We start from the raw sequence: 57,671 nt of genomic DNA on the forward strand, positions 1-57,671 counted from the left end.
GCGATGGCGATCCACAACCGCATCGCTGAGGTGCCCGGCTAAGCGACCCAGTTCAGCGGCATAAACCATGCCGATTGAGATTGCGGCACCGTGCCGCCACTGGTAACGTTCAGCGTGCTCCACCGCGTGCCCGAGCGTGTGGCCGTAATTGAGAATCTCGCGCAAGCCGCCCTCTTTAAAGTCTTCGCTAACGACCCGGGCTTTTACTCCGATAGCCAGCTCCAGGAGTCTTCTAAACTCTGCGCTTTCAGTGTTGGTTGCGGTTTCGACACCCGCCTCAATTGTGTCGAGGATCTCAGGCTCAGCGATAAACCCGCACTTCACAACCTCAGCAAAACCGGTGCGAATCTCGTTAAGCGGCAGCGTATCTAAGTGCGCAAGATCAGCGATCACAGCTTCCGGGGCATAGAATGCGCCAACGAGGTTTTTACCCTCGGCGGTGTTAATTCCTGTTTTCCCTCCCACAGCAGCGTCCACCATGCCGAGCACAGTTGTCGGGATCTGCACAAGCTTGACACCGCGCAACCAGGTTGCCGCAACGAAGCCAGCGAGGTCGGTGACAGCGCCGCCACCAAGACCGATGACCGCATCAGTGCGGGTAAAGTCTGCCTGCCCCATAATCTGCCAGCAAAATGCCGCAACCTCAACGCGCTTTGCACTCTCCGCATCAGGCACCTCCGCTAAGAGTGCCTGGTATCCGCTATCAAGCAGGATCTCGCGCAGCTCATTTGCGATCCGCCCAACCGTGGGGGTGTGAATGATGAGAATCTTGGCAACGCGATCCCCCAGCGCCGCAGGCACTTCGTTTGCTATCGAACGGCCAAGAATTATTTTTGAGGCGGCTTCACCGGTCACTTCAATAACGGTGTTTTCATTACCCATTAGTCGTAGTCTCCCCAACGCTCATCTCGATAATCTGCTGCGCTCGCTAACATGCCGTCACGCTGCAGCCAACACACAATCAGGTTCGTAATGCCTTCTTTAGAGTGTTGGTCTGTTCTGAAAGTGATCTTCGCAGCACCCTCATAAAGTGGGCGCCTCTCTTCAAGAATTCGCGTCCAAGCCCCGGGATCGTCTCGCAAGAGCGGCCGCTTTGACAGGTTCACAGTCCGCATAACTGCTTTTTCAGTTGTCATTAGCAGAATCACCGGGTGGTGTTTCAGAATTTCTCGTGTCTGCGCGTTTAAAAGCGCACCGCCGCCTAACGACACAACTCTCGCCCCCGGCTCTGCAACCTCTCTGGCAACCACTTCTGCTTCGATCCGCCGAAACTCTGCTTCGCCGCGCGTCTCAAAAATCTTCGTGATCTCACCATAGCGCTGCACAATCCGCGAATCAGTGTCGATAAACGGAATCCCCAAGGCTTTGGCAACCCGCTTCCCGATGCTTGTTTTACCAGCTGCCATAGGGCCCACAAAAACAATCGCTCTGCGCGGTAGTTTTGTGCCTGCCGCATTGGTCTTTGGAGGCATCGGAATCGGGCGCGTTGGCGGCGGACCGCTCGGCCGATGCACCCGCCGAGGCATCAGCGAACGCTTATTCATCAGCGCTCTATCTCAGTTCGAAGATTCTCCGGGATCGAGGCAAGATATGCTTCCATATTGCGGCGCACTTCTGCCACACTATCGCCACCGAACTTCTCACTTACCGCGTCTGCGAGCACCAATGCCACCATCGCTTCTGCAACAACACCGGCAGCGGGAACCGCACACACGTCGCTGCGCTGATGGTGGGCAGTTGCAGCCTCGCCGGTCGCAACGTCAACAGTCGGCAGTGCTTTCGGCACAGTAGCAATAGGTTTCATAGCTGCACGCACTCGCAGCACCTGGCCGGTGCTCATGCCGCCCTCAATACCGCCGGCACGACCGGTTTCGCGCTGCAGCGGCGTGCTGGCGTCTGGATTCACTGTCAGCGGATCGTGAGCAACTGAGCCACGCCGTCGCGCGGTTTCAAAACCGTCTCCCACTTCAACGCCTTTGATCGCTTGAATGCCCATAAGAGCGCCAGCCAGCCGCGAGTCGAGGCGACGATCCCAGTGCACATAACTGCCGAGCCCTGCGGGCACACCATAGGCGAGCACCTCTACAACACCGCCGACGGTGTCACCCGCTTTTTTAGTGTCGTCTACCTCTGCAACCATTTTTTCGCTGGTTTCAGCATCAAAGCAGCGCAGCGGATCAGCATCGAGGTAGTCCAGATCGCTAAGCCGTGGCAGTGCGCTGTTTTCCGGCACTGCTACCGGGCCGATACTCACAGTGTGACTGACCAGCTCGATACCCAGCTCTAACAGAAAGGCTTTTGCGATTGCCCCCAGCGCCACACGAGCGGCTGTCTCGCGCGCACTCGCCCGCTCTAGCACCGGACGAGCCTGATCGAAACCATATTTTTGCATCCCCGCAAGATCGGCGTGCCCGGGGCGCGGACGTGTCAGAGGAGCCCCCCGCCCGCGGGATTTATCAGTCAGTTCTGTCGCCTCAGCAGCCATCACCTCTTGCCACTTTGGCCATTCGGTGTTGCCAACACGCACCGCTATCGGACTTCCGATGGTGTAACCCTGCACAACACCACCAGCAAAATTAAGTTCGTCCTGCTCAAACTTCATGCGCGAACCGCGACCGTAGCCAAGCTTGCGACGAGCGAGATCGTCTCGCAGAGTCTGCAGTGTCACAGGCACCCCAGCGGGTAAGCCTTCAAGCACAGCAACTAGTTCGGGGCCGTGAGATTCTCCAGATGTAAGCCAACGCAGCATAAGAACTATCTTATGCTAGCGCCGCACGTGCTGCAGAAAGAAGTTCCGCCTCATTCGGTAATGGTTGAGAAATATCGCCTGCAACGAAGATACGCACCTGCAACAGCGCCTGCTCTAACAGCATCGCAAGGCCGGTTTCAACCTGCCGTCCCGCCTCGCTAAAAATCTTTTCAAGCCGGGTTGGACGTGGATCATAAGCAACATCAAAGAGGTCTGCTGCAAGCAGCGCACTTGGAAAATCCGGCGCAGCTGTGCCTGGCAGCGCACTAATAACGAGTGTTGGATCATCTGCAATTACGATCTCGGAGGCGAGTTTTCCGTGGCTGACGTTGATATCAAGATGCAGCTTTTTGAAGTGTTGACTGATAACCGCAGCGCTCTCGGCAGCCGCAGCCTCGCGGCGCGCAAGCACAGTCAAATTGTTGATCCCCAATTCAGTAGCCGCTAGCGCAGCAGAAACTGCGGTTGCACCGGCTCCTAAGATAACTGTTTCACGCGCGTCAAATGCGGCTTTCTGCAAGGCCCGTGAGAGGCCGGGAATGTCAGTGTTCCAAGCAGCAAACTCGCCCGATTCTAACAGTAACAGCGTGTTAGCAATGCCTGTTGTCGCAACCAGTAAAGACTTTTTTGTAGCGATCTCAGCGGCCTCATATTTCAGCGGCATGGTGACAGAAAAACCGTTAAAATCAGATCCCGCTTCAGTTAGGTAAGAAGCGAGCTGACCCGCGGCAACCTCGGCTCGCTGATATCCCCAATCAAGCCCAAGCTCCCGGTAAATTGCAGTATGAATCACGGGTGACTGTGAGTGCGCGATCGGCGAGCCAAGCACCGCAAATCGCTTAGTCACAGCGTTTCCCGCCCTCAGCCCGGTGCGCTTCACACCACTCAGCTAAGAGACGCGCATTCGCGTCATGTTCTTCCTGTGTCGCAGCGAACCGGGTCTCACCGGTTTCCAGGTTGATCGGCACGAAGAAGAGCCAATCACCCTCAGCAGGGTTAACAGCAGCGTCTATTGCAACATCGCCGGGCATCCCGATTGGGCCGATAGGCAGCCCAGGGTTTGCATAGGTGTTGTACTTATTCGAAGCGTCCGCACGCTCTTCTGGAGTTGTCCAGACGGTATCCAAACGGCCTGTGCCATAGGCCACCGTCGCATCAGACTGCAGAAGCATACCGCTCTCCAGCCGGTTGTAGAACACACGGGCAATCTTCGGGTAGTCGTCGGCATTTGCGCCAGCCTCACGCTGCACAAGCGCGGCCATAGTAAGAATCCGGAAGGTATCCTGCTCAGAGACCCCATGCTCGTTTAGCGCGACCCGCATTCGCTCAACCATTTTCCGAAGGATGGTTTCGGCGGTATCGTTCGGCTCAAATTCATAAGTTGCTGGGAATAGGAAGCCTTCAACAGTTGGAAATTCCGCTGGAATACCCAAAGCTTGCGGATCAGCTGCCGCAGTCTCAAACTCGGCAAGCGGAATCTCCGTCGCCCCTGAAAGCAGCTCCAAAACCGTCTGGTAGGTGTAACCCTCTGGGATGGTCACCCGCCCAGTTAGTTTATTACTGTGATCCTGCAGCGCCTCATACGCAGCCTCTGAGCTCATTTCGAGCCGCAACTTATATGTTCCAACATCAAAAACAGCTTCCGGGTAGCGCTGCACGAGCATCTGAGTAAAGAATTCAGCGCTCTTAATCACGCCGGCCTCTTCGAGTTTGACACCGATCGCAGCTCCCGTGTCACCGGGCTGCACCAAAATTTGGGCTTCGTCGTGCCCCTCCCCCTCATAGTCTTGCGGTTCCTGCCCGAAACCGAAAATGTTTGCGAGAGGCGCACCGTAGTGCCCAAACAGTGCCGTTGCTGTGCCACCGATAGCCAAAAAAATTGCAAGACTAACGGTTATCGCAATAATTATGCGACGACGTTTCTGCTTTTTTTTGCGCTGCGCTGCACGCACCTGGCGTGGCGTCAGTTGGGGTGTCGGTGTTGCGTTCAATATCTTTCGGCCTTCGTGAATTTCAGGAGTGAAATTAGTTCACCACTGTTCCCACCGGTTTACCGGCGAAGCGATCTGAGTCAAGCGCCTGCTGCAAGATCACAACAGCCGCCGCCTGGTCAATTACTTTACGGGAATTTTTTACGTTTTTGCCGGATTGATGCAGGTGTGCCTGAGCTGTCACAGTTGATAATCTCTCATCAACCAACCGCACCGGAATTTCTGCCCCAAGGTTTTTGAGATGTTGCTGCAGGGCCGAGGCGAACTTTTCAGCGTCATCGGTTGAGGGGGTGCGCTCCCCCTGCAAATTAAGCGGTAATCCAACAACAATATCAACTGCGCTATATTCTTCGGCGAGTGTTCTAATGCGCTCAAGATCGCTTAACTCGGTCTGTGCTGCGGCAATATCCGGATGTGTGTCAGCGTCGTAAATACGCGCAACAGTCTCGACGGGCACGGCGAGCATGCGCAGCGCATCACAGCGGGCAACGCCAATTCTGGCTCTGCCCACATCAATACCGAGTCGCGCTCCCAGCATTTTCAATACCGCCGAGCGATTATCGCTGACTTATCTGCTGCCGCAAGACAGAGATAGCCTCGTCGATGCGACTGGCGTCTTGCCCGCCGCCCTGTGCGATATCCGGTTTACCGCCGCCACCGCCGCCGAGAGTTTGGGCGGCAGCGCGCACGAGAGCACCAGCAGCAACACCCAAATCGCGAGCATTTTGGGTGGTTGCCGCAACAACCACAGGCTTCCCAGAGAGCGTTGCGAAAAGAACCGCAACTGCTGGGCGATCCGCAAAACGATCACGTATCTGAATTGCAAGCGAACGCACATCGTCAGCGCTTGCGGCCTCACCGATGTTTGTGAGCACCGCGCTAACACCGTTGAGATCCTCAGCGGCAGCAACCAGGGCCGGAATTTTTTCCTGTAGTTTTGCGGCCTGCAACTGCTGAATATTCTTTTCTGCGGCACGCAGATTTGCGCTGAGCTCTTGCACCTTCTGCACAATCTCACCACGCGGGGCTTTCAAGCTCGCCGCAAGCTCAGAAACCAGCGCCCGCTCAGCCGCAAACTGTTTAAAGCCCTCAAACCCGACAACCGACTCAACACGACGGTTGGTCGATCCAATCGAGCTTTCAGAAATAAGGTTGATAACACCCACCTGTGCGGAGTTGCCAACGTGGGTGCCGGCGCACAGCTCACGCGACCAGGGGCCGCCGATGTCGACAACGCGCACCCTGTCACCGTATTTCTCACCAAACAGCGCCATTGCGCCAAGTTCTTTAGCGGCGTCTAGCGACATTTCGCGTGTCACGACTTCAAAGGAGTTGCGAATTGCGCGGTTGGCGATATCTTCGATCTCGGTGCGCGTTTCAAGACTTAGCGCCTCGGGGTGCGCAAAATCTAAACGCATATATCCCGCTTTATTGTAGGAACCGCTCTGATGCGCCTGCTCCCCAAGCACCTGCCGCAGAGCTGCGTGCACAATATGGGTGGCTGAGTGCGCCTGCTGCGCTCCAAACCGATACTCCGCATCAACCTTAGTAACAACACGATCATCAACAGCAATGGTGCCGGTGTTAACGCGCACAGTGTGCACAATTAGACCCGGAACCGTCTTCTGCACATCAAGCACCTCAGCGCTAAAGCCGCTACCTGTAATGAAGCCCTGATCGGCATCCTGACCGCCTGATTCGGCCCAGAGCGTTGTTTCACGGGTTACGATCTCAACAGTCTGCCCTTCAGAAGCGGTAGAAACAGGCTTACCGTCTATCAGGATGCCAAGCACACGGGTTTCGGTTTCAAGCTCGTCATACCCTAGAAAGACCGTCTCACCCTGCGCACGCAACTCTTGATAGATCGAAAGGTCTGCGCGCTGTCCCTTCTTTTGCTTCGCGTCTGCTTTTGCGCGCTCACGCTGCTCCTGCAGAAGTTTCTGGAAAACCTGCTGATCAACCTTCAGCCCCGCTTCTTCAGCTATTTCACTTGTCAGCTCAATCGGGAATCCGTGCGTATCGTGCAGCATAAAAGCTGCGTCACCGGCGATAGCTTCGCCGCTCTGCTTTGCAATGCCAACAGCTTCATCAAGAATTTGCATGCCGCTGTTGAGCGTGCGCAAGAAGGTTTGCTCCTCTGCGTAGGCGGTGCGTGAGATGAAGTCAAACTTCTCTCGCACCTCTGGATACCCCTCCTGCATTGCGTCGCGCGAGACCGGGAACAGTTCCGGGAAGCACGGCTTGTCATAGCCGAGCAGACGCATAGAGAGAATCACACGGCGCAAAAGGCGGCGCAGAATATAGCCTCTGCCGTCTTTGCCGGGGGTGACACCGTCTGAAATCAGCATTAAACCTGAGCGCACATGATCGGCGATAACCCTGAGACGCACATCGGCAACCGGATCCGCACCGTAAGTAATCCCTACGAGCGCGGCTGCAGCATCAAGGACTGGGCGCACCTGATCGGTTTCATACATGTTATTAACGCCCTGCTTAATAAAAGCAACACGCTCAATGCCGAGACCTGTGTCGATATTTTTTCTGGGTAGCTCGCCAGAAATTTCAAAGTCAGTTTTCGACTTCACATCTTTAATCTGGTACTGCATGAAGACAAGGTTCCAGATTTCGACGTAGCGGTCGTCATCGGTTGCCGGGCCACCGTCAACACCGTATTCAGGCCCCATGTCATAAAAGATCTCAGAGCAGGGCCCTGCTGGGCCTGGCTGCCCGGTTGACCAGAAGTTGGTGTCTTTTCCTAGTTTTTGTATGCGCTCTTCTGGAAGAGTTGAGTGCTTGAGCCAGAAGTTTCGAGCTTCGTCGTCCTCTTCATAGACGGTAACCCACAGATCTTCTGCTTTGAAACCTAAACCGCCCTCATCTTCAGAGGTCGTGAGCAGCTCCCACGCCATCTGAATAGCTTCCTCTTTGAAGTAGTCGCCGAACGAGAAGTTACCGCACATTTGGAAGAAAGTCCCGTGCCGTGGGGTTTTTCCAACTTCTTCAATATCGTTTGTGCGAATACACTTTTGCACGCTCACAGCACTCGGAAACGGTGCAGGCACAATCCCCGTGAAGTATGGGATAAACGGCACCATACCCGCCACGGTGAACATCAACGCCGGGTCGTCGCTCACAAGCGAAGCCGAAGGCACCACTGTGTGCCCCTTCTTCTCGAAGAAGTTAAGCCAACGGCGCTGAATTTCTGCGGTCTTCATTCCGATCCTTTATTGCTTATTTTGAATGTGCTTAGTCGCGAGTTTCTTCTGCTTCTTTATAACCATTAACCGCGGCATCGACCAGCTCATCTACCGCCTGGTTAACGCGTTCAAAGAAACGCCGGCCGGTCGGATTTTTGTTCACCAGGTGAGCCAGAACAAAGCCTAGAACAATTCCACTAAGTAGCGCACGAATTTTTGCCACAGCTATTCCCCTCTCAGAGTTTCTTGTTTTATAGCCTACCGTTAGACACCTTGATGGCAGAATAGAACCATGGATTTTGTTTCAACCCGCGGCGGTATGCAACCGGCAAGTTTTGGTGAGATTTTAATTGAGGGCTTAGCTCCCGATGGCGGTTTAACGGTGCCTGTTGATCTGCCACGAATTGCGCTCTGGGATATTGAAGCTTGGCGCGGTCTTTCCTATTCTGAGCTTGCAGCCCAGGTAATAATGAAGTTCTGGACGGATATAGACCCGGGCGACCTCGAGGAAATAACCTACAACGCCTACCGCAATAGTTTTAACTCACCTGAGGTGGTGCCGGTCACAGAGCTGACAAGCGGTTTCGGTCTTGTCGGTCTCTCAGAAGGCCCGACTCTTGCCTTTAAAGATATGGCCATGCAGTTTCTCGGTGAGGCTATCCCCTACGTTCTGAAGCAGACCAATAGCCGCCTCAATATTGTCGGCGCAACATCTGGCGATACCGGATCAGCAGCTGAATACGCCTTCCGCTCGAAGCCGAATGTGTCCGTTATCATGCTCTCTCCAAAGGGGCGCATGAGCGATTTTCAGCGTGCGCAGATGTATTCACTCGATGATGACAATATTCATAACATTGTCATTGACGGTGTTTTTGACGACTGCCAGAATCTGATGAAGCAACTCAATGCCGACCTTGATTTCAAGAAGCAGGTTGCACTTGGTGCAGTCAACTCAGTTAATCTCGGTCGTGTAGTAGCCCAAAGCGTTTACTACTTCTGGGCGTGGCTGCGCATCACCGACAAAATGACAGAGCAGAAGCGTGCACAAACAAAGGTGTCGTTTGCTGTGCCGAGCGGCAACTTCGGCAACGTGCTCTCAGGCTTAGTTGCAAAGCAGATGGGCGTTCCGATTAACAAACTTGTGGTTGCGACGAACGAAAACAACGTGCTCCACGAGTTCTTCTCAACCGGCGTTTACCGCCCCCGCAGCGCTGCCGACACGCACATCACATCCAGCCCCTCGATGGATATATCAAAAGCTTCCAACGTGGAACGGTTAATTTATGACGTGCTCGGGCGCGATCCAGAAAAACTCTTGGCTGCGTTTAAAGAGCTCGATGAAACAGGTGTGATAGACCTCTCTCACGAGGTGTCACGTTTTAAAGATGAGTTCGGCATTTATTCAGCTACCTCAACGCACGCGGATCGCTTGCGCACTATTAAAGAGGTGTTTGAAAATACCGGAGTCATCATTGATCCGCACACCGCTGATGGGGTAAACGCCGCACTCGCGCATCGGGACGACGATGAAATTATGTACGTTCTGGAGACAGCTAAACCGCAGAAATTCGCAGAGACCGTGATCGAGGCAGTTGGAAAGCCCGCCGAGCTCACCGCCGCTATGGAAGAAATGCTCACCAAACCACAAAAGACTGTGGATATGGGTGTAGATATCGATGCACTGCGCGATTTTGTGTTAGAAAACGCGGTCTAGTTATATCCCGCGCTGCCAGCGCGAAAAATATTTGCACGAAAAACGGCGCCCACCCCAAACCGGGGCGGGCGCCGTTTCTGTAGGCGTGTCTAAGCACGCCGGGAAGTCTTAGCGACCTGAGTAGTACTCAACAACCAGCTGCTCTTCGCAGATGATTGGAACCTCAGCGCGCTTCGGACGACGCACGAGCTTTGCCTGGAGCTTATCCAGCTCAACCTCAAGGTAGCCCGGGGTCGGAGGCAGAACCTCAGCGTGTGCACCGGTTGCCGCAACCTGGAATGGCTCAAGAGCCTCTGAGCGTGGCTTGACGTGCACGAGTTGACCCGGCTTCACACGGAATGAAGGGCGGTCAACAATCTTGCCGTCTACAAGAATGTGACGGTGCACAACGAGCTGACGTGCCTGAGCCTGGGTGCGTGCGAAACCTGCGCGCAGCACCAGTGCATCAAGACGCATTTCGAGCAGCTCTACGAGGTTTTCACCTGTTAGGCCTGCCTGGCGGCGAGCCTCAGCGAAAACAATCCGCAGCTGCTTCTCGCGGATACCGTACTGTGCGCGCAGACGCTGCTTCTCACGCAGACGAACAGCGTAGTCGCTGTCGCTCTTACGCTTGGTGCGGCCGTGCTGCCCTGGCGCGTATGGACGCTTCTCGAGGTACTTAGCTGCCTTTGGTGTGAGTGCAATACCGAGGGCACGTGACTGACGTACCTTTGCACGGCTGCGAGTGGTCTTTGACATCGCATTCCTTTCTATTGTTTCTGCATTTCGATGCGCGTTAGGGTGTCGCGCCCCTGTCTCCTCGGCCTTTAGCCCTGTCCGCACGAGCTATCGTGCACGCAACAGAACCGAACCACCTAAGTGGTAAGGAAACGACCAGTTGCAGAAACTTTGAAAAGCTCTGCCACTGCGCTGGCAAGCCAGCATAAGATAGCCAGAAGCAAGCTTAGCAGTTATTCGCCTGTAATTTCGCGGATTGCATCTAAATTTGCGCCAATCTGCCCCTCGAAGCCGTGCGCAGATGGGTTGTAATAGCGCTTTCCTCTGAGCGTCTCTGGTAAATACTGCTGTTTTAGCACTCCGCGCGCATCACTGTGCGGATATTTATAACCTTTGCCATGCCCCAAAGCTTTTGCGCCCGGATAGTGCGCATCACGCAGGTGCGGCGGCACAACCCCACCACGACCGGTCTTAACATCTGCTATCGCAGCGTCAATGGCAGTAATAACAGCATTTGATTTAGGTGCGGTCGCCAAGTAAATAGTGGCTTCAGCAAGCGGTATGCGCGCCTCCGGCAGGCCAATTAGTTGAGTTGCCTGCGCCGCAGCAGTTGCAATAACAAGCGCCTGCGGATCCGCAAGTCCGATATCTTCTGCGGCGTGCACCATCAATCGTCGTGCAATAAATCGCGGATCCTCCCCCGCCTCAATCATGCGCGCTAAGTAGTGCAGTGCTGCATCTGGGTTCGAACCGCGGATGGATTTAATAAAAGCACTGATCACGTCATAGTGCTGATCCCCATTTTTGTCATAGCGCAAAATTGCCCGATCCACGGCTTGTGAGACCAATTCAGCGGTGATTTCAGGGGTGTCATTCTGGTCTGCAGCTGTCAGCGCAGTTGCTGCAACAGCTTCCAGAGTTGTCAGTGCCCGCCGCGCATCTCCGCTGGCCAATTGGATGATTGCCTGCAGGGCTTCGGGCGTCAGTTCCACACTCGCGTTAAGACCCTGCGGTGCGGCGATAGCGCGCGTAACAAGCTGTTGCAGGTCTGCATCTGTTAGCGGCTGCAGGGTCAGTAGCAGGGAACGAGATAGCAGCGGACTAATCACCGAGAATGACGGATTTTCCGTGGTTGCCGCCACCAGTGTCACCCAGCCGTTTTCAACACCCGGCAGCAGCGCATCCTGCTGCGCCTTCGAGAAACGGTGGATTTCGTCTAAAAAGAGCACTGTTTGCACACCATACAGGTCGCGATCATTAAGCGCTTTATCCATCACCGCACGCACATCTTTAATACCCGCTGTGACAGCTGACAGCTCTACGAAGCGGCGGCCACTCGACTGCGCAAGGGCCTGCGCGATAGTGGTTTTGCCAACGCCGGGTGGCCCCCAGAGAATGACCGACACAGCGCCGCTCTCCTCAGCGGCCAACTGACGCAGCGGTGAACCGGGGTGCAAAAGATGCTGCTGCCCGACCACTTCATCAAGGGTGCGTGGGCGCATACGCACAGCAAGTGGCTGCTGCATAGGCCCGCGCCGATCTTGATATTTGGAAGAGAGCATAGGCCTCCATAGTAGCGCTCATACTCCTAATGTAAGCTTGAAGAGTATTGTCAAACACGTGCGCACAAGGATCGTGCGCACCCCGAGCGAAAGATCGAAACGGTGACTGCAGAAAACACCTGGGGCCGCGTAGACGAAACCGGAAATGTATTCGTAAAGGACAGTGACAGCGAACGCCTTGTCGGCCAGTTCCAAGACGGCACCTCAGAAGAGGCACTGGCGTACTTTACCCGTAAATACGATGATCTCGCTTACCAGGTAACTCTTTTGGAGGCGCGCATTGCGCGCGGCACGGCTAACGCCAACGTCACCCAGTCTGTTGAAAAACTCGAGCAGCAGGTGGCAGAGCCGCACGCTGTGGGAGATCTGCAAGCGTTACGCGACCGTGTTGCCACTCTAAAGCAAAAGGCTAACGATTTCGCCGCCGCAGAAAAGGCGCGCAAAGAAGCAGCGCGTAAGGCAACGCTCGCCGAGCGTGACGCAATCGCAACTGAGGCTGAAAGACTCGCTGCCCAGCCGGCCGGCAACACCAATTGGAAGAAAACAGCCGCACAGTTTGAAGAGCTGTTTGCAAAATGGCAGCACTCGCAGCGCAACTCTGCGCCAATCTCAAAATCACAGTCTGATGCCCAGTGGCGTCGCTTCCGTGCAGCGCGCAGCACGTTTGAAACCACCCGCCGTCAGTATTTTCTGAAGATTGACGCAGAAAATAAAGAAGTGCGCCAAATAAAAGAGAAGCTAATCACAAAGGCTGAGGCGCTCGCTCCAAAGGGTGCAGAGGGTGTTGACGAATACCGGCTACTGCTCGATGAGTGGAAGACAGTCAAGCGCGCCAGCCGAAAGCTTGAAGACAGTCTGTGGGCCAGGTTTAAGGCCGCTGGCGATACACTTTTTGCAGCTCGCGCAGAAGAGCTGGCCGCGGTTGATGAGGAGTACAAGGCAAACCAGGAAAAGAAGGAAGCGTTGCTCGCAGATCTGGGCAGCCAAATAAAGTCTGAACCAAACTATCAAGAAGCACGCAAGCTGCTGGCAAACTTACAAGAGCAGTGGGCGGAAATTGGCCGCGTTCCGCGCGATCAAAAGCGCAAAATCGAGGATCAACTGCGTCAGCTACAGGATCATGTTGCAGATCTCGAGGCAAAGCACTGGGAAGAGACGGATCCAGAGCCGGAGGCGCGTGCGTCTGGTTTGCGAGAGCAGCTTGAGCAGTCGATAGCCCAGCTAGAGGCGGAGCTTACTACAGCTAACCCAAGCCAAAAAGTTGCGATCGAAGAAAAGCTCGCAACGCAGAAGGCTTGGCTTACCGCGCTCGGCTAACAGCACGATCCAACAAAATTACGGGAGTTTTCCACAGATTGAAAGCTCCCGTAATTTTTTGTTTCTTGCAGCGGGAATAATGTGTGTATGCGAAACGCTATCCCCCTTCCAAATATCCCGATTGCACAGTTGCAGGAGGCAATTGAGCGGCTTCCTGCAACACTGCTTAGCGCGCATCGAATGCACGGCGCACTTGAGCACTGCGGCCTTGGCTACAGGCCGACCTGCGTAAAAGAATCAGCGGAGATTAGAGCTCGCTCACTTGCTCCATTTCTACCGCCGCACACAGTTATTTGTGGTGTAACAGCAGCTTGGGTTTGGGGAGCCATAGGCAAATTTCGCACTCCGGTTGAAGTGAACAATTTTGGTGGCTCCTGTCGCATTCCTGCAGGGGTGCACAATCGCACTGTAATCAGACACGCACGCATCACAGCTGATGAGGTCGTCTCGTTAGGCGGTGTTAGGGTCACCACCACCAGGCGCACTGTTTTTGATCTTCTATACTTCTACGAAGCGGCAAATACAGCACCCTTACAGTTAATGCTGCTGGGGCTCATGCGGCTCTCGCAGCTTACTCCCGATGATATTCTCGAAAGCCTATTAACACGCCAACATCCGCGCAAACAGCACGCACTACGCCTCGCACAGCAGGTGTTTAAACAGTCTTAAACCATGTTGACGCGATAAACGTCGTACACTCCTTCTAGACGGCGCACAGCATTAAGCACCCGCTCCAAGTGGGTGGTATTGACCATTTCAAAAGAGAAGCGACTAATCGCCAACCGTGAGCTGCTCGTTTGCACAGATGCCTGCAGAATATTCACATGATGCTCAGAGAGCGTGCGAGTCACATCAGACAGCAGTCGCGAGCGATCAAGCGCCTCAACCTGAATATTAACGAGGAACACATTACGCGGGTTTGCCGCCCACTCAACTTCAATCAGACGCTCTGACTGAGATTTTAGTGCGGCATAGTTCGAACAGTCTGCACGATGCACTGAGACTCCCGAACCTTTCGTAATAAACCCGCAAATCTCATCTCCCGGCACCGGCGTGCAGCACTTCGCCAGTTTCACAAGAACATCGCCAGCACCCCTGACAAGCACACCGCACTCAGATGATGCTTTAGCGTTAAGAGAGCGCGCAGTGTAAAGCGATTCCGCTATCGGACTGTCAACATCCGACTGCTCTTCTCGGGCAATTGCAGCAACAATCTTTTCCACCACAGAGTGGGCGGAAACATGACCCTCGCCGATCCCGACATAAAGCCCTGCGATATCCTCATAGTGCAGCTGCAGCACAACCTGCTGCAGCGCCTCAGACTGCATCAGCTTATGAATTGGTAGCTGCCGCCGGCGCATTTCCTTAACAAGATCTTCTTTGCCCTGTTCTTCAGCGTCGGCGCGGCGTTCCTTCGTAAACCACTGGCGGATTTTATTCTGCGCGCGCTTACTCTTAACAAAGCTCAACCACCCCTGTTTCGGGCCGGCAGATTGATCATTTGAGGTGAGCACCTCAACCACGTCACCATTCTTCAGCTCTGTTTCCAAAGCCACCATCCGCCCGTTTACACGAGCCCCCATGGTGCGGTGACCGATCTCGGTGTGCACTGCATAAGCAAAATCGACCGGGGTGCCACCAGCGGGCAGACCGATCACTCGCCCCTTTGGGGTGAACACATAAACTTCCTTAGCGCCGATTTCAAAGCGTAAGGCGTCAAGAAACTCACTCGGATCTTCGGTCTCGGCCTGCCAATCGTTAATGTGCGAGAGCCATGCCATCTCTTCGGTAGCGGTGCCCTTTTCGACGTCAGCAGCACTCTGCCCGGCCTTATATTTCCAGTGCGCAGCAACACCGTATTCGGCACGGTGGTGCATGTCTACTGTGCGCACCTGAATCTCAACCGCACGACCGTCAGGGCCAATAACCGTTGTGTGCAGTGACTGATAGAGATTGAATTTTGGCGTGGCGATGTAGTCTTTAAAGCGCCCCGGAATTGGCGTCCACCGTGCATGCACCGCACCGAGCACGGCATAGCAGTCACGGATAGTCTCAACGATGACTCGAATTCCCACCAGGTCGTAAATATCGTCGAAATCTCGACCACGCACAACCATTTTCTGGTAGATCGAATAGAGCTCTTTCGGGCGCCCGGCTACCTTACCGCGGATACGCGATTCACGCAGATCCTGCTGAATCGCATCAGTCACCTTCTTCACCAACTCTTCGCGCTTCGGATTGCGCTGCGTAACAAGATTCTCAATCTCGTTGTAAAGCTTTGGTTTTAGGGTTGCGAAAGACAGGTCTTCAAGCTCAGTCTTCAAGCCTTGAATACCGAGACGGTGCGCAAGCGGTGCGTAAATCTCAAGTGTTTCGGTTGCTTTTGCACGCGCCTTCTCAACGGGCATAAAACCCCATGTGCGCGCGTTGTGCAAGCGGTCAGCGAGCTTTATTAAGAGCACGCGAATATCGCGGGTCATAGCGACAATCATTTTTCGCACGGTTTCTGCCTGTGCGGCCTCCCCGTACTTCACCTTATCTAACTTCGTCACGCCATCAACAAGAAGAGCGATCCGATCGCCAAAATCGGCCGTCAGCTGTTCGAGACTGTAATCAGTGTCTTCTACTGTGTCATGTAGCAGTGCGGCTGCAACAACGGTGGGCGCAACACCAAGATCTGCGAGAATCTGGGCGACCGCAACTGGATGCGTGAAATACGGCTCCCCGCTTCTGCGCGTCTGCCCCTCATGCGCTTTCTCACCGACTTTATAGGCGCGTTGGATCACGCTCACATCAGCACGCGGATGTTGCGATTTTACGGTCTTAATCAGCTGATCGAGACCGTCGGGGGTCTGCGAACGCGCGAAAACCCGCGGCACAAAACGGCGCAGCGAGTTACCAGAATGCTGCTGAGTGTTATTCATCACAGAACCACCTTTCTAATAGCCCTACGATACACCCGCACAACCGGGTTACACGCTAGCCGACGTTTGCGTATGGATCAACAGAGGTGTCAGTCTTCTTTTTAACCACCCGCCGTGGTTTGCGTGCGAGAGTATCAACACCCCTCTCACGCGCCTTACGCACCTCGTCATCGTTTTCTACGATTGCGCTCTCCCGTTCACGCAGGTGCGAGTAGACGGGAGCGGCTATAAAGATTGTGGAGTATGCGCCGACGAGAATACCGATGAAAAGCGCCAAGGCGATATCGCGTAGCGTACCCGCGCCGAGCACAGCAGCACCAATGAAAAGGATAGATGCAACCGGCAAAAGAGCCACAACTGAGGTGTTTATAGAGCGCACTAGGGTCTGGTTAACCCCAAGATTCACAGCCTCAGCAAAAGTGCGACGCCCGTTCATTTCTTCGGGTGCGGTGTTTTCACGGATTTTGTCGAACACCACGACGGTGTCGTAGAGTGAGTAGCCCAAGATTGTCAAGAACCCGATCACCGCTGCCGGTGTAATTTCGAAGCCTGACAGGCCGTAAACTCCCGCGGTAAGCACGAGGTCGTGACCCAGCGCAATAAGAGCTGCCAATGACATCTTCCAGGTGCGGAAGTAAACCGCCATCACAATTGCGGCGAAGATAAGGAAAACAACAAGCGCAATCAGCGCCTGCCTAGTCACATCCTGACCCCAAACGGCGCCAATAAATGAGGAGGTTACTTCGTCATTTGTAACTCCGTAGGCTGCTGCAAGTTCGTCAGCCAAGGCGATTGACTGCGAGGGCTCAAGCTGTTCAGTCTGCACCTGAATATCAGAGGCACCAACGAGGAGCACCCGTGGTTCGGTGCCCGGCAGCTGCTGCTGCACAACCTCAGTTGCTACCGCTGGATCACGATCCGCTCCCTCAGGCAAATGCACCTGGAACTGGCTGCCGCCTGTAAATTCGATACCGAGCTGGTAGCCACCGCGGATGAACGGACCGACCAGCGCAACAACGATGAGACCGAGAGCAATGAGATACCACAGCTTCCGGCGGCCAACAATGTTGAACGATTTTTTACCGCTGTACAGATCATTGCCGAGCTGACTTAAGGATTGTTTCGCCATGATTAGTTCTCCTCCTTAGCAGCAGCCGCAAGAGCTTTCCGTTCGGCAATAGTCATTTGATTTTTCACGCGCGAGCGGCCGCGACCGCGCTTCGCAACGCGCCGCCCCGGCGCATCCGCCAGTGAGCGAGGTTGTTTCTCTGTCTCTTCGGGTGTCTCTGCAGATTCCGCTGCAACCGCCTTCTCAGCAAAACGGCCGCGACCGCGATAGCTGGCTCCGTGCCTGCGCGGATCAAGGCCGGAAGCCGGATGCCCATCACCGAAGAATCTAGTGCGTGCAAGCAGGGTCAGCACAGGGTGAGTGAAGAGTGAAACAACAACCAGGTCGATAAGGGTTGTAAGCCCCAGGGTGAAAGCAAAACCGCGCACGTTACCAACGGCGAGAGCGAAGAGGATCGCAGCCGCTAAGAAGTTGATCGTGTCTGAGGCCAGAATGGTTCTGAACGCCTTGCGCCAACCGGATGCCACAGCCTCCTGCAGTTGCAGGCCGTCACGTAGCGCATCTCGCACTCGTTCGAAGTACACGATAAATGAGTCTGCGGTGATACCAATTGCCACGATAATACCCGTCACACCGGCGAGTGAGAGCCGGTAACCCTGTCGCCACGAGAGGTAGGTTAAGAGCAGGTAGGTCAAAAGGCCTGCTACCAGCAACGAAGCGACGGTGAGCAGACCAAGCGCGCGGTACTGGAAGATTGAGTAGATGACGACTATAGCAAGACCGATGAGACCGGCGATCAGACCGGCGGCTAGCTGGCTGCTACCGAGGGTTGCTGAAATATCTTCCTGACTCTGCACGGTAAAACTGATTGGCAGAGCGCCATACTTCAGCTGGTCTGCCAGAGTCTGCGCTGATTCCTGAGTGAATGAACCCGAGATCTGCGGGCGGCCGTCAAGAATTAGGCCGTTCATTGCGGGCGCTGAAATCACCTGACCGTCAACAACAAAGGCAAACATGTTCAACGGCGCCTGCTTGTTTAGAAGACGCTGACTGACCTCACCAAAAATGCGAGTTCCCTCTTCATTGAACCTGATGTTTACACCCCATTTACCGGTGCTCGCACCGGAAGAGGTTGCAATAAGCCCGGCGCTAGCATCACTAATGGAATCGCCTGTTAGCTCAACAGGGCCGAGGATGAACTTGGTGCGGCGCAGGTCGTCACAGGTAAACACAGGCAGTTCTGGTTTAGCTGCGCTAACGGTTGCAAGGTTAGCCGCGGTGCAATCAAATTTTTCGAAGGCAGCGAGCAGTTCTTGAGAGACCCAGTCAGTTGAGCCGGGCTCGGTTGGCTGCGGCGAGGGCAAAAGCGCTGCATCCTGAGCTGGGTTTTGCCCGGCTTCCTCCGGTAGCTCAGGCGCAGTTTCGGATCGCAGCTCATTCACAACCGCTTCAGTAAGCCCGTTGCCCTCCATCAACACAGGGCGCAGATCTAGGCGGGCAGAGGCTTCGATACGCGCTAGTGTTGCCTCATCTACGCGCCCTGGAATCGACACCAGAATATTGGTGCCACCCATGGTGCTAACCTCGGCTTCTGAAACACCTGAGGCATCAACTCGCTGCCGGATAATTGCAACTGCCTGCTGCACCTGTTCGGCAGACACAGTGCCGCCATCGTCGGTGCGCGGTGCTAGTAGAATTTGTGTTCCACCCTGCAAGTCGAGCGCTAGCTTGGGGGTAATGGTCGCATCACTGCGTGTCAGGCCAAGACCTAATAGTCCGGCTAGCGCAACTAAGATCACGAGCAGACCGATTAATGACCGTCGCGCATTCTTAATAATTGGGGTTGCAGCCAACGTTGTTTCGCTTTCTTCTGGACGCAACAAACGCCCGACACAAAGGTGTGGGGCGTTTGCTGATTTAAGTTGCTAAATCTGTCGATTACCGTTTTCGTCGCTTGGATTGATGTCGTCTGTCACAGCAGGATCGCTAGCTTCTGTCTCTGTCAGACGCTCTGCCGCAGGAATATCAGCGGGGGCGGCCTCAGGAACAATCTCGCGGATTGCTTGAATATGAATCTCGATCGCAGCATCACCGCTTGCAATAGTCGCGCGATTGCTGTCACGGTCTACAGTTATGATTCGGCCGTAGATACCCGATGTGGTCATGATTTCCACACCCGGCTGCAAACCGCTGTTCATCTGTTCACGCTGTGCTTTAACACGTCGACTGTTGCGAAACATCATGAACACCATCAGGGCTAACAGGCCGAGCATGATTATCATAACTGGATCAAATGGCATTGGTTCTCCTGACGGCTTTACAGATAATACTTAACTATTCGACTATACGGCATCGGGCTGTGGAAGCCCTAAGATTGTGTATGCTTTAGCGGTTGCGATGCGCCCGCGAGAGCTCCGTGTCATAAGCCCCGCACGAACGAGAAACGGTTCCACAACCGATTCAACGGTTTCCGCTTCTTCACCAACTGAGACCGCAAGTGTCTGCAGGCCTACAGGGCCACCGTTAAAACGTTCAACCACAGCGCGCAAGACTTCGCGGTCGAGGCGATCAAGCCCGAGTGCGTCAACATCATAGAGCGCTAACGCTGCACGCACGCTCTGTTCATCAGCGGGTTTATCGTGCACGAGCGCATAGTCGCGGGCCCGGCGTAATAGTCGGTTAGCGATACGCGGTGTGCCACGCGACCGCGAGGCAATTTCAGCTACCGCCTCCGCAGTGATCGGGAAGTTTAGGAGGTTAGCCGCGCGCGCAACCACCTGCTCTAATTCACTGTCATCATAAAACTCCAGGTGAGCAGTAAAACCAAAGCGATCACGCAGGGGGTTCGGCAGCAGCCCGGCTCGAGTTGTTGCGCCAACGAGAGTGAACGGAGCAATTTCTAAAGGAATCGATGTTGCGCCGGCGCCCTTTCCGACCATAATGTCGATACGAAAATCCTCCATCGCAAGGTACAGCATTTCCTCCGCAGAGCGTGCCATGCGATGTATTTCATCAATAAAAAGCACCTCGCCCGGCGTGAGCGCAGACAACACTGCCGCCAAATCACCCGCGTGCTGAATTGCCGGCCCTGAGGTTTGGTGCAGTGGTTTATTAAGTTCCTGCGCCACAATCATAGACAGTGTGGTTTTACCCAATCCTGGCGGCCCGGCAAGCAAAATATGGTCGGGTGCTCTCCCCTGTATTTGTGCCGCCTGCAAAAGTAAGCGCAACTGCTCTCGCACTTTAGTTTGCCCGACAAACTCATCAAGGTTACCGGGGCGCAGCGCACCCTCGATCGCCAGTTCAGCGCTGCTTGCCTGTGGAGAAAGTTCGTTCGACATTGCGACCACCTATCGGTTCTGCAACAGCACCAGAGCCGCTTTTAACACTGCAGCGGTATCTTTCGCTACACCGGTTTGTAAAGCGTCGTCAACAGCGGTTAGGGCGGCGGTTTCATTAAAGCCCATTCCGGTGAGCGCGGCGACCACCTGATCGCGCATAGCTGGCGTTAAGCCGTTTTCAGCCACACCAGATGTTTGCGGATCGGCCGCAGCGCTCGCGAAGGAAGCGACTTTACCGGCGAGCGATACCATGATCATTTTTGCTGATTTCGGCCCGATTCCGCTAACTGCTTGGAACGGTTTCGGATCCTCGTGCGCGACCGCTGTGGCGATCTGCTGCGGGGTCAGGGCTGAGAGCACCCCGAGTGCGCTCCGCGGCCCCACCCCGTTCACGCTCAACAGAAGGTTAAACACCTCGAGCTGCTCTCGATCCGCAAACCCGAACAGTGTTTGCGCATCCTCCCGCACAATAAGCTGCGTGTGCCAAAACACTTTGTCGCCTGTGTGCGTGGTTGCAGCAAGGGGAGCCGGCAGCTCAACTCGATAGCCGAGCGCGCCGGTGTCTACCACAGCATGATCTGCAGCGCGGTGGGTGACCTCTCCCCTAATTGATGCAATCACAGCTGTTATTCACCCGCACGCACTGCGCGATTCACTGCGCTAATAATCGCCTTTAACGTAGACCGTGTTGTTGATGAGTCAAGCCCCACACCCCAGATGCGCTGCCCTGCGACTTTAAGATCAACGTACGCAGCCGCTACCGCATCGGATCCCTGCCCGAGAGCGTGCTCTGCATAGTCGAAGACGGTTGCTTCTAAGCTCGAATCGAGGGCGTTTAGCGCATGCAGGAAAGCATCTACTGGGCCGTTACCAATTCCGCTTAGTTCCACTTCTTCAGCACCGACACGCATTTTTGCGATGAGTTGGGTGTCTCCCTCGTCAACGCTGGTAGTGCTCTGCTGCAACAGCTCATAACGGCCCCACCGTTCGGTAGCAACAGTGCTCGGCAGATACTCGTCTTGGAAAATCTGCCAAATCTGCTCGCTGGTGAACTCGCCGCCCTCAGCATCTGTGCGAGCCTGCACGACCTGGCTAAACTCGATCTGCAGTTGCCGCGGTAGATCGAGCTGATGGTCGGCCTTCAAAAGATAGGCCACACCACCCTTGCCAGACTGTGAGTTCACACGAATGACAGCTTCGTAGTTGCGCCCCAGATCTTTCGGATCGATCGGGAGATATGGCACCGCCCACTCGATCTCGTCCACAGTCTTACCGACGGCCAGAGCGTTCCGCTCCATGCGCTCGAAGCCCTTCTTGATAGCATCCTGGTGGGAACCGGAGAATGCTGTGTAAACAAGGTCTCCCGCCCAAGGGCTGCGCTCGTGCACCTTCATCTGGTTGCAGTACTCCGCGATGCGGCGAATCTCATCAAGGTCTGAAAAGTCGATTTCAGGGTCTATGCCCTGCGAGAAGAGATTTACACCCAGTGCAACCAGGTCAACGTTGCCGGTGCGCTCACCATTACCGAAAAGGCAGCCTTCGATGCGATCAGCGCCGGCCATGTAGCCGAGCTCTGCCGCAGCCACAGCGGTGCCGCGATCGTTATGCGGATGCAGTGACAGAATGACGTTCTCGCGATGATTTAGGTGACGCCCCATCCACTCAATCGAGTCGGCGTAGACATTCGGGGTTGCCATCTCAACTGTTGCTGGCAGGTTGATAATCACCTTGCGCTCAGGTGTTGGGCCAAAAACCTCAAGCACGGCGTTGCAGACTTCAACAGCATACTCAAGCTCGGTGCCGGTGTAAGACTCTGGTGAGTACTCGTAGTAGATCTCGGTATCCGGGCAGATTGACTCAAACTGCTTGCAGAGTTTGGCGCCGGCAACAGCGATCTCTTTTATGCCCTCTTTATCTTTGTTAAACACAACATCGCGCTGCAGCACACTTGTTGAGTTGTAGATGTGCACAATTGCCTGCTTGGCACCTATCAACGACTCGTAGGTGCGTTTAATAAGATGCTCACGCGCCTGGGTTAGCACCTGGATCGTGACATCATCCGGGATCAGATCCTCTTCAATAAGCTGCCGCACAAAGTCAAAGTCTGTTTGGCTCGCAGACGGAAACCCAACCTCGATCTGCTTGTATCCCATCTTCACCAGCAGCTCAAACATCTTTCGTTTGCGCTCAGGGCTCATCGGGTCGATCAGCGCCTGGTTGCCGTCCCTGAGGTCAACCGCACACCACAGGGGCGCCTTCTCGATACGTTTTGTCGGCCAGGTGCGATCCGGCAGCTCTACTTTGATCTGCTCATGAAACGGGCGGTAGCGATGAATCGGCATGCCTGAAGGGTTTTGCGTGTTTTGCACTGTTTTCTCCTGATATCTACAAAGAAAGTCAGACCGGAAATGAGAAACTCCGCGACGAGGGAGGTCTTATTGTCTAAGACTCGTCGCGGCGACTAAGCAGAAGAAATTTATGCACCCCTCTAGCCTAACAGAATTTGCTTCAGGATCAGCCCGTAAGCAACAGGCAGGCACCCGACCCGTGCTGTTTACGGATCGCTCCGCAGGTCACAAACAGCAGATACTGAGGCGAAATTTAGAACCCAAGACGGTTCAAATGCTTCGGATCACTCTGCCACTCTTTAAGAACTTTTACCCGCAGCGACAGGTACACTTTACGCCCGAGGAGCTGTTCAATCTGTTTCCGGGCAGCCTGCCCAATATTTTTGAGCTGCTGGCCTCCCCGGCCAATCACGATCCCTTTTTGACTGTCACGTTCGACGATCAAACTCGCATAAATTCGCAATTTACCGGTATCGTCGTCTTCTTCATAATCGTCGACTGTGGCCGCCAGCGAGTGCGGCAGCTCTTCACGCGCACCGTAGATGGCAGCTTCACGAATGAGCTCCGCGATCCGATCGTCTTGTGATTCATCTGTCAGGTGCGTCTCTTCATAGAGCTGCGGCGACAGCGGCATCTGCTCTATCAGGAGATCTGCGAGCTCGTCGACTTGAGTGCCGGCGACAGCGCTTGTGGGAATTACCGCCTCCCAATCACCGAGCGCATCAACCTCTGCCAATCGTTCAATTACCGTGTTCGGATTGGTTTCATCAATTTTTGTGATGATCGCGATTTTCTTTGCCTGTGTGAAGCGCTGCACCTGGTCATAGATAAATTTATCGCCCGGACCAATTTTTTCGCCCGCCGGGAAGCACTGCGCGATTACGTCCACCTCTCCGAGAGTGCTCTCAACAAGCGCGTTAAGACGTTTGCCGAGCAACTTCCGCGGCCGGTGTATGCCGGGGGTGTCAACAATGATTAGCTGGCCAGACTGCCGATGCACGATGCCGCGAATTGCCCGTCGCGTCGTTTGTGGCTTTGGGCTGGTAATGGCAATCTTCTGCCCCACAAGCGCATTGGTTAAAGTTGATTTACCGACGTTGGGGCGGCCAACAAAACTTACAAACCCGGCTCTAAAATCACTCGTCATTAGATTCCTCAGTTTCCTCATCCGCTTCCGGCTCGCCCACCCAGACAGCGCTCATTTGCAGAATACGATTGCGGCGATCAACCTGCGTTACTGTCAGTTCAATGCCGGCAACTGTAGCGGTGTCACCATCCTCGGCGAGGCGATCCAACTCTTTCACCATGAGGCCGGCGACGGTATCAACGTGCTCATCTTCGAGTTCAATTTCAAAGAGTTCACCGAGCTCCTGCACGGTGAGACGCGGATTAATCATAAAGCTACCGTCGTGCTGCTCAGCGACTTCCTGCAGCTCACGGTCGTGTTCATCGTAGATGTCACCCACAAGCTCCTCAATCAGATCTTCGAGCGTGACCAGGCCAGAGACACCGCCGTATTCATCCACTGTCAGAGCCAAATGGTTGTTTTCTAACTGCATCTGCTGCAGCAGTGCATCAGCACGCATTAGATCCGGCACAAACAGCGCTGGTTTCATCATTCGCGTTACCGGCGCCGTTAACGCTTCATCGCTGTGACGCAGCACAAATCCGCTTGCGTCACGCAAGTGGATCACTCCGAGAACATCATCCGCGTCTTCGTTTATCACCGGCATCCGGCTGCGACGACTTGCAAGAAGCGTCTCTAAAGCCGCCGCCATCGAAGTCTCAGCCTCGACAGTCATCATATCGGTGCGCGGCACCATCAGTTCGCGCACGCGGGTATCACCGAAACGCAACAGCGAGTGAATATAGTCTCGGTCTTCCTCTTCCAAAACATCGCGCTCAGCGGCACGATCAACAAGTGAGAGCAGCGCGCGATCCGCATCCAATTCCTGCTCTGTCTGCTGTGCGCGCTCACCGACAGCCGTATTGATTCGCAACATCCCAATTGCTACTGGCCCCACCAGTATGCGCACGGCACGCATCAACGGGGTTGCAAAACGCAGCACCTTGTCGGCGCGGTTTATGCCGTAGAGGCGTGGGCTTGCGCCAACCAAAATAAATGTCGAAATAATGAGGAACAGCGTGGCTGTGGCCAGTGACAGCCAAAGACTGTCTGTGAATTCAAAAATCACCAGTGTGATTAACACCGCTGCAAGGCTTTCGGCGCTGATGCGCGCAAACGACATAGCCGTTTGGTGTGCGGCCTCGTCTTCGGCAATTTTGCGCAGCGCACGATCCACACGAGACGAACCGACAGCGAGTTTAAAAATATCGGCGCGCGACCTGGCCGTCAGCGCAGCATCAGCTGCAGCGAGCAGCGCCCCCACCGATAGCAGCACAATCGCCGCACCAATAAACGCTAACGCTAACCCCAGACTCATGCTGCAAAACTCTCCAGCAGTGACCGTTGCAGCTTAAACATTTCCGCCTCCTCTAGGGGAGTGTGATGATCGAACCCGAGCAGATGCAGCAGACTGTGTGTGACAAGCATTGCAACCTCAGAGGCGAGACTGTGACCGGCCGCATCAGCCTGTTCTGCTGCAACCGGCAGACACACAACAACGTCTCCCAATACTCCTGGCCCCGCCGGCTGCGCCGGGCTGCCGGGTGTCAGCTCATCCATCGGAAAACTCATCACATCGGTTGCACCAGGAAGATCCATCCACTCTAAATGGAGGCGTTCCATCTCTGTTTCGTCAACAAAACTAATGCTAACCTCGCTGTCACTGTGCACATGCATCTCACGGAATACAAGCTCTACCAAAGCTGTCAAAGATTTTTCGCTTAAACCATTTTGTGACAGTTCTTTAGCGCTGAGAGAAAATTCAACAGCCAAAAATTATTCACCCACCCCGTATGCATCAACGATCCGACTAACAAGTTCGTTGCGCACAACATCGTCAGAGGTGAGACGGGCAAAGCCGATCCCTTCAACACCCTGCAGCACCTGCTGCGCGTGCGCTAAGCCGCTCCGCTTGCTAGGAAGATCCACCTGACTGCTGTCACCGGTAATCACCATGTGGGAGTCAAAACCGAGCCTAGTTAAAAACATTTTCATCTGCTCAGGAGTTGTGTTTTGGGCCTCATCAAGGATGATAAAAGACTCGTTTAAGGTTCGCCCACGCATGTAAGCCAGCGGCGCAACCTCAACGGTGCCGGTTTCTAACAGGCGGGGAACGGTTTCAGCGTCGAGCATTGTTGTGAGAGCATCAAACAGCGGGCGCAGATAGGGATCAATTTTTTCTTCAAGAGAGCCCGGCAGGTAGCCAAGACGCTCACCCGCTTCAACCGCGGGGCGCGTCAGCACAATCTTTGAAACTTCGCGACGCTGCAGGGCACGCACCGCCAGCGCAACTGCCAGATACGTCTTCCCGGTGCCCGCAGGCCCCGTTCCAAATGTGACGGCGTGCTCTTCGATTGCACGCACATACTCACGCTGCCCAGCTGTTTGTGGACGGATCGCCCTGCCGCGCACGGTCAGAATGGGTTCGGCAAGCTTACGCCCCTCTCCCGCTGCCGCACCCAAACGACTAAGGTGCGCAACATCGCGGCTGCCAGGCTGCGCCCGCAACCGAGCAATCTCCAACAGCTCAAGTAGCACTCTCTCAGCAGCAGCAACAGCCTCCTGAGACCCCTCAAGGGTCAGCAGATAGTCCCTGAGGTGAAAGCTGACCGCCGGATGCTCAGTTTCGAGCTGCCGAATCAGTTTTTCATTGGGGCCCAAAAAATCGGGGAGGTGCACACCCGTTAAAAGAACCGAACGTTTGCTCAGCGCGGCATCGCTACCCGACAAGCGAACTCTCCCCAAGATCACCGGCTAGCACATGCGCGTGCACGTGAAAAACAGTTTGCCCAGCATTTGCGCCGTTATTGAAGATCAGGCGATAGTCACCGTCTGCGTATTTGTCAGCCAGTTCTTTTGCTGTCGCAACAATTTCAGAGAGCAAACTGGCATCTCCCGCCGCTAACTCAGTGACATTCTCATACTCACTAGTCTTTGGAATAACCAGAATATGCACTTTTGCTTGTGGGTTCATATCGGGAAACGCGAGCACACGCTCGGTCTCAGCGAGCTTCTCCACAGGAATTTCACCCGACACGATCTTGCTGAATACAGTTTCTTGCGCCATACGTCTATGTTAGCGACCTACCATCGGCCGAGACTGGTCTGAATCACAGCTAGCGCGGCAGCACCCGCGCTCGAGGTTCGCAAAACCTCTTCCCCCAGCCTGACGGAGGTTGCGCCGGATCCTAGCAGCAGGTCAATTTCAAAATCGCTAATTCCGCCCTCAGGGCCAACAATTAAGTAGATGCGCTGCAGCTCACCCAGCGCTAAAGAATCTTCTGCAATCTCCCGAACAACAGTGCTCAACTTCTCACTCGCCCAGGGATGCAAGATCAGCACCAGATTCTGCGAATCAGCCGCCCAGGCCGCAATTGCTTTAGCGTCAACCGGCTGCTGCACCGCAGGGATGCGGCTGCGCAGTGACTGTTTCGCAGCTTCTCGAGCGATTTTCTGCCATTTCTCAACCCCGCGCTGAATCTTTTGTGATCCCTCCCAGCGGCTCACCGAACGCTCAGCCTGCCATGGGATTACCGTTGAGACGCCAAACTCGGTGCTCTGCTCGACCGCGCGCTCATCGCGCCCCTGTTTTGCGAGCGCTTGTACGAGCACCAGCTCCACTTCTAACCCTTGCTGGTTTCTTACCTCAGAAACGGTTGCGGTGAAACTCGCCTCGCGGCCTGTTGTAATGGCCGTGACTGTTGCAGTAACAAGCGTGCTCACGCCGTCACCGAGCATTATTTCTTCACCCTGACGCAGGCGCGACACGGTCACGGCGTGGTGTGCCTCAGTGCCACGCACAATCAGTGTGTCACCGACTTGTGCACCAGCTACCGCAGGGTCGTAGTAGAGGTGGGCCATACCGGTTAGCCGTTACCGAAGAAACGATTGCGCAGCTTATCAAAGAAGCCCTGTTTGAACTCACCAAGTTGTGGATGTGTGCCGGTGTTAAGCTCACGCAGCTCCTTATAGAGCTCCCGCTCACGCTTCGAGAGTTTAGTTGGGGTGAGCACTTGCAGGGCTATCTTTAAGTCTCCGCGACGGTTTCCGTGCAGCTCAGTGATTCCGCGGTCGCGCACAGTAATTATTTCACCCGATTGGGCACCCTCTGGCACGGTAACGAGCACCTCGCCGTCCAAGGCGTTAAGCGTCACCTCGGTGCCAAACACAGCGTCTGCCACCCCGAGGTCGAGCGTTGCCAGAAGATCGTTACCGTTCCGGCTAAAAACGTCGTGGTGTTTCACACTGAACTCAATAAAGAGATCACCATTTGGGCCTGCGCCAGGGCCCACCTCACCGGCGCCCCGCATCTGCATACGCATGCCGTCTTCAACTCCGGAAGGAACATCAACGGTTATTGAACGCTTCTCACGCACCCGACCGCGACCGCCGCAATCGTGGCAGGGGCTGTCAATGACATCGCCGTATCCGTGACAGTTTGCGCAGGGGTGGTTGGTGACAACGGTGCCGAGGATTGACCGCACCTGGCGCTGCTGATGGCCACTGCCACCGCAGTGCTCGCAGGTGCGCGGCGAGGTGCCGGGCTGACTGCAGCTGCCGTTACAGGTCGGACAAACCGCAGCTGTGTTTATTGAAACCTCTTTTTGGGTGCCAAAAATAATCTCGTCAAGGGAGACACGCAACTGGATCAGGGCATCCTCACCGCGCTGGGTGCGGCTCTTCGGCCGTCCCTGACCGCCGCCAAAGCCAAAACCGCCGCCGAACATGTTGCCCAGGAAGTCACCTAGATCTGTGAAGTCTCCCCCACCAAAGCCGTTCTCCGAACCGCCCATGTCGTAGTTGCGGCGCGCCTCAGGATCGCTCAAAACATCATAGGCGTGCGTCACCAGCTTAAACTGTTCAGCCGCTTCCGGGCTCGGGTTGCGATCCGGGTGCAGCTGCATCGCGAGTTTGCGATACGCCTTCTTGATCTCCTGCTCAGTTGCATCCCGGCCCACACCGAGTGTTTCGTAGTGGTCAGCCACCTAATAATCTCCTTGGATTCAAAATAAAAACTTGCGCTACACCGTCTAACTAGGTGCCCAAAATCTTGCTCAGATAGCGGGCGACTGCGCGCACCGCCACCATGTTTCCGGCATAGTCCATATTTACCGGCCCTAAAACTCCAAGTCTAGAGTCGGCGTTCTCACCAACCCCAAATTTAGTCGCAACAATCGCCGTCCCGGCAAGACCGTAGGGTTCGTTCTCAGATCCGATAGATGCGCGCACAGTTCCCTGCTCAGCCGCCAACTCGTTGAAGAGCTGCAGCAGCACAACCTGCTCTTCAAGCGCATCAAGCACCGCGGCGGCGTTCTCTCCCGGCAACTGCTGCCGCGAGAGGTTGGCAGTGCCAGCAATCGCCAACTTTGCACTACGATTTTGCCGCATCTGCTGTGCAGCGCCATCAAGCAGCGGGGCAAGAGACTCCCACTCCTTAAGCGATGACTGCTTTTCTAACTCTGCTCGCAGTTTCTGAACTGCCAGAAGTGCGGTGTCAGTATCTTTTCCGACAACAGCTGCCGCGATCCGCCCCTTTACCCCCGCAACGAACTCCGCGCTCACAGCGTGTGGCAAAACAAGCAGCTGCTGCTCTACTGCGCCAGAGCCGGTGATCACAACGCACAAAACTTTGTTGTCTGTGAGCGCCACCAAATCAAGATGGTGCACGAAAACATTCTGCTCTGACGGATACTGCACGAGCGCAACCTGTTTTGTCAGCTGCGCCAGAAGTCGCACAGTGCGCCCCAGCACCTCATCCAGGTCTTGCGCCTCCCCTAGAAAACGCTCGATAGCAGCGCGTCTTGCGCCTCCCAAGGGTTGCAGTTTTGAGAGGGTGTCGACATACAGGCGAAAACCTTTATCCGTTGGCACCCGGCCGCTTGAAGTGTAGGGAGCTGCAATTAGTTCAGCCTCTTCAAGCGCCACCATATCGTTGCGGATGGTGGCGGCGCTCACGCCGAAGGAGTATCTGGTAGCGAGGGTTTTAGAGCCCACGGGTTCACCTGCTGCGACATAGTCTGTCACGATAGCGTGCAAGATTTTTAGTCCACGCTCTGAAACCACAAGTCCACCTCCAATACCGCTTAGCACTCTAGTTGATAGAGTGCCAGTTTAGTCGATGAATATGGGTGCTTCCTCTCAACTCGCTAACAGCGTAGCAACCACGGTATCGGCCAATAAACGCCCGCGCAGAGTCGGCACAATGCGCTTGTGCTGCAGCGCGCTGACAGGATCCACAAGCCCGTTTGCAATCAGCTCCGCAACCCGCCGCGATTCGCTTGCAGTAAGTCGTGACTGCGGCAGACCGTCTGCGATGCGTGTCTCCAACAGCACCTGCTCTACCCGCCTAGTTTCAGCGTCTAACACCTCTCTGGCAAACCCGGGGCTAATACCCTGTGCAATGCGATCGGCGTAAGCGCGGGGGTGTTTCACATTCCACCAGCGCACTCCGCCAACATGGCTGTGTGCGCCCGGCCCGTAACCCCACCAATCGTGCCCCTGCCAGTATGCGAGGTTGTGGCGCGACCTGGTGTCTAAAGTTTTGCTCCAGTTTGAAATTTCATACCAGGAGTATCCAGCAGCCGCAAACTCTTGATCGGCCAGCTCATACATTTCAGCGTGCAAGTCATCGTCGGGCTGCTGATACTCCCCCCGCGCTATTTGGGCAGCTAGCTTGGTGCCGGGTTCAACGATCAAAGCATACGCAGAAATATGGTGCGGATCGCAGGCTAACGCCGCTTCAACAGAACGGCGCCACTGCTCTAAAGTCTCGCCCGGCGCTCCGTAAATAAGATCAACACTCGTCTCAAGCCCCGCTTCTTTCGCCCACGCGACAACCTGCGGCACTCGCTCCGGGGTGTGCGTGCGATCGAGCACCTGAAGCACTTCGGGCACAGCAGACTGCATCCCGAAACTCACCCTGGTAAATCCGGCATCTTTCAGCGTCTGCAGATACTTCCTATCAACCGAATCAGGGTTAGCTTCGGTGGTTATTTCAGCTCCCGCAACAATTCCGAATGTTTCACGAAGTTTCGCCAGCATCTGCGCTAAATCTGTTGCCGGCAGAATTGTCGGGGTGCCACCCCCAAAGAAAACGGTGCTGAGCTGCCGCGGTTTGATGCCGCTGTCATCCAACGCCCTGGCAGAGAAGCTAATTTCATCGCACACCTCACTCGCATAGTGACTGCGACTGGTGTTTCCGAGTTCCTTAGCTGTATAGGTATTGAAATCGCAATAGCCGCAGCGCACACGACAGTACGGGACGTGCACATATGCACCAAAATTGCGTGTGCCCTGCGCTACGGCAGCCTGTTGTGGCAGTCTGCCGTCTGCGGGCACCGGGTCACCCGGCAGCAGAGCGCTTGGCACTGTCTCACTCCCCGGTCGGCTGCAGTGTTTTAAGCACGCGCTTTAACGCGGTTGTCGCCCGGTCGGCTGTCTGCTGTTTACCGAGTCCAAGAAAACCTGTGGCGTGCACATGCCAGAATCCGCGGGTTAGTGCCCAGACGGTTTCATCTTCACGCAGCTCAACAGATAGCGCGACTTCGCCGGTTGTATCGCCCTCATCCGCGGTGCCCAAGATCATCCCGCCGCGCTCCACGACCTGACGCTCCTGTTCGAGCTGCTCCAATTGCGCGCCCTCAAGCACACGCACAACTTCAAATCGGCGCGCCGAATTATTATCGTCCGGTGTCAACAGCACCCGTGCCCCGCGTCTGAGAAACGATTCGCCCTGCGCTGAATACACCGCTTCCCCATCTCTGACACTCGGGCTCTCACCGGCAGACTCTTCTGTTACCACATAGCCTGCTGCACGGTGCGCTTCCCAAGTCATCAACTGCTCTAACGCTGAGTTGAAGCGATCCACACCCAACCCTATTTGCACCTGCTCGAAAAAGGGCACCGCATCATTTGGCGGGAACTGGAGCAGATCTGGCGCCTGACTAACACCAACTTCGATGTATGACAGTCTTGCCGGCTGGAAACTATCGCGCCTCGCTGCCTGCTCAACGCCGCTCACTTTTTAGCTTCCTTACCCTCAACATCTCCTGACAGTGCTGCGATGAATGCTTCCTGCGGCACCTCGACCCGACCGACCATCTTCATGCGCTTCTTGCCTTCTTTCTGCTTTTCCAGCAGTTTGCGCTTGCGGCTAATATCACCGCCGTAACATTTAGCGAGCACATCTTTCCGAATCGCTCGAATAGTCTCTCGTGCAATCACCCGCGCACCAATCGCTGCTTGAATAGGCACCTCAAACTGCTGCCGCGGAATCAACTTACGCAGTCGTTCAGCCATCATCGTGCCGTAGCTGTAGGCACTGTCACGGTGCACAATGGCGCTGAAAGCGTCCACCTTATCACCCTGCAGGAGGATATCCACCTTCACCAGATCCGCGGTCTGCTCACCGTCTGGTTCGTAGTCGAGGGAGGCATAACCCTGCGTGCGACTCTTCAGCTGGTCAAAGAAGTCAAACACAATTTCACCCAGCGGAATACGATAGCGCAGTTCAACGCGGTCGGTGCCGAGATACTCCATCCCGAGCAGGTTGCCGCGCCGCCCCTGGCACAGCTCCATGATCGCACCGACATAGCCCTTCGGAGCAAGAATTGCCGCCTTCACCATAGGCTCGTAAACGTCGCGAATTTTTCCCTCTGGATATTCGCTCGGGTTGGTCACAACAACCTCACCGCCATCTTCTTTTACAACGCGATATATAACACTCGGCGCGGTAGCTATAAGATCAAGATCAAACTCACGGCGCAGACGCTCACTAATAATTTCTAGGTGCAACAGCCCCAGAAAACCGCATCGGAAACCAAACCCCAAAGCGACTGATGTCTCCGGCTCATACTGTAGCGCAGCGTCCGACAGTTTCAGCTTGTCGAGCGCTTCGCGCAACACCGGGTAATCACTGCCGTCAATCGGATAAAGACCAGAGAACACCATCGGTTTCGGATCGGTGTATCCGGCAAGCGGTTCAGCAGCTGGGGCGCGTTTCGTGGTCACCGTGTCACCAACCTTTGATTGGCGCACATCTTTCACACCGGTAATTAGATAGCCCACCTCACCCACTGCGAGACCCTTGGTGAGCTTAGGTTCCGGAGCGGAAACACCAATCTCCAAAGCTTCATGCTCGGCGCCAGTGGACATCATCTGAATACGCTCACGCGGGGTGAGCTTGCCGTCTACCATGCGGACATAGGTGACAACGCCCCGGTATGGATCATAAACAGAATCAAAAATCATTGCCCGAGCAGGCGCTTCAGTGTCACCCACCGGAGGTGGCACCTTGCGCACAACACGATCAAGCAGTTCTGCAACACCGGCGCCCGTCTTCCCTGAGACTGCAAGGATCTCTGAAGGGTCTATGCCGATTAGCTCAGAGATTTCTTGCGCCCGGGCTTCCGGATCTGCGGCGGGCAGGTCAATTTTGTTGAGCACCGGGATAATTTCAAGATCGTGTTCCATCGCCAGGTAGAGGTTGGCGAGTGTCTGCGCCTCAATTCCCTGTGCCGCATCCACCAGCAGGATCGCCCCCTCGCACGCCGCAAGCGAACGAGACACCTCGTAGCTAAAGTCGACGTGGCCGGGGGTGTCGATCATGTTTAGCGCATAGGCCTGCCCGTCTACCTCCCAGTGCATGCGCACAGCCTGTGACTTAATAGTGATCCCGCGCTCGCGCTCAATATCCATGCGGTCAAGGTACTGCGCGCGCATCTCACGCTCCGGCACCGTGCCCGTGATTTGGAGCATACGGTCAGCAAGAGTTGATTTACCGTGATCGATATGCGCGATGATACAAAAATTACGGATAATTTCCGGATCGGTGCTCGCCGGGATCGGTGGATTCGAAGCGCGTGGTGCCATAGTGCTGTTAATTATTCCAGAGGTTAGAATGCGCCGAGCTCAGGCGCTTGCATAAACAACGCACGCACGCCCAAAAAATGTGAGCGTGCGTGCGCAGGGTACCGCATATGCGGTAAAGCTTTAGAGAGCTGCAACCTTCTTAGCAAGCTTTGACTTGCGGTTAGCAGCCTGGTTCTTGTGGATTACACCCTTGCTCACAGCCTTGTCGAGCTTCCGGCTAGCAACTGCGAGAGCAGCAACAGCTGCGTTCTTGTCTCCTGCAGCAATTGCTTCACGGGTCTTGCGAACAAAAGTCTTCAACTCGCTCTTGTAAGCACGGTTGCGTTCCTGTGCCTTACGGTTTGTGCGAATGCGCTTAATCTGCGACTTAATATTTGCCACGTTTGTGTCCCTTAAAAATTTGGTGTCGAACTTCTTGTTCCGCGTGGCGGGAGAGGGCTGCCAACACGGTAGGTGTGGTTATTAAAAACTCACACGCAAGCCAATAGATAACTTTAGCAGAATCTCAAGCGATTTGCCGGCACCTATTCATGGATTCCGAATTTCTCGCGCAGCAGCTCCTTACTGCGCGCTGAGCCCTCGGTTTGCAGTGTTAATAATTCAGCATATATGCCGCCGCTCGCGGCTAGCTCTTGCGGAGTTCCAACTTCAGCAATACGCCCATTTTCCAGTGTGATAATGCGATCAACATTCTCGATGGTTGATAGACGGTGCGCAATAATCAGGCTGGATCTGCCCTCCATCAAGGCTTCAAGACTGCGCTGCACCTGACGCTCACTCTTTGTATCAAGAGCGCTCGTAGCCTCATCGAGGATCAGCACAGGCGCATCCTTCAACATTGCGCGCGCCACCGCAACACGCTGTTTTTGCCCTCCAGAAAGCTTCAAACCACGCTCGCCAATAACGGTGTCGAGCCCGTCGGGGAAAGCATCAATAAAGTTCCAAGCCTTTGCGCGCTTAGCTGCGGCAATAATCTCAGCTTCGGTCGCATCCGGGCGACCGTATGCGATGTTCTCACGGATAGATCCGCTAAAAAGCGATGGGTCTTGAAAAACAACACCGATCTGCGCCCTGAGCTCAGGCATCTGCAAATTCGCAATATCCTGCCCAAAGAGTTCGATTTTGCCCTTATGCAAACTGTAGAAACCGAGCAGTGTGTTCACAATCGTTGACTTACCACCGCCGGAGGTTGACACAAGGGCCAGCTTTTCACCGGGTTCAATTGTGAAGTTGATATCTTGCAAAACGGGGTTTCCCGGATTGTATTCAAATGTCACATCAGTGAACCTAACCGGTGTGCGACTCGTATCAACCGGCTTTGGTTCTGCCGCGGCACGTGGATTGCGCAGAGCTATGCCCTCCCGCTGATCCGACCTCAAATTAATAACAGAAAAATAGTCGCGCGATCCTGCGATCACTTTTTGTGAGGTGTCAACGATCCAGCTCATCATGCTGACAGGGTTTCGCACCATGCCCACCAGCTGAATTAACAAAACAAGTTCACCAATGGTGTGGGAGCCGTTCGCTGTCTGCAGAAACAGCACCGTATAAACAATGCCAAAAATGATCGTTAACGCACTGCGGCGCAGCACATCCATACTGTGCCACCAGCGGGACTGTGCGCCAGTGATAGTAACGGTACTCTGCAGGTGCTCATCAAAACTCTGCCATTCTGCCCTTTCGCGCGCGAAAGAGCGCACCGTTGCAAGCTGCCCCACCACTTCGGTGAACCGACCACGAGACACGTCGATGTGATCGTTCTTTTGATGCTCATAGGCTTGCCAGCGTTTGGATGTCAGGGCTGTTAACCAGACATAAAGCGGGATCATCAGAGCGATCAAAACTGCCAGCGGCCAAGCGTAGAAAGCCATTACGGCAAGCACCGCAAAGGTTGTCAGCAGCATTGAAAAAATATTGTTCGCGAACATGCGCGCGAAGTTGGTGACCTCAGTAATCGTGCGATCCAAACGCGACACAATCGCACCAGTCAGCTCGTTATCAAAATAGCGTTGGGGCAGCTGCAACAGTTTATCGTAGTAGCGAGACGACAGCAGATGCCGCATTTTCATACTCATTGTGTCGCCCGCACGGCCGCTAACTGCGCCCAGCACCACAGAAGTAAGCTCCACCAGCAGGTAAGCACCAACCAGTATGAGAATAGTTGTAATCCCGGAATCACGGCTGATAGAGCCGTTCAAAAGCCCCACTATCGTGTCGGTTGCACGACCGATCAGAAACGGAACGGCAATAGTTGCCGCACTCGTCAGCAGCGTGCAAACGATAATTATGAAATAGAACCTATTAAGTTCTTTTGTAAAACGAAACAGCTGTCTAATTGATTGCACGCGGATACTCTACCCCTCCGTTTAAAGCTCGGAGGCAAGTTTCGCTGATGGCTAAATTCTGCCGCGTTTGGCAACCGCTAAAACAAATCTTTCGATCACAAACTCTTTGTTTCGCGCGCCACCCTTCAGCTGCCACTCCGTCTCAGCAGCGTAATCCAGCATCTTTGCTAGATCACCTTCGCGCCAATTACGCGCATCACGACGCGCAAGTTTCACCGAATACGGGTGCTGTTTCAGACGTTTCGCAAGCTCAGCATCGGAGTCACCAAGCCCATAAACCTTCGCCATCAGACGCAACTTGTTTGTCAGCAGAGAACAAATTGCGATCGGCTCTTGACCTGTGTGCAGGCCGTGTCTTAACAGGGTGAGGGCAAGGGCACCGTTACCGCTCGCCGCCGCGTCAGCAATCTTCATCGAGTTGGTTTCAACGCGTCCGGCTGTCAGCTGGTCGACCTGCCGCAAAGAGATTGTGCCACTCGCATCGCGTGACAACTGCTCTGCGATCGCAATAAGTTCGGCAAGATCTTCAGCGTACGCTGTGATTAAACTGCGCAGCGCCTCAGGTTCTATGCGCTGTGATCTACTCGCGAGAAAATCCGTCACAAATCGGCTGCGCTCACTGTCTTTAAGCACATCACAGACCACTTCAATAGCATTAGCCTGGCTGCGAATTAGTGCCAGTGCAGCTTTACCGCCATTACCGCCTGAATGACGCAGCAGCAGGGTGGTTGCCTCATCGAGCAGAGGAATTACCGCCTCAAGGTCTGCCATAAACGCAGCACTCGGGGCATTCAGGTTTGCGATCCGAATCAACCTCGCTTCACCAAACAGCGAGGGGCTTGCAAGAGTCATAAGCTCTCCGGCTGCGGCTAGCTTTGCGTCTATATCGTGTATCTCAAGCTCTGGATGCTGGGAGCGCATGCCGCGCCGCACCGTCTGTTGGGCAAGGTCAGCGATCGCACCCTCTTTACCGCTGAGCAAAATAAGCGGAGCCGGGCGTATCTGCCACACGCTAAGCACAGTGTGAGCTGATCGCCCACCCCGTTTGCCAGCAACCATCATGTCTCCTAAATTTGCGCTGCCGGGGCGTCACACTCACGCAACGCACCGCTTGCAAGAAATGCCTCACCCGATCCTGTCAGCTTAATAGCGCCCTCTGGCAGAGCAAAAGTCTGCCCTGTCTTAATTTGCAGCGTTTTATGTGCCCCAGCCGCATCGGTTATTTCAACAGTGAAAGACCCTGAAACAACCAGAATGCAAGAGACTCCCGAAGTTACAAGTTCAACATTTTTGAGCACCCGCACCAATTCAAACGGTGTGCTGTGCTCCCCCGCCGCATCAGGGTTAAAACGCTGCGCCGCTGCTTCTGCTGCCACAGCGGCAATGGGACCAGCGGATCGGGGGTCAAAATTCAACACCTGAAGCAGTTCAGCTGTATCAATGTGTTTTGGAGTGAGACCGCCGCGCAGCACATTGTCGCTCGGCCCCATAATTTCAATACCGTAGCCTCTTAAGTAGGCGTGTGGCGTGCCCGGCGGCAGCCACAAAGCCTCACCGTGCTTTAAGCAAACAATATTCAAGAGCACAGCCACTAGTATTCCGGGGTCGCCGGGATACTTTTCTGTCAGATCAGCGATGAGAGCACACAGACGCGTCAGCCCAGGGGTGTCTGCCGTAAAGTTTTTTTGCGCTGCCAGAGCAGCCACATATAAATGCTCGATTGTCTCGCTAACGCCAGCACTGTCTGCGCTAAGTACCCAGCGCACAACTTCTTCTACGCCCTGAGCAACAATCCGGTCAGCAAACTGCCGCACACTGTTGTGAGCATCTCCCGCAAGTTCTGTCAGAAGCGCAGCCGAAGCTTGCGGATCGCGGAACCCGCAGAGTGCTTCAAACCCGGTTTCGAGCGCGACGATTAACTCAGGTTTTGCGTTGCAATCCCGGTAGTTGCGACTCTCGGCAGTTATTTTAACCCCGGCGGCTTCCTCAGATGCAAACCCAGCCCGCGCACACTCTTTCGTGGGGTGCGCTTGAATCGAGAGAGCCTCATTAACGGCCAACATTTTTAACAGGAAGGGCAGCTTTTCGCCGCTTGCCAGTTCATAATCCAGCAGAGTCTGCCCGTCGTTAAAACGGCTGGGCGCTTTGGGGTGCGATCCGATCCAAATTTCTGCCTCTGCAGCTCCGGAAGGCGCAAGATTCAAGCGCTTACTTATGCCGTCAAAAACACCCCACTGATAAGCCATCACAGAATTGGTGATGCGCTGCGGAAGTTTTGGGCGGGTTTTCACTCTCTCTACCCTAGCTCTTCCTTCCCCCTGATGGGAGTGCGGCGCGCGTATTTTATCTCCGCTATTGCAGCCCCCGAGTGGCTCTGGTCAAGAGTCTGACTAACCCACGCTTTACCCGCTGCTGTCAGCACAAATAAACCGTGTTTGTCTGTGCGCAGTGTAATCGCCCCAAGCTGATCTAGTTCGTCAAGCACCTGCCTGCTGGGATGACCGTAGCTATTATCTGCCCCGACACCGATCAGTGCCCATTTAGGAGACTGCGCTTGCAAAAGTTCTGGTAAGAAGTTTTTTGACCCGTGATGCGCAACCTTAACGATGTCAACATCCAAAACGGCAGAATCTAATGTCTCAATGAGTTCCTGCTGTTCCGCTTCTCCCGTATCAGCCATAAACATTGCGGTCAGATCGCGGTACTTGATGCGCACCACCAAGCTCATCGAGTTGCTATCGAGACTAATTTTGTCGCGGCGCGGAGCAAGCACCTCCCACTCAACTCCCCCTAGTGTGCCGTGATCTCCAGCTGTAGCAATTGCAGCTGCGATGCCCGCACGATCTAACTCATACAAAAGCGGTCGCTCTGGTTCTAAGGTTGGGGGCGATATGAGAGCCGCCCTCACAACACCGGAAACCTCTTCCAAAGCCCCAACATGATCTCTGTCGTCGTGGGTTAAAACTAACATTTGAATGCTTTTTACCCCGAGCTTGGTCAAACAGCTGCGCAGCTTATCTTTATTGTCACCCGTGTCAATTAACATCACAGTTTCTGCCTCGACTGGATCTCTGACAACAAATGCGTCGCCCTGCCCGACATCACACCCTGCAATCACCCAATCTGTTGGAACTACCTGAGTAGCTAACACGGGGCGAAAAACAGTGTTTGCAAACACTATTGCTGTCGCCACAAATAGCGGGGTCAAAACCAGCAGCTTGGCGAGCGGCGTTTGCGTGCTTATGAGCTGCCAGGGCTGTTTGCGTTTCCTGAGCACCCGATGCAAACGCAAACCGTGCTTTGCAACATTGTGGGATGCGAAAATGAGCGCGTAACAGAACACTAACTGTATGGCACCGCCCGCCCCCTCTGGCCATGCAAGTACTGTAATAGGCAGCTGCACGCTAAACCTTGCGATTTGTTCAATTAGTGCGCACGCGCTACTAGCGAGGAAAAAACAAAAATCCCCGAAGCCGAAATTAAGCCCCAACTGGATAAAAGCTAATAACCCCAAACCTGTCGCAAATGGCGCAAGTGGCGCAGCCAGTAGGTTGGCGAGAATCCCGGCAAGCGGCAGATCTCCCTGCAACAGCAGCAGTAGCGGCGCACACCCGATTTGTGCGGCACAGGTGACGGCCAGTGCAAGCGCTAAAAATTCAGGTAAACCCCAGCGAGTGAGGCGACGTTTTAACGGCTGCGCAAGCAAAAGAATGCCGCCGGTGGCCGCAATCGACAGCGCAAAACCTGCCCGCACGGCCTGCCATGGGTCACAGCTTATTAGAACAAGGGCGGCAGCGCCGAGAGATGCAAAACTGCTGTGTTTAACACCACCGAAATTGCCGATAAGAATAACACCCGACATAACGGCGGCGCGCTGCAGTGATGAGTCCGACCCCACTGCGAGCGCGAAGAGCGCCAGCCCACCTGCTTGCAGCAGCAGTCTTGCTGTTTTCCGGCATCCGAGGAGGCCTGCAGCCCAGGAAACTCCGGCAAGCACCAGCGCACAGTTACCACCTGATACGGCTGTCAGGTGCAGGAGCCCTGATGCACGCAGCACGGAGAAGTCTTGCTCATCTAACAGTGCAGTGTCTCCGACAGCGAAACCCGGCACATATTTTGCACCGTTATTAACGAATGCGGAAAATATGTTTTCTTGGGTTGCAAAGTTTTTGCTGTGTGTGCTTAAGGCACTGCGCGCCTTGTGCAGTGTTTGTTCAAGTTTTGTTGCCGGCGCTGTGGTCAAGGGCGCTGTGTTGGTGTTTAGTTCAAAAGCTTCTGGGGAGTCAAGCCTCTTCTGTTTAACCAGCCCTGTCACGCTGACCGTTGTGCCCGGTGCGAGCCCGGCGGTATCAGTGTCTTCTGGCAGCCAGACTCTAACGGCTGGCGCGTAGGGCGTATTGCTAAGTCGTCCGGTTGTCCACTGGCTTTTAGTAGCTCCTTGGAGTTTAGATTTTGGGTATTCGATAATTTTTAAGGTTAGGGTTTGCTGCTGTGAGTCCATGCTCAGTGCGGCGATATCTCTAGCCTGAATTTGCAGCATCAGTTGCGCTCCTAGAAAAGCGCTTAAAAGCGCCACCACACTAGCGGCACGAATGTTTCGCGCTGTCAAGCAAACCAATACTAGACAGATTGCGCCCGCAACAAACACCCAGTATTTTTCAGTCAGCAGTGTCGCTGCGGTAACCGCCCACAAACCCAATCCAGCCAGCAGCAGAAAATAGCTGTTGCGCTTGTTTGGAGTCAGGGTCATAAGGTGACCTCTTCTGCGAGCAGCTTAAAAGTTGACTCTCCGATCCCCTTAACCTGTAACAGGTCTTCAATTTTTTTGAAACCACCGTTTGTTTCCCGCCATTCAACTATTCGTTCTGCGAGTGCGGGGCCAATCTTCGGCAGCGCTTCTAACTGTTGTGGGGTGCTTAAGTTGATACTTATTTTGCCCTGTGACTGTGTGGGGCCAGTTGCAGCCGCAGCGTTACCGTTTGCTACTTCCTGCTCGGTGGGGATTAGTATCTGCTCGCCGTCGACAAGCTGACGCGCTAGATTAACCGCTGCGAGCGCAGCATCAGGGGTGGCTCCCCCGGCGGCTTTCAGAGCTTCTTGCAGTCTCTGCCCGGCGTTTATTTCATAGACGCCCGGCTTTGCAACAGCCCCGACAATGTGCACAGTAACCGTGTTCTGCGACTGGGCTTTGTCTGTTGCGGCTCCAGACTGCGCCGTGAAACTCTCGTTTGCTTGAGTTGCGGTGCTGGCAAATTTCACTGTTTCTGCAGAGGGTGCTATTTCGGTGCCGCGAGTGCCGTTCCAAACCAAAAATACTGTGACGATGGCAACGAGAACTGCCACCCCAACAACAGCGGTGTTGGGCACTCTTAACAGTGGTTTAATCCGCTCTCGCAAACTTAGCGTCGGCAACTCAGTTTGCTGCTCCCGCAAAATCTGCTCTGGCTTCTGCTCAGGCTCAGACCTGTTAGATGTTTCTGTTTTTATTGGCAGATCAGCCATTTTCGCAAATTGTTTTAGATATAGCTCGTTGCGATTCATAACATGAGGGTATTGAGTTACACAGCCACGATGACTTGCAAATATGAATTTGGGGATAACCCTCTAATAAAGCAATCACCCCCAGCCTGTTACAAACAGAGCTGGGGGCCTCGCATTCAGAGCGTGAACTAGATCTGCGCGCTAGCTGATCGGTTTTGCTGCGATGCTCACAATCTTTGGCAGGCGGACGATTGTCTTTACTACATCCATCCCTTCAAGCTGGCGCTGCACTTTTGCAGAAGCTAGTGCTGCTGCAACTGCATCAGCCTCGCTAATATCGGCCGCAACCTCAACAGTGTCGCGCACTTTTCCGTTAACTTGGATAGCGAGTTTAACAGTGTCAGCAACTAACAAACTCTCATCAGCCTGTGGCCACAGTGCGAGCGCAACTGATGGTTCGTGACCGAGATTTACCCACATGTCTTCTGCGCAGTATGGCGCAAACATATTCAGCATGAGCGCGATTGTTTCAACCGACTCACGCACCGCAGGGTCTGCTGGGCCAGCAGCCCCATCAACCGCTTTACGAGTAACGTTAACCTGCTCCATAAGACGGGCAATTACAACGTTAAACTTGTAGCTTTCAACCAGACCCGGCACTTCTTTGAGCAGCTTGTGCGTGTGACGCCGCAGCTCTTTATCGCCCGCTGCCACATCAGCATCTACCGGCGCTGACACTTCGCGTGACAGACGCCACGCCCGCGCCAAAAACTTGGCTGAGCCCTGCACGGAAATATCTTTCCAGTCGATATCATCTTCTGGCGGGCCGGCAAATACGAGTGACACACGCAGGGCGTCAGCACCGTGGTCGCGTAGCTGCTCAGCAAACTCAACCAGGTTGCCTTTTGACTTCGACATTTTTGCGCCGTCAAGCAGCACCATGCCCTGATTCAGAAGCTTTGTGAATGGTTCATCAAACTCTAGCTGACCAAGGTCGTAGAGCACTTTAGTGATAAACCGCGCATAAAGCAGATGCAGAATTGCGTGTTCAACACCGCCAACATAGTGGTCGATTGGCCCCCATGCATTCACAGCGGCAGAATCAAACGGCTGCGTGTTATCTTGGGCGCTCAAGAATCGCAGAAAGTACCATGAGCTGTCCACAAAAGTGTCCATGGTGTCGGGGTCGCGGGTCCAGCTTTCACCGTCGATTTCAACGGTTGCCCACTCGGTGGCAGCACCGAGTGGCGAAGTGCCCTTCGGTTTCAAATCAAGCCCCTCAGCAACCGGCAGCTTAACCGGCAGCGCAGACTCTTCAACCGCACGCATTTCACCGGCAGCATTGTGCAGGATCGGAATTGGGGTGCCCCAGTAGCGCTGCCTGCTGATCAGCCAATCGCGCAAACGGTAGGTGGTGGCTGCGCGTCCTTTGCCAGACGCCTCGAGCAGCTCAATCTGCTTCGCAATCGCCTCGGCTTTGTTAAGACCGTTGAGCTCACCAGAGTTGATGATGATGCCGTCCCCGGCCACTGCCTCGCGAGTTTCCTCCGGGTTCAAAACATTACCGTCTTCGTCGCGCACCTCAACAACTGTGCGCACCGGCAGATCAAACTTATTTGCGAAGGCCATATCGCGCTCATCGTGCGCTGGCACGCTCATAACCATGCCGTGACCGTAGTCGGCGAGCACAAAATCACCCGCCCAAACCGGGATCCGCTCACCGTTAGCTGGGTTGATTGCCCAGCGCTCCAGGAAAACCCCTGTCTTTTCTTTGTCCGTTGCCTGCCGCTCAATCTCCGTTTGGCTCTGCGTCTTAGCCAAATATTCGGCAAAGCTGCTCTGCACTTCTGCAGATGCTCCGGCAGCAAGTTCAGCGGCTAAATCACTGTCAGGCGCCACAACCATAAAGGTTGCCCCGTGCAGAGTGTCGGGACGGGTTGTGAAAACAGTTACCGGCTCATCACGGCCCTCAATTTCAAACTCAACCTCAGCACCGCGCGACCGGCCGATCCAGTTACGCTGCATCTGCAGCACCTTAGCCGGCCAAGCACCCTCAAGCTTGTCGAGATCATCGAGCAGTCGGTCTGCGTAGTCTGTGATTTTGAAATACCACTGCGTCAGCTTTTTCTTTACAACAACAGCGCCTGAGCGCTCTGAGGTGCCATCTGCCAGCACCTGCTCGTTTGCGAGCACTGTCTGATCTACCGGATCCCAGTTAACCCAGCTCGCCTTCCGATATGCGAGGCCGCGCTTATACATCTGCAGGAAAATCCACTGATTCCAGCGATAGTATTCAGGGTCGCTGGTGTGCAGCACACGAGACCAGTCAAAGCTGGGCGCATACTCCTTAAAACTCGCTTTTTGCTGCGCGATATTGTCGTAAGTCCAAGCACGTGGATCAACACCGCGCTTAATCGCAGCGTTTTCAGCGGGGAGACCGAATGAGTCCCACCCGATCGGATGCAGCACAGCGTAACCCTGGCCGCGCCAATAGCGAGCCATCACGTCTCCCATGCTGAAGGCCTCAGCATGCCCCATATGCAGGTCACCGGAAGGATACGGGAACATATCTAACACGTATTTACGCGGCCGCTCAGATTCTTCGTTTGATACTTCGAAGGTTTTATTGTCTTCCCAGTACGGCTGCCAGCGTTTTTGGATCTGGCGAAAATCGTAAGCTTCTGCTGCTTCGTTCACGGTGTTCCTCATATACAGATAGAAAAACGCAGCACACCCCTGCTCGGTTTACGCTGCGTCGTCGTAATAATCCAATGTTACTAGCTACAGCACGATTTCACCGGCAGCGCGAGCCCTAACCGCAGGTGGCACGGTGTGACTAATCAGCAGCAGTGCTCTGTCTTGCGGCACAGCAGCAACAAGCTCTTGCAGCAGGGTGTCAGCCCGGTCACGATCAACGCTGGCGGTCGGTTCGTCCAATACAACGATGGGAAACTCCGCCAAAAGCACACGCGCCAAAGCTATCCGCTGCGCCTGCCCCCCTGACACGAGGGCGCCGCGATTGCCGATACGCATCTCTAAGCCACCGCGTGCAGTAACCCACTCGTGCAAGCCCACCCGCTTAAGCATCAACATTAACTCAGCATCACTTGCGCTGGGTTTAGCAAACAACAGGTTTTGCCTCAGGTTTGTGTCAAAAAGGTGCGGCTGCTGTTCGCACAACCCGATCAGTTGCCTGACTGTGGGGCCGCCGAGATCACGAGCTGCCACTCCAAATATCTGCAGAGATCCCGCATAGTCAAGAAATCTCACCATCGCCGCAGCGAGCGTAGATTTTCCGCTGCCGCTCTCCCCTGTAATCAACAGAGTCTCACCAGCGTGCAGCTCAAAACTTAGATCCTTAATTTGCGGATCGCCACTGCCGGGATGTTTAATCGTGAGGTTGGATGCGGCGATGAGTGGCTCTCCCTGCGGCAGTTGTGCGCGGAGGGTCACCGCAGCCGAGCGACGCTTTTCTCCGCTGTCATCGGGGTCTGAAATCTCTAAATCTTGCGCGGTCTGTGGCAGCTCGGCAGGCAGTTCAGAGGTTGTGAGCCGCGCAACCCGGGCAGCGCTTGATTGCACTCGTCGTCTAGCGTTTAACGCAAGCGGCACCGCTAAAAACACTTCCGCGATCGCCGCCGGCACTATAACAGTTAAGCCAAACAGGCCGGCTCCCATATTCGGTTGCACAAACAGCAGGATCATTACTGTTGCTAAACCAGCACCGAGTAGCATCAGCCCTGCTGTCAGCCCGGCAGTCGTCGCTTGTTTGCGCTGTATTTTAGAGAGCTGCTCAGCTGCCGCAAACACCTTCGCATCTGCATTCTGGGTTGCGCCGAAAGCTGCAAGTACCTCAGCTGCTTCAGCTCGCTCGAGTATCGCATCCTGTAGCTTAGCCCGCGCCGCAGAAAGCGCAGACTGTGATCTTCCGGCGATCCGATCTGTGAGCCACACCGCGATAACCGCTGCTCCCCCGATAGAAACTGCTGTCATGAGCGCAGCCAGCGGTGAGATTAAAGCGACCAATATCAGCGACAGCAACACTACTACCGAGCTGACAATGAGCGGCTGGCGCACCCTGAGTGCCTCATCCTGCAGCTGATCAACGTCATCGACAAAGGCCGCAAGCACTTCGCCGCGTCGATTAGTTTCAACACCGCCGGGAATGCGCGGCAGCAACCGCTGAAAAGTCACTCCGCGCAGCACAGCAAGCTGCGCAAATGCAGCATCGTGACTCGCCAATCTTTCAACATATCGAAATGCTGCACGACCGATAGCGATAGCGCGCACACCCACAATTGCAAAGTTGAGGTACAGGATCGGCGGCTGCTCCGCCGCCCGCACGATAAGCCACATTGAGAGCGCTAAGAGCCCCACAACGCAGGCATCTGCGAGCACCCCGAGCAGCACTCCGGGGGCGCGCGCAACAAAACTCGGCACGGCGGCCGCGCGCAGATCCTTAACCATGCGCAACCTCCGCAATTCGCACTGCACGGTCAGCGCTTTCAATCAGCGCCTCGCGATGCGAAACAATCAGCACAGGATGCCCCACAGCAGCACGCCGTCTGAGAGCTAGCGCAACAAGTTTTTCACTCGCAGCGTCAAGGGCACTGCTCGGTTCGTCCATGACAATTCCGCAACCGGGAAAACGCTTAGCAAAAAGGAGTGCGCGCGCGATCGCAATACGTTGCGCCTGCCCGCCCGAAACACCGTGACCGAGAGCACCCAGCTGTTTTTCTAACGGCAGCGTCGCCAAACCGAGCTCTTCCAACACAGCGCGGGCGTCAGATTCAAGCACAGCACCGCCGAGGCTGAGGTTTTCAAACACGCTACCCTGCAGCAAACCTGGTTTTTGGCCAACCCAAGCCAGCTGCGCGGTGCGCTGCACTTTTCCGTTAACAGCTGGCACAAAGCCCATCAGAACATTTAACGCGCTTGTTTTGCCGCTCCCGCTCGGGCCGGTGAGCGCAACATACTCTCCTGGTGCAACACTAAGGTTGAGAAGCGGCCCCGCGCCATGACCGTAATCAACACTCACACCATTAAGTTCGAGGTGCTCTGCCTCTGTCGCAGGGTGCAGCGCGGATTCGTACACTGCGTCGTTATCAATTAAGGCGAAAACGTTATTCGCCGCGGCCAGACCCTCAGCTGAGGCGTGATATGCGACACCAACCTGCCGGATTGGGATGAACACCTCGGGGAGCAAAAGCAGCACAAACAAACCGATCCCGAGCGGAAACAGGCCATCTACCAGGCGGGTGCCAACAGTTACCGCAACCAGGGCGACAGAAAAAGTGCCCGCCAAATCGAGCACGAAACCAGACAGGAACGTAACTCGCAAAACCTGCATTGTGCGTTTGCGATAGCCCTCAGTTGCATCTTCAATATTCTGTCGCTGCTTCCCCTCACGCCCGAAAATCTTCAGCGTTCCCAGCCCAGAAATTGTGTCGAGAAAACTGTTTGAGAGTCGGTTTAGCTCCTCCCATTGCTTATTTTGCACGAAGCGCGTGGCAATACCAATCAGCACCATGAACAGGGGGATCACCGGAAAAACCACAATTACGATCGTTGCGCTCAGCCAATCCGCCCACAGCAGAACTGCGATCAGGATGGGGGTTGCAACCGCTGTTAATAGCAGCTGCGGAATGTAATTTGAAAAATAGTTGTCGAGCGCATCAAGCCCGCGCCCGAGTGTTGTTGGGAGGTGTGCACTGCCCTCCTCTGCCGCAGAAAAACGAAGCGGTGATTGCTTTTCTAGAGTATTAAGGGCGGATCTGCGCAGCTCGTTTTTGACCCGCACAGCACCGCGGGCTGAGACTGTCTCCATCGCCCATGTTGTGCAAGCTCTAACGATTACCGCTGCTAACGCACACACCACAAATAAAGGCGTTTGAGAAGCCGGTGGCAGAGCGTCTAATACCAGCCCAAAGCGCGGCCCGCCAAGCACCGGGGCGACCGCTTGGGCGAGCAACATTGCGACGCACCAACTCCAAACTATGATGGCGACGGTGCGAAAAAACCCGAGGATCACCCCCTGTAACAGGATGCCCCTGGTAGCGCCTGCATAGCGCAGTAGGCGGGGATCCAGCGGTTTCAAAACACTCCTAGAAAGATCTGATGAAGTCACTAACAGTCTAGCTGTATTAGACAGCAGAAACCGGTCAACAGGCGCGTCACTGATTTTGCCGCCTAACCGGCAGAGCGCAGACGGCAACTGCAATTACTGCTACTTCTTTCGGCTATATTCCAGTGTCGGAATTCTAAGACTTTCAGCATATGATTGAAGGAGACAAGTGCCACACAACTTTTCGGAGGCAAGATGCATTACTTAGAAGCGGTCGCACACGAACCCGCAATTTTAAGCACTGTTTGGACACCAATTGTGGTTGTCGCATGCGCCATTATCGCTGTGCTGTTCATCTTTTTTGCGGCGGTGCTCATCAAGAGCTTTTTTGTGACCGTCAATCGCCGTAAGGCAGCTGGGGCGGCACCGGTTGGAGCGGCAGCAGCCGATACATCCGCCCGCTAACCAAACCCGGCCACACCTCGCTATAAATTTTAATTTTCTTACCCGCGGGTAACGCAGAAAGACCGATCCAAAAATTTTTCGGATCGGTCTTTCCTTGTTTTGGGATCAGCGCCCCGCCACTAAATTTTTACTCAGTGTGCGCTAGCGGCGACAGTGTCTCTGCTAATGCGCTTGCGGAACACCCAGAATGTCCACGCCTGGTAGGCGAGCACAAACGGGAGGGTGAACACTGCAACCCAGGTCATCAATTCCAGTGTTTTCTGCGAGCTCGCAGCGCCAACAATAGTCATTGACTGCGCCGGATCGATGCTTGAGATCATCAGGTTCGGGAAGAGGGCTGCAAAAATTGTCAACAGTGCGAACGCAATAGTTGCTGTGTTGAACGTGAACGCCCAACCCTCCCGACCTTTCAGGTTTAACACCCAAGCCACGATAGCGGCGACCGCGGCCAGCGCAGCGCAGGCGATAATAGCCGGCAGCATTGGATTGCTAAGGTGCTGGAGGATCGTCCATACGAGGAACAGCGCTGCTGCCACGATGGTTCCCGCACCAACCTTTACTGCGAGCGCCTGTGAGCGCTCTTTCACCGCACCGGTTGATTTCAGTGCCAAGTAAACCAGGCCGTGAGTGAAGCAGAGCAGCATCACCACAACACCGCCGAGCAAGCCGTATGGGTTGAGCAGCGTTAAAAGCGTGCCCTCATAGAGCCAGCCGCCGTTGTCCATCTTGCTAATCGGGAGGCCCTGAATGAGGTTCGCAAAAGCGGTGCCCCACAGAAGTGGCGGGAGGAACGATCCGATCATAATGAAGCGATCGAACCAGGCTTTCCATTTTTCGCTCTTCCCCTGGTGCCGGTACTCAAAGGAAACACCGCGCAAAATCAGCGCAACCAATATAAGCAGTAGCGCGAGGTAGAAGCCGGAGAACATTGTTGCATACCATTCAGGGAAGGCAGCGAAAAGGCAGGCACCGGCGACAATTAGCCAGGTTTCGTTGAGATCCCAGACAGGGCCGATTGTGTTTATAACAACACGGCGATCGGTGTCATCTTTGCCGACAAACGGCAGCGCCATACCGACACCGAAGTCAAAGCCGTCGAGCACAAAGTAGCCGATGAGCAGGACGCCAACGATTAAGAACCAAACTGTTGTGAGTTCCATTGTTATAGCCTCCTAGTAAACCGTTGCGTAACGGGTGTTGTCGGTTGTATCATCGTGCGCCGCAGCTGCGTCATCCTCGGTAATTTCTTCAGGCCCCGCCTTTGCCGCTTTGGTTATGAGTTTGAACTCAACAACCGCGAGCGCGCCGTAAACGAGTGTGAAGACAATCAGGCTGATAAGCACCGCCCAAGCTGGCACCCCAGGGGAAACACCCTGTTCGGTTGTCATTACCCCAAATACGAGCCACGGTTGGCGCCCCATTTCGGTGAAAACCCAACCGATGATGCTTGCGAGCATCGGGGTTGCAGCTGCCCAGATGGCGACTGTATAAGCCCATTTTGGTGCTGTGCGACCACCGCGGGTCAACCACAGGCCAACAATAGATACCAGTGCTGCGATAACTCCAAGGCCGATCATCCAGCGGAAAGCCCAGTAGGTGATCCAGATAACTGGCGCAAAGTTGCCGTCTGATGGGCAGGTTAGTGCCGAATCAGCACCGCAGTACAGCGCCTGATAGTCAGCCTGCAAATCGCGGATACCTTCAACCGAACCGTCAAAGTTGCCGTTCGCGAGGAATGAGAGCAGGTACGGGATCCGCACCGAAAAAATCTCTGCTGAGCCGTCTGGGGTGCCCAGGCTAAACAGCGAGAAGCTCGCATCAGCCCCCGAGGCGCTCTCGTACATTGCTTCTGCGGCAGCCATTTTCATTGGCTGGGTTGCGGTCATAACAATGCCCAATTCATGCCCGGTTACACCAACACCAACAAACGCCAGCAGGTTAGCCCAGATGCCGAAACGCAAAGCGCTAAGCATTTGCGCATGGTGCTGGTTGCGCTTTAGGTGCCAAGCTGCAGTGGCGATAATTGCGGTGCCCGCAAACATAATTGAAGAGAAAATAGTGTGCGGGAACTGCAGCAGAGCAACCGGGTTTGTGAGAACGGCGATGAAGCTTTCTAGCTCAGCACGACCGCGCTCTTCGTTAATAACGAAACCCTGCGGGTTTTGCATGAAAGCGTTTGCCGCGAGAATAAAGTAGGCGCTAATCCATGTGGCGATTGCTGTTGCCCAGATAGACACCAGGTGCACCTTCTTCGGCAGTTTATCCCAGCCAAAGATCCAAACGCCGATGAAGGTTGCCTCCAGGAAGAAAGCAATCAAACCCTCCATAGCGAGTGGTGCGCCAAAAATATCACCATTAAAGCGTGAGTAGTTCGACCAGTTCATGCCGAACTGAAACTCCTGCACAATACCTGTCACGACGCCCATGGCAAAGTTGATCAGGAAGATCTTGCCGAAGAGTCGTGTGAGTTGCAGCCATTTAGCTTTCCCGGTGCGCACCCATATGGTTTGCATGATGGCAACCAGGAAGCTCAGACCGATGGTGAGTGGAACAAAAATGAAGTGGTATGCCGTCGTCAACCCAAACTGCCATCTGGCTAGGTCAACAGCATCTAGTGTTGCGAACACTTCTACCTCCGGTTAGGGAGCGGGTGCGCACACTGTAAACGTGCTGCGCACGCCACTGTGTATCGCTCCCGAGACGCAGTGCTCGAAAGCTCCGGCCGTCGACCGGACACTCTAATCTTAAACTAAACTGAGAATTTCCTGCGAATTAGCTTTGATATCGAACAAAATAACGCCGTTAGACTTATAGCAATGTCGAGCTCTACTAACAACACCCGCCCACACCGCCTAATGCGGCTCGATCTCTGGGTCAACGCACGCAGGGAGCGGCGGGCACGGAAACACGGCAAGGTTCCTGTCATCGTCCCCTCTATCAGCTACGGGGGGAAAGGCTGGGTGCGGCTGCTCGGGCGCACACTTTTAATGTCACCGACCGACCGTAAATTTAGCTCGCAAGACCCCGCACCATTTGCAGCTGGACAGGTGCGCGGCTGGCGCTCCTTTACAAGCGTTTCCGCCCCAAAAGAAACTGTTACGGTGTATAACGAAGGCACTGAGGTAGCTAGGATAGCCACCGATACCGGCGGTGTGTTAGATGCGCATATCAGTATTGATCTGCCCGCCGGTTGGCATCACATTACCCTCGAAACAAGCAGCGGTGACCGCGCAGAAAGCCCGGTATTCATTGTTGACGCAGCTGAAACTTTCGGCGTTGTAAGCGACGTCGATGACACTATTTTGAACACGGTGCTGCCGCAGCCGTTTGTTGCCGCTTGGAACAGTTTTGTGCGCAGTGAGTACGCACGTTTGGCCACCCCGGGCATGCCCGGCTTGCTGGATCGTATTCGCCGTGCACACCTCGCCTCACCAATTATTTACCTCTCAACGGGTGCATGGAATGTTGCACCGGCTCTGATCCGCTTTATGCATCGCCATCTGTGCCCGCGCGGTCCGCTGCTTTTAACGGATTGGGGGCCCACGCATGATCGCTTCTTCCGCTCCGGCCGCAAACACAAGGAAACTGAGCTGCGGCGACTAGCGCAGGAGTTTCCTGATGTTAAATGGCTGCTGATCGGCGATGATGGCCAACACGATGAAGAAATATATTTGGCCTTCACGCAGGAGCACCCCGAGTCTGTTGCAGCGGTGGCGATTCGTCAGCTAACACCTGGTGAGGCGATGCTCGCGGGTGGGCGCTCCAAAGCCGAAAAACACCATGCGGTCAGCGGTGTGCCTTGGGTGTACGGCGGCGATGGCGGCAACCTCTATCACCAGCTGAAGCAGATTAATATCCTCTAAAGCCCGAGATAGCGTCATTAAAAATATTTCACGACCTTCTAGAGTCTGCGTCAAACTTTCGCGGCTCTAGAAGGTCGCGAAATAGGCTCTAACAGTATTGTTGGCGACTGCTAGTAACTTACTTCTTTAGCGCTTGCAGTTCTAGTGAAATTGTCACCTTATTACCCACTACAAGCTGCCCGGTTTTCTCAACAGCTCCGCCGAAGCTGATCCCGAAATCGGTGCGGTCAATGTTTGTGTGTGCGCTCAAACCAATGCGGGTGCCACCGTATGCATCGGCGCCGATCCCGGTAAGCTCAACCTCGAAGGTTACCTCCTTAGTAACACCGCGCATGGTCAGGTCACCGGTTATTTCACCGTGCTCTGCATCACGCAACTGGAACTCTCGCCCAACAAACTCAAAGGTTGGGTGCTCATCAGCTGCGAAAAAGTCGCTGTTGAGCAGGTGCGCGTCACGGTTCGTCTCACCCGTGCTCACAGATTTTACCTGCACTGTTGCGGTCACAGTTGAATCTTTAGGATCTTCGCCGGTGACAATTTCCCCGCCAAACTCATTAAAGTTGCCCCGGACTTTGCTAATACCGAGGTGGCGCACAGTAAAAGCTACTTCTGAGTGAACAGGATCAATCTCCCATGTTCCCGCCTCGTAGTTTTCGATCTGCTCTGCGGTTACTGCCATGCTAGTCTCCTTCATAGTTGTATTGTTATTCTTCGCACGAATGCGTGTCATAACAGTGCAACGACTGAAAACACAAGCTATTCCTGTTTATATTAAGCTCTCAGGAAATTTGAAGCCTTAGCAGCTCGGCTTATCGCGGGCGGTTTCTAGCGCTCTGTCTGGCTGCTGCAGTCACAGAGTCATCTATTTCCCGCGGCTCAAACTCACCGTATTTGCGCTTCGCAGCGGTTGCAATAAGAAAGTCACTGACCGCAGGATTTTTTGGGAGCAGCGCACCGTGCAAATATGTGCCGATCACATTCTTAAAACGCGCACCTTCGTGCCCATCATCTGGATTATTCCCAGCCCCCTGTTTTACCCTGCCGAAGGGCTCGCAGCCGTCCCCCAAAACAGTGTTACCACTGTGATTTTCATAGCCAATAATCTCACCAAACTCATCGCTTTCAAGGACGATATTGCCGATCATGCGCGTATCTCCGCCGCGGGTCTCAACGTCTAACACACCGATCCCCCGCATATCTTCACCTCCGACGGTGAGAAAGCGATGACCGAAAAGCTGGTAGAGGCCGCAGATCATCAACATCGGCACTCCATCCTCAGCTAAGCCACGCAAAACTTCCGATTTCAATTGCAGATCTGCCGCAACCTTCAACTGCCCAGAATCTTGGCCGCCACCGCCGAGGAAAATATCAGCATCATCAGGAAGCGGATCCCCCGGGTTCACAACAACGGTTTTCGGCTGGTAGCCCTGCAACCGGATGCGCCGCTGTAGTGCGATCACATTGCCCTGATCGCCGTACATATTCATCTCGCGCGGATACAGCGAGACTATTACCAGCTCTTTACCAGCGTCTACCATACGTCCTCCACATCAGTGAGCTCGGCAAGATATTTGCGAATCTCGAGCATCGCGGTGTAGCTGCAGTAAATACGCCGCGGCACCCCGGCTGTGCGCTCCCGAAAACTGGCCACCGCTGTGCGCAGATCTTCGATTGTCTGCCCCACCGCTACCTCATCATGCTGCAGTCTTAGAGTCATGTCCCAAGCGCGCACACCCGACACAGTATCAACCCCACCAGCTTGCAGTGTTGAAAAATCGACATCCCACAACCATGACATGTCACGGCCATCGGCGTATTGATCGTTGATCGCAATCATGACAGCAACATTCTCGGGCGCAAATGAAGCCAGGCCGAGCCGGAATCCGGCCGGATTTTTCACCAACACAAGCTCAAGTTTTTCACCGTCCAGCTCCAGCTGCTCGCCTCTGCCAAAGGCCGGGCGGATCTCTGCCAGATCATGCAGCAGTTTATCGGATGCAACCGGAGTCGCATTGTGCGCCAAAATCGCACGCACTAGCGTCATCGCAGCAGCCGCGTTAAAGAGATTGTAGAGCCCTTCAAGCCGCAGGGTTGTTTCAAACTCTGCCCCGTCGATGAGATACTTAGCCCGCTGCTCCCCAACCGCTGTGAGCATAACGTCAGGCTGTTTATGCCCGGCCTTTACAGCTGTCTCAGTCGCAGCCCCATAAAGCTCCTGGTCGTTTGGAAACAGCTCCCTAAGCGACTCAGACAGCCCGAACTCAAGCACCCTAACTCGTCCGGCTGCGCTAAGTTGCACCCCGATCTCATGCAGCAGCGGGTCTTCACAATTTACGACCACAGTATCCTGCGTGGCGTCAGCGAGTTTCTTTAACAGGCTAGCGGTGTAGTCGAGCTCACCGAACCGATCAAGCTGATCACGGAGCACATTTAGCAGCAGGGTGTGACGCGGCCGCACCCTATCTATAACGTGCATCGCATGCGCTTCATCAAGCTCCAGCACCGCAATATCGGCCTTCAGTTCACCCTTCCAATTCACCTCGCCCAACGCCGCAGCAACAATACCGCGCGCAAAGTTAGAGCCGGTTTTGTTAGTGAAAACCTTAAGCCCCTGCGCTGACAGCAGCTCCACCACCATTTTCGTTGTGGTTGTTTTACCGTTCGTGCCGCTAATTGCCACAACACCGAACGGTAACTGCGCCATCAGGCGCGGCAAATATTGCGGATCGAAACGCTCAACCACTAAGCCAGGCAGCGCAGACCCTCCCCCGCGCAGCCGTGCAGCAGCGCGCACGATCCGACCGACAAAGGTAGAGAGCAAATGACGCATAAAGTTATTCTAATGTTGGCACCCGGGGCACCAGTAGAGTTTTCGCTTGCCGAATTCTTCGAGCTGGATCTCAGCACCGCAGCGCTCACACGCGGTGCCCTCCTTTTTGTAAACCCAGTGTCTAGCGTCTCGGTCTCGTAACGCCAGAGCGTACGCGGAACCGGTCAAACCGTCTTTGGTGATCATCTGCCCGACGCTAATTCCTGTTTCTAACAGATGCACCCAATCGTCCCACAGGGTCTGCAGTGTCTCGCGCGGCAGCTGATTTGCTGGAGTGTGCGGATCAAGCGCTGCACGAAACAGCATTTCGGCACGGTAGACATTGCCGATACCCGCAATAATCGCCTGATCCATCAAAACCAAACCGATAGGTGTCGGTTTTTTTGCGGCACGTTCAATGAAGCGCTCTGCTGCAGCCTGGGAAGCATCGTTTGCAGGATCCGGGCCGAGACGGTTCAAAACTCCCTGCAGCTCAGCCTCTGTCAACACTTCACAGGCCGTAGGCCCCCGCAGATCCGCGCAGACTGTCTCGGTTAACAGCCGCGCCCGCACTTGGCCCACCGGGGGTGGCGGCCATAAGCTGCCAACATCTCCAGTTTTGTCATTTTCAGCCATGCGCACTCTAGCGCGTCTTGGGGCTCCGATACTGGTCACCGAATCTTCTGCCTCGCCGTCTATTGGCGCAACAACGCCGGCCATTTGGGTCTGCCCGAAACGGCGTGCCCCACTTGTCGCCTGCTGGCCGCTGGCAGCGGTCACCCCGTGCACCTGAATAGACGGGTGCACAAGCACCTCACCGCTGAAATCCCAGGCCCCGTAGATTCCCAAGTGCACGCGCAACCACAGTTGATTCTCAAACTGTAGAAACATTTGTTTCCCGACGGCTGTCGCACGCACCATTCGCGTTCCGCTGATGAGCGCAGCGCCGTCAGCAAAACGCCCCTGCGGGCTTGTGACTTCTGTCACCCGACCCACAAAATTCGCCTCAAACTGGCGGGCGATACGGTGTACTGAATGCCCCTCAGGCACAGAAAACCTACTCAGCCGCAGGCTTGTTGACGCCCTTACCGGCAATATCACCGGTGGTTTCGTACTCGCCGAGCTGGCCAATGCGGCGCACGTGCCGCTCGTCACCTGAGAAAGACGTAGCAATAAACCTGTCAATCAAGGCGATGGCCTCTTCGGCGGTGTGCTGCCGGGCACCGATCGAGATCACATTTGCATTATTGTGCTCCCGAGCCAATTCTGCGGTGGAGAGGTTCCAGACCAAAGCAGCCCGAATCCCCCGCACCTTATTTGCGGCCATTTGCTCACCGTTGCCTGAGCCGCCAAACACAACACCAAGCGCTTCAACTCCGGCAGCCGCATCAGCTGCTACACCCAGTGCAGCGTTAATGCAAAAGGCTGGGTAGTCGTCGAGCGCATCGTATTCCTGCGGGCCGTGGTCAATCACCTCATGCCCCTGGGCAGCAAGATGCTGCTGCACTAGCTGGCTGAATTCGAGCCCCGCGTGGTCGGTTGCTACGTGAATTCGCATTTCTTACTCCCTAAAATGTTTGCGCCGTTTGCACGACGAGACTAGAACTGTGGGCGCGCGGTGCGGGTGCGCTTTAACTCATAGAAACCTTCGACCCCGGTCGCAAGCACGAGTGCGTCAAAGAGGTCGAGTGCCGCCTGCCCCTGCGGTGCGGGAGTTACAACAGGCCCGAATAGCCCCTTACCGTTGACGGCAACAATCGGGATCCCAACGTCTTTACCAACTAGCTCTAGCCCAGCAGCTGTGCTGTCACGCAGCGCCGCATCAACGCCCGAATCACCGGGCGTAAACGAGGTTTCCGCATCTGCGTAAGCAGCCAGCTCACTCGGCAGATCGAGAGCGTCGAGCGCCTCAGCGATAATTGCGTCATAATCGGTGCGCCCACCCGGGTGAATGCGCTCACCTATTTCGGTGTACAGCGCACCAACCACTTCTGCTCCGTGCGCCTGTCGCGCGGCCTCAATAACCCGTAGCGTCTGCAGACCGCCGGCGTGCATAGTCTTATGGCGGTCGCTAATTTTGTCACGCCCCTCGTTTAGGATTTTGAGGCTAAATGGACGCCAGTTCACTGTGAAACCGCGCACTTCACTAACCTCTGTGATCCAGCGGCTGGTCATCCAGCACCACGGGCAAGAGGGGTCAAACCAAAACTCAACCGACTCGGGGTTTGCGACTGTCATACCCTCGATTCTATCAGTGAGTGTGGGATAGGCTTAAGGGGTATTTGCACGCACCTATCAAAGGAGACTAACCCGTGCCAGGAACCAATCTCACCCGTGAAGAAGCCCGCGAGCGCGCCGGTTTAATCAGCGTTTCGGAGTATCACATCAAACTTGATTTAAATCAGGGTGCAAAGCAGTTTATCTCTGACACTAAGGTGCTGTTTAGCGTTAACAGTGTTGGCGCGGAAAGCTTCATTGATTTGATTGCAGATTCTGTCGAGGAAATCACTTTGAACGGGGTTGCGCTTGACGCTAATGAGGTGTTTGCTGATTCGCGGATCCGCCTACCTGAGCTTGCCGCCGAGAATGAACTGCACATTGTGAGCCGCCAGGCGTACACCAACACCGGTGAGGGGCTGCACCGTTTTGTTGATCCGGCTGATGATGAGGTTTATCTCTACACCCAATTTGAGGTGCCGGATTCACGTCGCGTGTTTCC

General features: G+C 54.8%; 51 protein-coding genes (2 of these 51 only partly in view). 6 read left to right on the forward strand and 45 right to left on the reverse strand.

Annotated elements, in window-relative coordinates:
- The 8 genes in view from aroB to HCR00_RS02440 are tightly spaced (at most 34 nt apart) and all read right to left on the reverse strand, a layout consistent with a single transcriptional unit that may run on beyond the window.
- Positions 1 to 882 carry the 5' portion of a 3-dehydroquinate synthase gene (gene aroB, locus HCR00_RS02405; RefSeq protein WP_166984635.1) on the reverse strand. It extends 201 nt beyond the left edge of the window, so only the first 882 of its 1,083 coding nucleotides appear in the window; its start codon is at positions 880 to 882; the stop codon falls past the left edge of the window.
- On the reverse strand, positions 882 to 1,544 hold the full coding sequence (locus tag HCR00_RS02410; RefSeq protein WP_243854506.1) for a shikimate kinase: 663 nt from the start codon (positions 1,542 to 1,544) through the stop codon (positions 882 to 884). Before HCR00_RS02410 ends, aroB begins: the two co-directional genes overlap by 1 nt.
- Entirely contained in the window at positions 1,544 to 2,749 is a 1,206-nt protein-coding gene (gene aroC / locus HCR00_RS02415; RefSeq protein ID WP_166984634.1) for a chorismate synthase, read from the reverse strand. The genes HCR00_RS02410 and aroC overlap by 1 nt, the downstream gene beginning before the upstream one ends.
- Before the next feature lie 10 nt (positions 2,750 to 2,759).
- Positions 2,760 to 3,596, reverse strand: a complete 837-nt coding sequence (locus HCR00_RS02420) for a shikimate dehydrogenase family protein (protein ID WP_167142390.1) — start codon at positions 3,594 to 3,596, stop codon at positions 2,760 to 2,762.
- Positions 3,589 to 4,740 (reverse strand): endolytic transglycosylase MltG, encoded by a 1,152-nt coding sequence (mltG, locus tag HCR00_RS02425; RefSeq protein WP_166984632.1) that lies wholly within the window; start codon positions 4,738 to 4,740, stop codon positions 3,589 to 3,591. Before mltG ends, HCR00_RS02420 begins: the two co-directional genes overlap by 8 nt.
- 34 nt (positions 4,741 to 4,774) lie before the next feature.
- Positions 4,775 to 5,278 carry a Holliday junction resolvase RuvX gene (gene ruvX, locus HCR00_RS02430; protein WP_166984631.1) on the reverse strand — a complete coding sequence of 168 codons (504 nt, stop codon included), beginning with the start codon at positions 5,276 to 5,278 and terminating at the stop codon, positions 4,775 to 4,777.
- 19 nt (positions 5,279 to 5,297) lie between these two features.
- Positions 5,298 to 7,955 carry an alanine--tRNA ligase gene (gene alaS, locus HCR00_RS02435; RefSeq protein ID WP_166984630.1) on the reverse strand — a complete coding sequence of 886 codons (2,658 nt, stop codon included), beginning with the start codon at positions 7,953 to 7,955 and terminating at the stop codon, positions 5,298 to 5,300.
- A gap of 31 nt (positions 7,956 to 7,986) precedes the next feature.
- Positions 7,987 to 8,160: a Na+ dependent nucleoside transporter N-terminal domain-containing protein gene (locus HCR00_RS02440; protein ID WP_166984629.1), complete on the reverse strand. Its 174-nt coding sequence runs from the start codon at positions 8,158 to 8,160 to the stop codon at positions 7,987 to 7,989.
- A gap of 69 nt (positions 8,161 to 8,229) precedes the next feature.
- On the opposite strand from HCR00_RS02440, the gene thrC reads away from it, so the two are divergent.
- Positions 8,230 to 9,651, forward strand: coding sequence for a threonine synthase (thrC, locus tag HCR00_RS02445; protein WP_166984628.1), 1,422 nt, complete (start codon positions 8,230 to 8,232; stop codon positions 9,649 to 9,651).
- Between the two features lie 108 nt (positions 9,652 to 9,759).
- Here the strand turns inward: thrC and rpsD are convergent, their stop codons facing one another.
- Positions 9,760 to 10,389, reverse strand: coding sequence for a 30S ribosomal protein S4 (gene rpsD, locus HCR00_RS02450; RefSeq protein WP_166984627.1), 630 nt, complete (start codon positions 10,387 to 10,389; stop codon positions 9,760 to 9,762).
- 212 nt (positions 10,390 to 10,601) lie between these two features.
- Positions 10,602 to 11,930 carry a replication-associated recombination protein A gene (locus HCR00_RS02455; RefSeq protein ID WP_243854507.1) on the reverse strand — a complete coding sequence of 443 codons (1,329 nt, stop codon included), beginning with the start codon at positions 11,928 to 11,930 and terminating at the stop codon, positions 10,602 to 10,604.
- A 102-nt stretch (positions 11,931 to 12,032) separates the two neighbouring features.
- Here HCR00_RS02455 and HCR00_RS02460 point away from each other — a divergent pair, with 102 nt between their 5' ends.
- On the forward strand, positions 12,033 to 13,247 hold the full coding sequence (locus HCR00_RS02460; protein ID WP_243854508.1) for a DUF349 domain-containing protein: 1,215 nt from the start codon (positions 12,033 to 12,035) through the stop codon (positions 13,245 to 13,247).
- An 87-nt stretch (positions 13,248 to 13,334) separates the two neighbouring features.
- Positions 13,335 to 13,916 (forward strand): hypothetical protein, encoded by a 582-nt coding sequence (locus tag HCR00_RS02465; RefSeq protein WP_167142393.1) that lies wholly within the window; start codon positions 13,335 to 13,337, stop codon positions 13,914 to 13,916.
- On the opposite strand, the gene HCR00_RS02470 is transcribed toward HCR00_RS02465, so the two are convergent.
- From HCR00_RS02470 to cydD, 27 genes are all read right to left on the reverse strand, one after another.
- Entirely contained in the window at positions 13,913 to 16,171 is a 2,259-nt protein-coding gene (locus HCR00_RS02470; protein ID WP_166984624.1) for a RelA/SpoT family protein, read from the reverse strand. The genes HCR00_RS02465 and HCR00_RS02470 overlap by 4 nt on opposite strands.
- A gap of 55 nt (positions 16,172 to 16,226) precedes the next feature.
- Positions 16,227 to 17,300, reverse strand: a complete 1,074-nt coding sequence (gene secF / locus HCR00_RS02475; protein ID WP_167142396.1) for a protein translocase subunit SecF — start codon at positions 17,298 to 17,300, stop codon at positions 16,227 to 16,229.
- Between the two features lie 2 nt (positions 17,301 to 17,302).
- Positions 17,303 to 19,093, reverse strand: coding sequence for a protein translocase subunit SecD (gene secD / locus HCR00_RS02480; protein ID WP_167142399.1), 1,791 nt, complete (start codon positions 19,091 to 19,093; stop codon positions 17,303 to 17,305).
- 72 nt (positions 19,094 to 19,165) lie between these two features.
- Positions 19,166 to 19,540 (reverse strand): preprotein translocase subunit YajC, encoded by a 375-nt coding sequence (locus HCR00_RS02485; protein WP_166984621.1) that lies wholly within the window; start codon positions 19,538 to 19,540, stop codon positions 19,166 to 19,168.
- A gap of 42 nt (positions 19,541 to 19,582) precedes the next feature.
- Positions 19,583 to 20,581 carry a Holliday junction branch migration DNA helicase RuvB gene (ruvB, locus tag HCR00_RS02490; protein ID WP_166984620.1) on the reverse strand — a complete coding sequence of 333 codons (999 nt, stop codon included), beginning with the start codon at positions 20,579 to 20,581 and terminating at the stop codon, positions 19,583 to 19,585.
- 9 nt (positions 20,582 to 20,590) lie between these two features.
- Positions 20,591 to 21,202, reverse strand: coding sequence for a Holliday junction branch migration protein RuvA (ruvA, locus tag HCR00_RS02495; protein ID WP_166984619.1), 612 nt, complete (start codon positions 21,200 to 21,202; stop codon positions 20,591 to 20,593).
- A 5-nt stretch (positions 21,203 to 21,207) separates the two neighbouring features.
- On the reverse strand, positions 21,208 to 22,950 hold the full coding sequence (gene leuA, locus HCR00_RS02500; RefSeq protein ID WP_167142402.1) for a 2-isopropylmalate synthase: 1,743 nt from the start codon (positions 22,948 to 22,950) through the stop codon (positions 21,208 to 21,210).
- Positions 22,951 to 23,182: 232 nt separating this feature from the next.
- On the reverse strand, positions 23,183 to 24,076 hold the full coding sequence (era, locus tag HCR00_RS02505; protein WP_167142405.1) for a GTPase Era: 894 nt from the start codon (positions 24,074 to 24,076) through the stop codon (positions 23,183 to 23,185).
- Entirely contained in the window at positions 24,066 to 25,373 is a 1,308-nt protein-coding gene (locus tag HCR00_RS02510) for a hemolysin family protein (RefSeq protein WP_167142408.1), read from the reverse strand. The genes era and HCR00_RS02510 overlap by 11 nt, the downstream gene beginning before the upstream one ends.
- Positions 25,370 to 25,795: an rRNA maturation RNase YbeY gene (gene ybeY / locus HCR00_RS02515; protein ID WP_279586794.1), complete on the reverse strand. Its 426-nt coding sequence runs from the start codon at positions 25,793 to 25,795 to the stop codon at positions 25,370 to 25,372. The genes HCR00_RS02510 and ybeY overlap by 4 nt, the downstream gene beginning before the upstream one ends.
- A 36-nt stretch (positions 25,796 to 25,831) precedes the next feature.
- On the reverse strand, positions 25,832 to 26,785 hold the full coding sequence (locus tag HCR00_RS02520) for a PhoH family protein (protein ID WP_208317290.1): 954 nt from the start codon (positions 26,783 to 26,785) through the stop codon (positions 25,832 to 25,834).
- A complete protein-coding gene (locus tag HCR00_RS02525) occupies positions 26,775 to 27,122 on the reverse strand; it encodes a histidine triad nucleotide-binding protein (protein ID WP_166984614.1) in 348 nt (115 codons plus the stop codon). The genes HCR00_RS02520 and HCR00_RS02525 overlap by 11 nt, the downstream gene beginning before the upstream one ends.
- A gap of 17 nt (positions 27,123 to 27,139) precedes the next feature.
- Entirely contained in the window at positions 27,140 to 27,916 is a 777-nt protein-coding gene (locus HCR00_RS02530) for a 16S rRNA (uracil(1498)-N(3))-methyltransferase (RefSeq protein WP_167142411.1), read from the reverse strand.
- A gap of 5 nt (positions 27,917 to 27,921) precedes the next feature.
- Positions 27,922 to 29,040 (reverse strand): molecular chaperone DnaJ, encoded by a 1,119-nt coding sequence (dnaJ, locus tag HCR00_RS02535; protein ID WP_167142418.1) that lies wholly within the window; start codon positions 29,038 to 29,040, stop codon positions 27,922 to 27,924.
- Positions 29,041 to 29,089: 49 nt separating this feature from the next.
- The gene (hrcA, locus tag HCR00_RS02540; RefSeq protein ID WP_167142421.1) at positions 29,090 to 30,118 is read right to left on the reverse strand and encodes a heat-inducible transcriptional repressor HrcA; all 1,029 of its coding nucleotides are present in this window, start codon (positions 30,116 to 30,118) and stop codon (positions 29,090 to 29,092) included.
- A 75-nt stretch (positions 30,119 to 30,193) separates the two neighbouring features.
- Positions 30,194 to 31,423: a radical SAM family heme chaperone HemW gene (hemW, locus tag HCR00_RS02545; RefSeq protein ID WP_167142424.1), complete on the reverse strand. Its 1,230-nt coding sequence runs from the start codon at positions 31,421 to 31,423 to the stop codon at positions 30,194 to 30,196.
- Positions 31,424 to 31,427: 4 nt separating this feature from the next.
- A complete protein-coding gene (locus HCR00_RS02550; protein ID WP_167142427.1) occupies positions 31,428 to 32,075 on the reverse strand; it encodes a DUF1990 family protein in 648 nt (215 codons plus the stop codon).
- The gene (lepA, locus tag HCR00_RS02555; protein WP_167142429.1) at positions 32,072 to 33,925 is read right to left on the reverse strand and encodes a translation elongation factor 4; all 1,854 of its coding nucleotides are present in this window, start codon (positions 33,923 to 33,925) and stop codon (positions 32,072 to 32,074) included. The genes HCR00_RS02550 and lepA overlap by 4 nt, the downstream gene beginning before the upstream one ends.
- Before the next feature lie 120 nt (positions 33,926 to 34,045).
- Positions 34,046 to 34,306: a 30S ribosomal protein S20 gene (gene rpsT, locus HCR00_RS02560; RefSeq protein ID WP_166984607.1), complete on the reverse strand. Its 261-nt coding sequence runs from the start codon at positions 34,304 to 34,306 to the stop codon at positions 34,046 to 34,048.
- 143 nt (positions 34,307 to 34,449) lie between these two features.
- Positions 34,450 to 36,270, reverse strand: a complete 1,821-nt coding sequence (locus HCR00_RS02565) for an ABC transporter ATP-binding protein (RefSeq protein ID WP_167142433.1) — start codon at positions 36,268 to 36,270, stop codon at positions 34,450 to 34,452.
- 51 nt (positions 36,271 to 36,321) lie between these two features.
- A complete protein-coding gene (holA, locus tag HCR00_RS02570) occupies positions 36,322 to 37,332 on the reverse strand; it encodes a DNA polymerase III subunit delta (protein WP_167142436.1) in 1,011 nt (336 codons plus the stop codon).
- A gap of 5 nt (positions 37,333 to 37,337) precedes the next feature.
- Positions 37,338 to 38,561 carry a mannose-6-phosphate isomerase, class I gene (manA, locus tag HCR00_RS02575; protein WP_167142439.1) on the reverse strand — a complete coding sequence of 408 codons (1,224 nt, stop codon included), beginning with the start codon at positions 38,559 to 38,561 and terminating at the stop codon, positions 37,338 to 37,340.
- A 5-nt stretch (positions 38,562 to 38,566) separates the two neighbouring features.
- A complete protein-coding gene (locus HCR00_RS02580) occupies positions 38,567 to 41,020 on the reverse strand; it encodes a ComEC/Rec2 family competence protein (protein ID WP_167142442.1) in 2,454 nt (817 codons plus the stop codon).
- Entirely contained in the window at positions 41,017 to 41,772 is a 756-nt protein-coding gene (locus HCR00_RS02585) for a ComEA family DNA-binding protein (protein WP_167142445.1), read from the reverse strand. Before HCR00_RS02585 ends, HCR00_RS02580 begins: the two co-directional genes overlap by 4 nt.
- 180 nt (positions 41,773 to 41,952) lie before the next feature.
- Positions 41,953 to 44,460, reverse strand: a complete 2,508-nt coding sequence (leuS, locus tag HCR00_RS02590) for a leucine--tRNA ligase (RefSeq protein WP_167142448.1) — start codon at positions 44,458 to 44,460, stop codon at positions 41,953 to 41,955.
- A 72-nt stretch (positions 44,461 to 44,532) separates the two neighbouring features.
- A complete protein-coding gene (cydC, locus tag HCR00_RS02595) occupies positions 44,533 to 46,218 on the reverse strand; it encodes a thiol reductant ABC exporter subunit CydC (protein WP_167142450.1) in 1,686 nt (561 codons plus the stop codon).
- Positions 46,211 to 47,878: a thiol reductant ABC exporter subunit CydD gene (gene cydD / locus HCR00_RS02600; RefSeq protein WP_243854509.1), complete on the reverse strand. Its 1,668-nt coding sequence runs from the start codon at positions 47,876 to 47,878 to the stop codon at positions 46,211 to 46,213. The genes cydC and cydD overlap by 8 nt, the downstream gene beginning before the upstream one ends.
- 192 nt (positions 47,879 to 48,070) lie before the next feature.
- On the opposite strand from cydD, the gene HCR00_RS02605 reads away from it, so the two are divergent.
- Complete coding sequence (locus tag HCR00_RS02605; RefSeq protein ID WP_167142453.1) at positions 48,071 to 48,280, forward strand: hypothetical protein; 210 nt, start codon at positions 48,071 to 48,073, stop codon at positions 48,278 to 48,280.
- 131 nt (positions 48,281 to 48,411) lie between these two features.
- On the opposite strand, the gene cydB is transcribed toward HCR00_RS02605, so the two are convergent.
- Positions 48,412 to 49,440 carry a cytochrome d ubiquinol oxidase subunit II gene (gene cydB, locus HCR00_RS02610; RefSeq protein WP_167142456.1) on the reverse strand — a complete coding sequence of 343 codons (1,029 nt, stop codon included), beginning with the start codon at positions 49,438 to 49,440 and terminating at the stop codon, positions 48,412 to 48,414.
- Between the two features lie 12 nt (positions 49,441 to 49,452).
- The gene (locus HCR00_RS02615) at positions 49,453 to 50,907 is read right to left on the reverse strand and encodes a cytochrome ubiquinol oxidase subunit I (protein ID WP_166984597.1); all 1,455 of its coding nucleotides are present in this window, start codon (positions 50,905 to 50,907) and stop codon (positions 49,453 to 49,455) included.
- Between the two features lie 189 nt (positions 50,908 to 51,096).
- Here HCR00_RS02615 and HCR00_RS02620 point away from each other — a divergent pair, with 189 nt between their 5' ends.
- Positions 51,097 to 52,143: an App1 family protein gene (locus tag HCR00_RS02620; RefSeq protein WP_167142458.1), complete on the forward strand. Its 1,047-nt coding sequence runs from the start codon at positions 51,097 to 51,099 to the stop codon at positions 52,141 to 52,143.
- Positions 52,144 to 52,261: 118 nt separating this feature from the next.
- Here the strand turns inward: HCR00_RS02620 and HCR00_RS02625 are convergent, their stop codons facing one another.
- The 6 genes from HCR00_RS02625 to HCR00_RS02650 all read right to left on the reverse strand — a co-directional run bounded on the left by HCR00_RS02625 (position 52,262) and on the right by HCR00_RS02650 (position 57,190).
- Positions 52,262 to 52,822 (reverse strand): YceI family protein, encoded by a 561-nt coding sequence (locus HCR00_RS02625; protein WP_166984595.1) that lies wholly within the window; start codon positions 52,820 to 52,822, stop codon positions 52,262 to 52,264.
- A 130-nt stretch (positions 52,823 to 52,952) separates the two neighbouring features.
- The gene (locus tag HCR00_RS02630; RefSeq protein WP_167142461.1) at positions 52,953 to 53,681 is read right to left on the reverse strand and encodes a type 1 glutamine amidotransferase; all 729 of its coding nucleotides are present in this window, start codon (positions 53,679 to 53,681) and stop codon (positions 52,953 to 52,955) included.
- The gene (locus tag HCR00_RS02635; RefSeq protein WP_167142464.1) at positions 53,675 to 54,973 is read right to left on the reverse strand and encodes a Mur ligase family protein; all 1,299 of its coding nucleotides are present in this window, start codon (positions 54,971 to 54,973) and stop codon (positions 53,675 to 53,677) included. The genes HCR00_RS02630 and HCR00_RS02635 overlap by 7 nt, the downstream gene beginning before the upstream one ends.
- 9 nt (positions 54,974 to 54,982) lie before the next feature.
- A complete protein-coding gene (locus HCR00_RS02640; protein WP_167142467.1) occupies positions 54,983 to 56,002 on the reverse strand; it encodes an Fpg/Nei family DNA glycosylase in 1,020 nt (339 codons plus the stop codon).
- 7 nt (positions 56,003 to 56,009) lie between these two features.
- A complete protein-coding gene (locus HCR00_RS02645; protein ID WP_167142469.1) occupies positions 56,010 to 56,510 on the reverse strand; it encodes a ribose-5-phosphate isomerase in 501 nt (166 codons plus the stop codon).
- Between the two features lie 41 nt (positions 56,511 to 56,551).
- Positions 56,552 to 57,190, reverse strand: coding sequence for a mycothiol-dependent nitroreductase Rv2466c family protein (locus HCR00_RS02650; protein ID WP_167142472.1), 639 nt, complete (start codon positions 57,188 to 57,190; stop codon positions 56,552 to 56,554).
- Positions 57,191 to 57,264: 74 nt separating this feature from the next.
- Between HCR00_RS02650 and pepN the strand changes: the two genes are divergently transcribed.
- Positions 57,265 to 57,671 carry the 5' end (the start) of an aminopeptidase N gene (pepN, locus tag HCR00_RS02655; protein ID WP_167142474.1) on the forward strand. Its footprint extends 2,170 nt past the window's final position, so the window shows 407 of its 2,577 coding nt (coding positions 1-407); its start codon is at positions 57,265 to 57,267; its stop codon lies beyond the right edge, outside the window.

It is taken from the genome of Canibacter zhoujuaniae, assembly GCF_011752005.1.
GTDB lineage: Bacteria > Actinomycetota > Actinomycetes > Actinomycetales > Microbacteriaceae > Canibacter > Canibacter zhoujuaniae.

What these genes read in the sequence shown, in the direction of transcription:
- HCR00_RS02410 (WP_243854506.1), bottom strand. Translation starts at nt 1,544, where the DNA reads ATGAATAAGCGTTCGCTGATGCCTCGGCGGGTGCATCGGCCGAGCGGT.
- aroC (WP_166984634.1), bottom strand. Translation starts at nt 2,749, where the DNA reads ATGCTGCGTTGGCTTACATCTGGAGAATCTCACGGCCCCGAACTAGTT.
- ruvX (WP_166984631.1), bottom strand. Translation starts at nt 5,278, where the DNA reads ATGCTGGGAGCGCGACTCGGTATTGATGTGGGCAGAGCCAGAATTGGC.
- alaS (WP_166984630.1), bottom strand. Translation starts at nt 7,955, where the DNA reads ATGAAGACCGCAGAAATTCAGCGCCGTTGGCTTAACTTCTTCGAGAAG.
- thrC (WP_166984628.1), top strand. Translation starts at nt 8,230, where the DNA reads ATGGATTTTGTTTCAACCCGCGGCGGTATGCAACCGGCAAGTTTTGGT.
- rpsD (WP_166984627.1), bottom strand. Translation starts at nt 10,389, where the DNA reads ATGTCAAAGACCACTCGCAGCCGTGCAAAGGTACGTCAGTCACGTGCC.
- HCR00_RS02455 (WP_243854507.1), bottom strand. Translation starts at nt 11,930, where the DNA reads ATGCTCTCTTCCAAATATCAAGATCGGCGCGGGCCTATGCAGCAGCCA.
- HCR00_RS02465 (WP_167142393.1), top strand. Translation starts at nt 13,335, where the DNA reads ATGCGAAACGCTATCCCCCTTCCAAATATCCCGATTGCACAGTTGCAG.
- HCR00_RS02470 (WP_166984624.1), bottom strand. Translation starts at nt 16,171, where the DNA reads ATGAATAACACTCAGCAGCATTCTGGTAACTCGCTGCGCCGTTTTGTG.
- secF (WP_167142396.1), bottom strand. Translation starts at nt 17,300, where the DNA reads ATGGCGAAACAATCCTTAAGTCAGCTCGGCAATGATCTGTACAGCGGT.
- HCR00_RS02485 (WP_166984621.1), bottom strand. Translation starts at nt 19,540, where the DNA reads ATGCCATTTGATCCAGTTATGATAATCATGCTCGGCCTGTTAGCCCTG.
- ruvB (WP_166984620.1), bottom strand. Translation starts at nt 20,581, where the DNA reads ATGTCGAACGAACTTTCTCCACAGGCAAGCAGCGCTGAACTGGCGATC.
- era (WP_167142405.1), bottom strand. Translation starts at nt 24,076, where the DNA reads ATGACGAGTGATTTTAGAGCCGGGTTTGTAAGTTTTGTTGGCCGCCCC.
- HCR00_RS02510 (WP_167142408.1), bottom strand. Translation starts at nt 25,373, where the DNA reads ATGAGTCTGGGGTTAGCGTTAGCGTTTATTGGTGCGGCGATTGTGCTG.
- HCR00_RS02525 (WP_166984614.1), bottom strand. Translation starts at nt 27,122, where the DNA reads ATGGCGCAAGAAACTGTATTCAGCAAGATCGTGTCGGGTGAAATTCCT.
- HCR00_RS02530 (WP_167142411.1), bottom strand. Translation starts at nt 27,916, where the DNA reads ATGGCCCACCTCTACTACGACCCTGCGGTAGCTGGTGCACAAGTCGGT.
- lepA (WP_167142429.1), bottom strand. Translation starts at nt 33,925, where the DNA reads ATGGCACCACGCGCTTCGAATCCACCGATCCCGGCGAGCACCGATCCG.
- holA (WP_167142436.1), bottom strand. Translation starts at nt 37,332, where the DNA reads ATGATGGTTGCTGGCAAACGGGGTGGGCGATCAGCTCACACTGTGCTT.
- HCR00_RS02580 (WP_167142442.1), bottom strand. Translation starts at nt 41,020, where the DNA reads ATGACCCTGACTCCAAACAAGCGCAACAGCTATTTTCTGCTGCTGGCT.
- HCR00_RS02585 (WP_167142445.1), bottom strand. Translation starts at nt 41,772, where the DNA reads ATGGCTGATCTGCCAATAAAAACAGAAACATCTAACAGGTCTGAGCCT.
- leuS (WP_167142448.1), bottom strand. Translation starts at nt 44,460, where the DNA reads ATGAGGAACACCGTGAACGAAGCAGCAGAAGCTTACGATTTTCGCCAG.
- cydC (WP_167142450.1), bottom strand. Translation starts at nt 46,218, where the DNA reads ATGGTTAAGGATCTGCGCGCGGCCGCCGTGCCGAGTTTTGTTGCGCGC.
- HCR00_RS02605 (WP_167142453.1), top strand. Translation starts at nt 48,071, where the DNA reads ATGCATTACTTAGAAGCGGTCGCACACGAACCCGCAATTTTAAGCACT.
- cydB (WP_167142456.1), bottom strand. Translation starts at nt 49,440, where the DNA reads ATGGAACTCACAACAGTTTGGTTCTTAATCGTTGGCGTCCTGCTCATC.
- HCR00_RS02620 (WP_167142458.1), top strand. Translation starts at nt 51,097, where the DNA reads ATGTCGAGCTCTACTAACAACACCCGCCCACACCGCCTAATGCGGCTC.
- HCR00_RS02625 (WP_166984595.1), bottom strand. Translation starts at nt 52,822, where the DNA reads ATGGCAGTAACCGCAGAGCAGATCGAAAACTACGAGGCGGGAACATGG.
- HCR00_RS02630 (WP_167142461.1), bottom strand. Translation starts at nt 53,681, where the DNA reads ATGGTAGACGCTGGTAAAGAGCTGGTAATAGTCTCGCTGTATCCGCGC.
- HCR00_RS02635 (WP_167142464.1), bottom strand. Translation starts at nt 54,973, where the DNA reads ATGCGTCATTTGCTCTCTACCTTTGTCGGTCGGATCGTGCGCGCTGCT.
- HCR00_RS02645 (WP_167142469.1), bottom strand. Translation starts at nt 56,510, where the DNA reads ATGCGAATTCACGTAGCAACCGACCACGCGGGGCTCGAATTCAGCCAG.
- HCR00_RS02650 (WP_167142472.1), bottom strand. Translation starts at nt 57,190, where the DNA reads ATGACAGTCGCAAACCCCGAGTCGGTTGAGTTTTGGTTTGACCCCTCT.